Annotated in this window: 27 protein-coding genes and 1 pseudogene (1 of these 28 running past the window's edge); 14 read left to right on the forward strand and 14 right to left on the reverse strand. The window is 48.2% G+C overall.

Features of this window, described 5'->3' with window-relative positions; translation table 11 throughout:
• Positions 1 to 224, forward strand: a pseudogene (locus L1285_RS21090) (transposase); the annotation flags it as partial.
• A 326-nt stretch (positions 225 to 550) separates the two neighbouring features.
• On the opposite strand, the gene L1285_RS21095 reads toward L1285_RS21090, so the two are convergent.
• Together L1285_RS21095 and L1285_RS21100 are read right to left on the reverse strand one after the other, a co-directional pair.
• Positions 551 to 1,588 carry a hypothetical protein gene (locus L1285_RS21095; protein ID WP_235414210.1) on the reverse strand — a complete coding sequence of 346 codons (1,038 nt, stop codon included), beginning with the start codon at positions 1,586 to 1,588 and terminating at the stop codon, positions 551 to 553.
• Between the two features lie 167 nt (positions 1,589 to 1,755).
• Positions 1,756 to 19,962, reverse strand: a complete 18,207-nt coding sequence (locus tag L1285_RS21100) for a tandem-95 repeat protein (protein ID WP_235414211.1) — start codon at positions 19,960 to 19,962, stop codon at positions 1,756 to 1,758.
• Between the two features lie 923 nt (positions 19,963 to 20,885).
• On the opposite strand from L1285_RS21100, the gene katG reads away from it, so the two are divergent.
• On the forward strand, positions 20,886 to 23,201 hold the full coding sequence (gene katG, locus L1285_RS21105; RefSeq protein ID WP_235414212.1) for a catalase/peroxidase HPI: 2,316 nt from the start codon (positions 20,886 to 20,888) through the stop codon (positions 23,199 to 23,201).
• A gap of 54 nt (positions 23,202 to 23,255) precedes the next feature.
• On the opposite strand, the gene L1285_RS21110 is transcribed toward katG, so the two are convergent.
• A complete protein-coding gene (locus tag L1285_RS21110) occupies positions 23,256 to 24,440 on the reverse strand; it encodes a GTP-binding protein (RefSeq protein ID WP_235414213.1) in 1,185 nt (394 codons plus the stop codon).
• Between the two features lie 293 nt (positions 24,441 to 24,733).
• Complete coding sequence (locus tag L1285_RS21115) at positions 24,734 to 26,362, reverse strand: methyl-accepting chemotaxis protein (RefSeq protein WP_235414214.1); 1,629 nt, start codon at positions 26,360 to 26,362, stop codon at positions 24,734 to 24,736.
• A gap of 605 nt (positions 26,363 to 26,967) precedes the next feature.
• On the opposite strand from L1285_RS21115, the gene L1285_RS21120 reads away from it, so the two are divergent.
• The gene (locus L1285_RS21120) at positions 26,968 to 27,354 is read left to right on the forward strand and encodes a thiol-disulfide oxidoreductase DCC family protein (RefSeq protein ID WP_235414215.1); all 387 of its coding nucleotides are present in this window, start codon (positions 26,968 to 26,970) and stop codon (positions 27,352 to 27,354) included.
• An 89-nt stretch (positions 27,355 to 27,443) separates the two neighbouring features.
• Here L1285_RS21120 and L1285_RS21125 read toward each other — a convergent pair whose 3' ends face one another.
• From L1285_RS21125 to L1285_RS21140, 4 genes are all read right to left on the reverse strand, one after another.
• Positions 27,444 to 27,821 (reverse strand): hypothetical protein, encoded by a 378-nt coding sequence (locus tag L1285_RS21125; protein WP_235414216.1) that lies wholly within the window; start codon positions 27,819 to 27,821, stop codon positions 27,444 to 27,446.
• 232 nt (positions 27,822 to 28,053) lie between these two features.
• Positions 28,054 to 28,824, reverse strand: a complete 771-nt coding sequence (locus L1285_RS21130; RefSeq protein WP_235414217.1) for a lipase chaperone — start codon at positions 28,822 to 28,824, stop codon at positions 28,054 to 28,056.
• 92 nt (positions 28,825 to 28,916) lie between these two features.
• Entirely contained in the window at positions 28,917 to 29,834 is a 918-nt protein-coding gene (locus L1285_RS21135) for an esterase/lipase family protein (protein ID WP_235414218.1), read from the reverse strand.
• Positions 29,835 to 30,317: 483 nt separating this feature from the next.
• Positions 30,318 to 33,188, reverse strand: coding sequence for a G8 domain-containing protein (locus L1285_RS21140; protein WP_235414219.1), 2,871 nt, complete (start codon positions 33,186 to 33,188; stop codon positions 30,318 to 30,320).
• A gap of 904 nt (positions 33,189 to 34,092) precedes the next feature.
• Here L1285_RS21140 and L1285_RS21145 point away from each other — a divergent pair.
• Genes L1285_RS21145 through L1285_RS21155 form a run of 3 tightly spaced genes read left to right on the forward strand, consistent with a single transcriptional unit; the run spans position 34,093 to position 38,396 of the window.
• A complete protein-coding gene (locus tag L1285_RS21145; protein WP_235414220.1) occupies positions 34,093 to 35,094 on the forward strand; it encodes a ferritin-like protein in 1,002 nt (333 codons plus the stop codon).
• Between the two features lie 11 nt (positions 35,095 to 35,105).
• Positions 35,106 to 37,274, forward strand: a complete 2,169-nt coding sequence (locus L1285_RS21150) for a LodA/GoxA family CTQ-dependent oxidase (RefSeq protein ID WP_235414221.1) — start codon at positions 35,106 to 35,108, stop codon at positions 37,272 to 37,274.
• 9 nt (positions 37,275 to 37,283) lie between these two features.
• Complete coding sequence (locus tag L1285_RS21155) at positions 37,284 to 38,396, forward strand: tryptophan 7-halogenase (protein ID WP_235414222.1); 1,113 nt, start codon at positions 37,284 to 37,286, stop codon at positions 38,394 to 38,396.
• 85 nt (positions 38,397 to 38,481) lie between these two features.
• On the opposite strand, the gene L1285_RS21160 is transcribed toward L1285_RS21155, so the two are convergent.
• The 3 genes from L1285_RS21160 to L1285_RS21170 all read right to left on the reverse strand — a co-directional run bounded on the left by L1285_RS21160 (position 38,482) and on the right by L1285_RS21170 (position 40,263).
• A complete protein-coding gene (locus L1285_RS21160; RefSeq protein WP_235414223.1) occupies positions 38,482 to 38,829 on the reverse strand; it encodes a hypothetical protein in 348 nt (115 codons plus the stop codon).
• Positions 38,830 to 38,957: 128 nt separating this feature from the next.
• The gene (locus tag L1285_RS21165) at positions 38,958 to 39,302 is read right to left on the reverse strand and encodes a hypothetical protein (protein WP_235414224.1); all 345 of its coding nucleotides are present in this window, start codon (positions 39,300 to 39,302) and stop codon (positions 38,958 to 38,960) included.
• A 601-nt stretch (positions 39,303 to 39,903) separates the two neighbouring features.
• Entirely contained in the window at positions 39,904 to 40,263 is a 360-nt protein-coding gene (locus tag L1285_RS21170) for a TM2 domain-containing protein (protein WP_235414225.1), read from the reverse strand.
• A 515-nt stretch (positions 40,264 to 40,778) separates the two neighbouring features.
• On the opposite strand from L1285_RS21170, the gene L1285_RS21175 reads away from it, so the two are divergent.
• Positions 40,779 to 42,242 (forward strand): serine hydrolase, encoded by a 1,464-nt coding sequence (locus L1285_RS21175; RefSeq protein WP_235414226.1) that lies wholly within the window; start codon positions 40,779 to 40,781, stop codon positions 42,240 to 42,242.
• 427 nt (positions 42,243 to 42,669) lie between these two features.
• Here the strand turns inward: L1285_RS21175 and L1285_RS21180 are convergent, their stop codons facing one another.
• The 3 genes from L1285_RS21180 to L1285_RS21190 all read right to left on the reverse strand — a co-directional run bounded on the left by L1285_RS21180 (position 42,670) and on the right by L1285_RS21190 (position 53,059).
• Positions 42,670 to 43,167, reverse strand: a complete 498-nt coding sequence (locus L1285_RS21180) for a hypothetical protein (protein WP_235414227.1) — start codon at positions 43,165 to 43,167, stop codon at positions 42,670 to 42,672.
• 51 nt (positions 43,168 to 43,218) lie between these two features.
• Positions 43,219 to 50,667 carry a PKD domain-containing protein gene (locus L1285_RS21185; protein ID WP_235414228.1) on the reverse strand — a complete coding sequence of 2,483 codons (7,449 nt, stop codon included), beginning with the start codon at positions 50,665 to 50,667 and terminating at the stop codon, positions 43,219 to 43,221.
• Between the two features lie 382 nt (positions 50,668 to 51,049).
• Positions 51,050 to 53,059, reverse strand: coding sequence for an alpha-amylase (locus L1285_RS21190; protein ID WP_235414229.1), 2,010 nt, complete (start codon positions 53,057 to 53,059; stop codon positions 51,050 to 51,052).
• Between the two features lie 361 nt (positions 53,060 to 53,420).
• Here L1285_RS21190 and L1285_RS21195 point away from each other — a divergent pair, with 361 nt between their 5' ends.
• From L1285_RS21195 to bufB, 7 genes are all read left to right on the forward strand, one after another.
• Positions 53,421 to 53,858, forward strand: coding sequence for a helix-turn-helix domain-containing protein (locus L1285_RS21195; protein WP_235414230.1), 438 nt, complete (start codon positions 53,421 to 53,423; stop codon positions 53,856 to 53,858).
• A 160-nt stretch (positions 53,859 to 54,018) separates the two neighbouring features.
• Entirely contained in the window at positions 54,019 to 55,128 is a 1,110-nt protein-coding gene (locus L1285_RS21200; protein ID WP_235414231.1) for a DUF418 domain-containing protein, read from the forward strand.
• A gap of 144 nt (positions 55,129 to 55,272) precedes the next feature.
• Positions 55,273 to 55,581, forward strand: a complete 309-nt coding sequence (locus tag L1285_RS21205; protein ID WP_235414232.1) for a DUF883 C-terminal domain-containing protein — start codon at positions 55,273 to 55,275, stop codon at positions 55,579 to 55,581.
• A 1-nt stretch (position 55,582) separates the two neighbouring features.
• Positions 55,583 to 55,975: a hypothetical protein gene (locus L1285_RS21210; RefSeq protein ID WP_235414233.1), complete on the forward strand. Its 393-nt coding sequence runs from the start codon at positions 55,583 to 55,585 to the stop codon at positions 55,973 to 55,975.
• A gap of 25 nt (positions 55,976 to 56,000) precedes the next feature.
• A complete protein-coding gene (locus L1285_RS21215; RefSeq protein WP_235414234.1) occupies positions 56,001 to 56,255 on the forward strand; it encodes a hypothetical protein in 255 nt (84 codons plus the stop codon).
• A gap of 260 nt (positions 56,256 to 56,515) precedes the next feature.
• Positions 56,516 to 56,968, forward strand: a complete 453-nt coding sequence (gene bufA2, locus L1285_RS21220; RefSeq protein ID WP_046004618.1) for a BufA2 family periplasmic bufferin-type metallophore — start codon at positions 56,516 to 56,518, stop codon at positions 56,966 to 56,968.
• An 81-nt stretch (positions 56,969 to 57,049) separates the two neighbouring features.
• Positions 57,050 to 57,671 carry the 5' portion of an MNIO family bufferin maturase gene (gene bufB / locus L1285_RS21225; RefSeq protein ID WP_235414235.1) on the forward strand. Its footprint extends 215 nt past the window's final position, so only the first 622 of its 837 coding nucleotides appear in the window; the start codon lies at positions 57,050 to 57,052; its stop codon lies off the right edge, out of view.

Below are 57,671 nucleotides of genomic sequence, written 5' to 3' on the forward strand. Positions count from 1 at the left end.
CGGGCAGATGTATGCGTGCAGATAAGCGGGGTTACATCAGCGATAGTCAACCATTGTTGACCCGATTACAAATCGACCCGGACAACTGGCTAAAGCTCACAACCCAATTCACTAAGGTGTTTCATGGTGCGGTAGGACGAGAGGAGGCGTTGACAGAATACTGTGAGCACCTGCATAAAAGGCGTCGAGCAAACCTGACTCAGTGCGAACGATTATTGCGTTAACCACGCTCATTGCTGTTAATTTATCGTAGCTATTCAACCCGCCTCAGGCAAGGTGACGGCATCGTTTTGCCTGAACTCTCCCCAATCTCGGTTAACCACCGTTCAAATTGACAACATTCCCCAGAACAGGAATGCAGTTCCCAAGATATGTGTGCATCAAGCGTACGATTCACGACGAAATCCAACCTGCCGTTTCTGATAAAGGAAATTTTGTGGTGGGTGTCGCCTTTGTTTTCTTTCTTGTGGTGGGTGTCGCCTTTGTTTTTCTGTGGTGGGTGTCGCCTTTGTTCTTCCCCAGAAGTGCTTGTAATACTTTTGATATAAAACTAATACCCACACTCAAGCGCTATTTTTAGCCAAGGTTCAACTTGAGTGATTGCTGAACGGTTCAGGTGTGTCTCATAATTCACCATAGTGACGTCGATATTTAGCTGAGCAGCCGCATAGTTGACTAACAAACGTTGTAAGGCAGTATCTTCTATCTGACCAAACCGTCGCTTAAGATAGTCGCGTTTATCTATTGATAACTTAAGTTTGTTAAACTTAGTCCACGCCAACGCCTGAACCCATTCAAAAAAAATGCCTCTTGGACTTGCGCTGTACTTGTTAACCAGCTGCTCTACTCTGGGAAGCACACGTTGATATAACAGCGCATCATTAAGAAGTACCAAAGAAAATAGTAAGTTGATGCCAGCACTTAGCTCTACGCTTTCATAACCAGCAACCTGGGCGCTACTGAATGCTAGCTTGAACAGTTTTTTTGCCTCTGTCACCCGCTCAAGCTCGAGTTCCATAACACCCACATTGTTTGTCGCAATTGCAATCGCTTTTTTGTTGTCAACTTGCTTCGCCAACTCAAGTGCTTTCCTGAAGTACTTTTGTTCGCTGGAATCGCTCGAAAAGTGCCTGGAAACGCTTCCTAAGCTATTAAGCGCTTTCATTTCTTTGGTTGTGGTATCTGCTTCTTTTAATGCGCATAGTAATACTTGCTCGGACTGTAAATAATTACCCTCACGCCTTAACCACACGCCTATGTTTAGTAAGATATCGAAGCGTTTAAGCAGAAAAGCATCACTGTCAACTCTTAGAAACATTGATTCAAATGAGCGCTTTGCAAGCCCTTGCTTCTGCTGCAACAAAGCAGCGAGAGACAGCAAATAGTGGTACTCGATATAATCGTTATCCTTTGATAACGCGGACTGCGCAAGTGCGGTTAATATAGATTCTGCTTTTTGAGGATCAGAGGTAAGAAAGTAGGCAGCTCGTTCAATCTGATATTGGGTATTTTCTTCTCCTTTACTCGGTGAAGCGGCCAAAAGTAGGTAACCCATGTATAACCAAAAAATGTATCGCTTTGCTATCATAACTACTTCTCAAGTCTATCAGGTTTGTTTTGAGTTAGCTGACTCACTCCCTGAGCAAAGCCTACCATATCTCACTCGATTAATCTTGGCACTTCGGTCCAAAATATTAACGAAGTGTTAAGGTAAGAAAAAGCCCTGCCGTCCCTGGCAGGGCTTGTCATTGCGCGTTAGAAGCGCACTTCAATACCGGCGGCAACTTCACCGATACGGTTGGCGCTCAGGCGGTAGTGGCTGTAGCTGAGTGTCAGCGCGGTGCTGTCGCTCAGCTGGTAGCCTACTGCGCCACCAAAGTAGGCGCTGGTGCCTTTTTGTTCGTACTGAACAAAGTGACGACCGTTCAGGGTACTGTCAATCTGATAGTCCCAGTTGTAGGCGCCCAGGAACAGCTCGCCATGCACTTTATCAAAGCGTGCCACTTCCAAACCCGTTTGCAGTGCAAAGCCTTCTGGCAGAACCGGGGCGACACGCGCCATGCTTTGCTGCCAGCTGTCTGGTGTCAGCGTACTGCCGCTCAGCGTCACCCGCCCCTGGCCCAGGTCGATATAACGCAGACCCGCATACCACTTAGGCATCAGCTGATAGAAAGCACCGGCTGACCATGACTGGCTGCTGTCGTCCACGTTCGAGACCTGAATCCCCGCAGGCAAGGCGCTGAAGTGGCTGTTCGCTTCGGCTTGCCCTAACGTTGCCTGAACACGCCACGCATCTGCCAGTGCAGGTGCACTAACCAGGCAGCTGGCCGTCACAACCGCGTAAGCAGGGAGCGCCGACTTGCGACGACGCAATACCAGCGCCGACACCATGATCATTAACAGCCCACCCAGGCTACCGGATGACTTGTTTTCTACCGTAGCAACCTGATGGGCTGTTACGTTGATTTTCGCAATCCCTGTGCTGGTCGCACCTTTTGCGTCTTTGACTTGATAAGTCACTGTGTCTTCTCCATTAAAGCCCAGTTTTGGCTCATAGCTTAAGGTGCCGTCAAGGTTAACAACTGCCTTGCCGTGCGTCGCCGTAGCGCTGATAAGCGTCAGGGCGTCACCATCCGGATCCATGTCGTTGGCAAGAACATCCAGAATCACGCTGGCCTGATCATTAGTGCTGGCAGTATCAAGCTGAGTGACTGGCGCGGCATTGACCACCAGTTCAACCGTCACTGTGGCGCTGGACGTCCCGCCCTGGCCATCGGCAATGCTGTAAGTGATGGTTGCCGTGCCAACATAATCCACCGGCGGTGTATAGCGTAGCTGATTGTCGAGGATCTCAACTACACCAAAGTCGGCGCTTGCGCCTGTGATGGTCAGCGTATCTCCGTCAGCATCGCTGTCGTTTTCCAGTACATTAATAAAGACCGGCAGACCCGCACCCACAGCCAGGGTATCGGCCTGTGCCACTGGTTGCGTGTTGTCGCTCATCAGCACGGCAATACCGCCCGGATCAACGATGCTGCCGTTAGCAATGCCATCGTCGTCGTTCGGACCACCATCCACAATTTGCAGTTGCACACACCAGTCGCCTTCGTTCAGACCATCACGCCACTCGTTGCTGCCCGGAGGTGGACAGTAACCCGGCTCACCGGTTGCCGACAGGATGGCATTGCCGTCTGTGGTCACAAAGTTCACCCACTCACCGTCACGGAACTTACGGTAAATCGCGTTAACCGGGATAGGTTTACGCTGCGGGATCACGATGCCGTAAACGTCGCCCGCCTTAGGCAATCCGGTTGCGATAAAGTCGAATACCCCACCAATATTGGTGGCTTCGCTATCCGCAGGCAGCTCAGTTTCAAGCAGCTGCGCACCGCCCGTGGAGTTTTGTGCCACGGTTGCCCCTTTACGCAGACATACGCCCGGCTCTCCTTCTACCAGATACTGGTTCGCATCCTTCACCTGACCTGGGATCACGTTACAGTCGCTGTTGGCATCCAGATAATCCGGAATACCGTCATTATCCGAATCCGCAAAGCCTTCCTGATCATCCGGGATAAGGTCGCCATCGCTGTCCACACCACTTAGCTGTGGCAAGCTGTCAACCACCTCCAGATAGATATCCTGAGTGGAAGACAAGGCAGGTGCGCCATCATCCGTTGCTGTTACGCTGAGTTTATAGATCCCCGCAGTCAGCACACTTGGGTCAAATTCAAAGCGCTCAGCCTCAAGGCTAAGATTAGTCATTTGCGCGTCGGCCGCTTCCCAGCTCAGCGTGATGCTGTCTTGCGGGTTGGCATCGGTTGCCGCTGCACTCACCACGACAGACTCACCATTTTGCAGTATCAGCGTGCGCGACTCACCGTTTTGGGTGGTATCAACCGCCAGCGCTGGCGCAACGTTGTCTTCTACTATGGTCACGGTAGAGCTGGACTTGGCGCCCCGGTTGAGCGTATCTGCCAGAGTGATCACTATACTCTCATTACCTTCGACCGTGCCGTCGGCAAAGACGTTAAAGGTAATGCTGGCCTCAGTGCCTGATTCAATCACCACTTCGCCGTCAAGCAAGTCATGGTCGTTGCCATCGGCTGAACCGCTGACCGTGTATGGTACAGTGATCGGATAACTTGGTGCCGGACCATTGAGGAAGACCTTCACCGTGTGGCTTTGCTCTTCCGCAATCTGGCTGTCTTTGCTCAGAGACACCAGCGGGTTCACCGCAAGCGTCTGCTTTTTCACCGTAGACTGGTCATTACCATCGGTCGCTTTCCAGTACACCTGATGCAGGCCCGGTGCAAAAATTGTCACACCATCCACCAAGGAGACCGCCAGCGGATTGCCATTACTGTCAAAGGCAGAAGCCGTACCTAAATCAACTTTAGTAAACAGGCCGGTTGCATCCACACTCATATCATCCGGTACGCTCAGCGTTGGCGCGTCGGCCGCAGCGGATGCGGTGATCTCTACCGTGGCAGTCGCCTGCGCACGCGCTCCGGCACTGTCCGCCAGCATGTAAGTGATCACAGCGGTGTCTTGCGCACTTGCCTGTGGCTGATACACCAGTTGACCCTCGCTGATGGCAACACTACCGATGGAAGCGCTTGCACCGACCAGGGTCAGGGTATCACCCGCATCCACATCGCTGTCGTTTGCCAGTACATCCAAGCTGTAGCTGCTTGCTACTTCGCCGAAGCTAAAGGCGTCGTTTTGTGCCACCGGCGTATCGTTCACGGCATTCACCGTGATGCTGACTTGCGCCTCATCCGAATTCATTTCGCCGTCGTTGACCACATAGCTAAAGCTATCAGCGCCATTGAAGTTGGCGCCCGGAATATAGCTGAACAAGGTACCCTGTACGCTTAGCGTACCACTGGCAGGCTGCTGGGTTACCGTGATGCTCAGACTGTCCTGATCCGGGTCTGACACCGGCGCACTGAAGCTGGTTGAGGCATCTTCGTCGACAAACACCTGCATCGTCTGCGCAACTGGCTTGGCATTGACATAGCCAACTTCGATGGTAAATGCAGGCAGTGAGGCCGATAATTCGCCATCCGCAACGCTAATTACTATGTTTGCGTAGTTGCCCACATCATCGCGACCCGGAGTACCAGACAAAGTACCACTTTGCGTATCGAAGTTAGCCCAGACAGGCTGGTTCTCAATGCTGAAAGTGAGTGAGTCACCATCTAAGTCAGTGGCATCTGGCGTAAAGCGATAAGCCGTGTCCTGATCCACACCCGTTGCCGGTGTACCTGTGATTACTGGTGCGTCATTCACGGCAGTCACATTCAGCGTAACTTGCACCGGCTCAGATTCTGCCTGACCATCAAAGGCCACAAATTGCAGGCTGTCTTCACCGTTGAAATCGGCATTCGGCGTATATAACCAGCTGTTATCACTTTGCTGTGTCAGCGTACCTGAGTTAACGCCTTGTACGATTTGATAGCTCAGCGCGTCTGCATCGATATCCGTGGCCGTTAATGTGATTAACACACTGCCGTCTTCAGAGACGTTCAGTACCTGGGCGTCTGCCACTGGGGCATCGTTCACAGGCGTAACCGTCATAGTAACAAGCGCTTCGTTCGATACTGCACCTGCCGCGTCTTTCACCGTGTAGGTGAAAGTATCCAGGCCATTAAAGTTGGCGTTTGGTACATAGACAATCGCACCGCTTTCGGTCACTGTCACTTGACCACTTTGTGGCTGAGCGACCACAGTCACGCTGCCTGGGTCTAACTGGTCGTTGGCATCCACATCGTAGTCATCACCCAAGACGTTGACTTCATATGAGCCTTCTTCTTCAAGCTGGGCGGTGTTATCGACTGCCACCGGCGCATCATTCACTGGCGTGATGTCAATGTTAACGGTTGCAGGCTCAGAGCTCAGCCCTTCGCTGTCCATTAGGGTGTAAGTAAAGCTAAGGCTGCCGTTCACATCCGCTTTTGGTGTGATCTCAAGCTGACCATCGGCCAACACTGTGACATCCGCCAACTCGTAGGCACCGGCGCCATTGCCCTTGTCTTCGAGCATCACGTTGGCACCATTGAAGCCCTGATCTTCCACATCGGTGTCATTGTCCAGGATATTCAGTGTGCCAGTTTCGTCTTCGTTGAGGGTGACGCTGTCGCCATCCGCCACCGGACGGTCATTAACCGCGCCAATGTTGACGATCACTTCAACCGGCTCAGACACCAGGCCTTCGCTGTCCGCAATGGTGTAGCTGAATGCGTCACTGCCCGTGGCATTGGCGTTTGGCGTGTACACCAGCTTGCCTGACTCCTGGTTCACAGTAACAACACCTTTGCTCGGCAATACGCTCAGTACAACCTCACCTTGTGGGTGGGTGTCTTCGATATCGCTCGATAAGGTGCGTACGTCCAGCTCGTCACTCGGCGTGTCTTCTTCTACCGTTAACGTCGCGCCTTTGGCAACAGGCTGATCGTTCACTGCCACAATGCTGATGGTCAGTGTGGCAACTTTAGAGGTGTTACCTGCCGCATCTTTCACCGTGTAGGTCAGCGTATCCTGACCCGTGGCATTCTCGTTTGGCGTATAGGTCAGCTTACCATTGGTGATGGTGTAGCTACCCAGCTGAGGCTCAGTCACCACGGCCGCAGACGCAGCCACCATATCGTTTTCTGCGTCGAAATCGTTCTCCAGCAGATCTAGGGTGTTCGGCGTGTCTTCTGTCACCGTCAGAGTATCATCGAGCGTCACTGGCGCATCTGCCAGCGGGTTGATCGTCAGCGCCACGGTACGCGTCTGAGACAATTCACCTGCGGTATCTTTCACCTGGTAGGTAAAGCTGTCGCTGTGATTTTCGCTGCCATCATGGCTATAAGTGAAACTGCCGTCTGCGTTCAGTAGCAAAGTACCAAACTGCGGCTCACCCACCACCACGGCGCTCAGGCTGTCTTCGCTGTCTAAGTCGTCATCCGTTGCCGTACTGAGCAGGCCCTGCTCCAGTGCAATTACCAGTTGCTCGGCTTCATCCAATGTAAAACTGAAGTCCTGTGCCACAGGCGCATCATTGGTGTTAACCACTTCAATGTTAAATGCGCTCAGTGCATGCTCGGCTTTACCATCATTGACGGTGATAACGATTTGCTCATAGTTGCCAACGTGCTCATCGCCTGGCGTGCCGCTCAGTTTACCGGTTTGCTCATCAAAGCTTGCCCAGTCCGGTTTGTTGCTGATCACAAACGTATGGGTGTCATCGCTGTCCGGGTCGGTAAGCTCAGGCTCAAACACATACTCGGCATCTTCGTTCACAGTGGTTTGTGGTGTGCCAGACAGCACAGGGGCCACATTGTACTTTTTGGTCACCGCAGCCGTCACAGGCTCACCCGCGTTGTTCGCATCGTCGTAGACCACAACGGTCAGGATCAGACGCCCTTCAGCCAATGCAGAGACATCAACTCCGGTAACACTTTGTGTGGCTGCGGTGATGCTGATAGGCGACTGACTGCCCACCGAGGTAGTGCCATCACTGACCTGATAAGTCAGCATGCCTTTGCCTTCAAGCCCATTTAGGGTAAAGCTCATGGCAGTTTCGTTATCACGGTTGATCAAGGTCTGATCGATACTGACCGACTGGCCGCTTGGGGCTGTCGTATCCAGACTCAACACCAGCGGCTCTGCTGCCGTATTGGCATTGCCTGCCGCATCATTAAATACACCAGCTGCAATGCTGATGGTCACGTCACCTTGCGCATTCTCATCTGGCGTAAAGGTGGCCTGATAAGTGGTCGCATTCAGTGCTTTTAACTCGCTCAGACTGCCGCTGCTTGCACTGATATCTTCCAGTGTAAAGTCTTCACTTGGCTCGCTCAGTGCAATGGTGATCAACGCCTGCTCACCGACTTTCAGTGCCGGGTCGTTAGACGTCAGGCTCACCACTTGTGGCGCAGCGGTGTCGAGCATTGTCGTTGCTGAGGCCACTTGCGATACATTACCTGCCGGGTCGGTCAGGGTCACGGTGACATTCAGCTGGCCGTCGTTCAGATTGCTCAGGTTGATACCACTGATAGTCTGGTTCGACTCAGTGACTTCACCTTGTGCAGACACCGGCAGGCCGCCTTGCGCGCTGCTGATCACATAGTGATAACGGCTGCCCACTTCGGCATCGCCCAGCGTGATGCTAGCCGCGTTAGCATTGGTGCCATGGTAGTAAGGTGCGCCAAACGCCACACTGTGATTGCCCGGCGCCTGAGTATCTATGTTCAGTGTCAGGGTGTCAGAAGCCAGATTCGGGTTGCCCGCTGTATCATTAAACTTGCCGGCGGCAATGGCAATGGTGCCCGCTGCTTGCGAGTTTTCGCTCGGCGTGAACACGGTACGATAGCTGGTGTCGCTGATCTGCTCCAGCTCAGACACAGTGCCGCCCGCCACGTTCAGTAATGCCTTATTAAAGTCGCTAACGGCTTCGCTCAGACCAATGGTGATCACGCTAGTCTCGCCTGCTTTAAGGGCCGTCTGTGACGCACTCAAAGTGGTAACAGTCGGTGCAGTTGCATCCAGCGTGGCTTGATTAACCAGTGCTTCTGCCGCATTGCCCGCGCTGTCGGTGAGTACTACCGACAAGCTCAGTGTGCCGTCTTTTAGCTGGCTAAGGTTAGTAATATTGACCTGCTGGTTCGCCGCTGTGATGGTGTCAGTGCCAGTCAGTTCACCACCGCCAGTGCTGGTCAGCGTGTAAGCATATGTCGCGCCCACTTCGGCGCCGCTAAAGCTAATGCTGGCCGCATCGCGATTGGCTAAATTGTAGGTTTGCTGATCCAGCATTACATCGTGACCACTCGGCGCTGCGGTATCCAGAGTGGCCGAATCTGTTGCCGCCACACCGGCATTGCCAGCCTTGTCGGTCAGCGCCACAGACAGGCTCAGCGGTCCGTCATTAAGGTTTCCAATATCCGTAATAGCCACCTGCTGCTGCGCACTGTCAAGGGTACCCGTGCCACTGATGCTGTGCCCTTCACTGCTCAGTGTATAAGCATAAGTTGCCCCTGCTTCGCCGCCGCTCAAGTCAAAGCGGATGGTGCTCGTCTTGCTGTTATAAACGTCTTTATCCAGCGTCGCCGCATAACCAGTTGGTGCCTGAGTATCAATGTTAAGCTCAACCGATTTGGTTCCGGCATTTTGGTTACCTGCTGCATCGGTAAAGACATTGCTGTTCACCGCCACACTGCCCGTCGCTTCACTATCACTGCTTGGTGTAAAGATCACCTGATACTGATTGGTGCTATTGGCAACCGCTGCAAACCCAGACAGAGTGCCATTTACAGCACTCAGATCAGCAATGCTAAAGTCGCTGCTGGCTTCGCTCAGGGTAATGGTGATCACGCTGGTTTCACCGGCTTTGAGTGTGCTGTCAGAGGCACTCAAGGTGGCAACCAGTGGTGCCGTGGCATCCAGGGTTGCGCTATCAACCACTTCCTGTGCAGTATTGCCATGGCTGTCTTTCATAACCACAGACAAGCTCAGCGCGCCATCTTTGAGGTTGCTGACATCTGCAATCGAGACTGTTTGTGTGGCGCTGTTGAGCGTACCACTGCCCGTGACTGAGCTGCCGCCACTGCTGGTCAGTGTATACGTGTAGGTTGCTCCCACTTCGCCACCGGCAAAGCTAAAGCTGGCACTGTTCATGGTGCTGGCATTATAGGTGCGCTGGTTAAGCGTCACGCTGTGACCACCAGGTGCGCGGGTGTCTAACGTCGCAGTATCCGTTGCTGCCACACCGACATTGCCCGCTTTATCGGTCAACGTCACAGACAAGCTCAATGGTCCATCGTTCAGACCACGGATATCAGTGAGCGTGATACGCTCATCAGCGCTGCTCACGGTGCCTGTGCCGCTTAGCGCTGCGCCTTCGCTTTGGATCTCGTAGCGATAGGTTGCACCCGCTTCGGCATTGTTTAAATCAAAGCTAATAAACTGCGCCGCACTGCTGTATACATCCTGACCAAAGGCTGCGCTGTAGCCCGTTGGTGCCAATGTATCCAGCGTCAGCGCCAGCGCTTTTTCTGCACTGTTGCGGTTGCCCGCCACATCGCTAAAGCTGTTGGCTTTGACTGTCACCTGAGCCTGAGTGCTGTTGCTTTCGTCCGGGTTAAAGGTCACTTTGTATTGTGTGGCACTGATTGCGGTAAAATCAGACAAGGTGCCTTGTGTGGCACTCAGCGCCGCCATATTAAAGTCGTTGCTGGCTTCGCTCAGGGTAAGGGTGATCACGCTGGTTTCACCGGCTTTGAGTGTGCTGTCAGAGGCACTCAAGGTGGCAACCAGTGGTGCCGTGGCATCCAGGGTTGCGCTATCAACCACTGCCTGTGCAGTATTCCCATGACTGTCTTTCATAACCACAGACAAGCTCAGCGCGCCATCTTTGAGGTTGCTGACATCTGCAATCGAGACTGTTTGTGTGGCGCTGTTGAGCGTACCACTGCCCGTGACTGAGCCGCCGCCACTGCTGGTCAGTGTATACGTGTAGGTTGCTCCCACTTCGCCACCGTCAAAGCTAAAGCTGGCACTGTTCATGGTGCTGGCATTGTAGGTGCGCTGGTTAAGCGTCACGCTGTGACCACCAGGTGCGCGGGTGTCTAACGTCGCTGTATCCGTTGCTGCCACACCGACATTGCCCGATTTATCGGTCAACGTCACAGACAAGCTCAATGGTCCATCGTTCAGACCACGGATATCAGAGAGCGTGATACGCTCATTGGCGCTGCTCACGGTGCCTGTACCGCTTAGCGCTGCGCCTTCGCTTTGGATCTCGTAGCGATAGGTTGCACCCGCTTCGGCATTGTTTAAATCAAAGCTAATAAACTGCGCCGCACTGCTGTATACATCCTGACCAAAGGCTGCGCTGTAGCTCGTTGGGGCCAATGTATCCAACGTCAGTTCAACCGATTTCACTTGTGTATTCGGGTTACCCGCAACATCAGTGAAAGTATTGCCATTCACCGTCACGCTGCCCGTGGCTTCGCTGTCACTCGCTGGAGTATAGGTTACCTGGTATTGGGTGCTGCTGTTGGCAACTGCATTGAAGTTTGACAACTCTCCATTGGTGACACTCAGAGCCGCCATATTAAAGTCGCTGCTCGCCTCACTCAGGGTAATGGTGATAACACCTGACTCACCAGCACTGAGCTGTTGGTCTGATACCGTCATCGCACTGACTAAAGGCGCTGTGCGGTCCAGTGTTACCGTTTTAATCACAGGCTCTGCTTTATTGTCGAAACGGTCACTCAACACCAGTGACAGAGTAAGCGCACCGTCTTTCAGCCTACCAAGCTCTGCGCTTGGCACTGTTACTGTCATATTTGAACTGATGACCTGGCCACTTCCCTCAATAGCACCGCCATTACTGCTGCTCAGTACGTAGGTATAAGTATCGTTGAAAGCACTACCACCATTGAGTACAAAGTTCATTGTTTCAGTGTTTTGAGCGTTATACACAGCATGGTTGAGTGCAACGGTGTGCCCAGATGGCGCCTGAGTATCAAAATACGTACTGCGACCCAGTACCTGAGTACTTTTGTTGCCCGCTTTATCGGTGAGCGCACCGGCTTCAATCGTTAATCTTGAGGAGCTCTGCACATTTTCATTTGGACGCAGCTCAAAGGTAAAGAGCGAGTCGTTTAGCATCTTCGCATTGTGCACGCTGCCGTTAGTAACGTGGATAAAAGAAAGATCAGGCGACTCAATCGGTTCGCTCACATTGACCGTAACGGTCTTGGACCGCGGACTACTTTGAAAACCATCTGTGATATCAACGGACTGAGCCCAGGGCACAAGGCGGTCGGCTTCAAACCGCCAGGTTTTCGTCTCATTGCTGACATTGCCAACTTCGTTGATTAACGTCACATTAACTTTGATAAGACCATCAACGAGGGAGCTTACATCAAGTCCGGATATAACAGCACTGCCAGCAACCGAGCTGTCAAACGTGCCGCGTCCTTCTGTGGTATTTCCCTGACTATCCGTCAGCGTATAGTGATAACTGTTGTTTGCTTTTACATCAGCCCCTTCCAGAGTAAAGCTCAGGTTTTCCAGTTGCTGCGCATTAAAGAGTTCGTGCTTGGTGGAATCTTGTTCTTTGATGTCAAAATAACTCGGGTATATTGTATTGACAGCCTGCTGCTCAAACAGCACTTCGCTCAGCTCATTGCCCGCATCATCTGTAACTGTGTCTTTATTAACCACTACCCAGACTGACCTCGAACTGTACTCATCAGGTGTAAAGACCACGCTATACTCTGTCTCAGAGATTTCAGTGAAGGCTGACAAGTTATCAGCCAGGCTGACAGGCAAGATATCATCCAGCGTAAAGCCCACAACCGGCTCACTGAAGGTAAAGGTCAGCGTTGCCGTTTCGCCTGCTTTCACCAGCTCTGTAGATGAGCTCATTGCAATGGTCGGCTTCTGGTTGTCTATGATGATGGTGCGTTCAATTGAATCAGAGGTATTGCCATGTGCATCAACCACTTTCAATGTTAATGTGTAAGTACCATCAGCCAGATTCTGCAATCTTGATAAATCGACCTGTTGATTGTTGCTACTGACCCTGCCCTCACCCTGCAAAGATACATTATCGCCAGTGACCGTCCACATATAAGTTGCGTGCAGTTCAGCCCCAATTAGGGTTACTGATGCAGACGACGCACTCACATTCGTAAATGCCGTTTTATCCAGAGCAATTTCAAACGCGTCGGGTCGCTGCGTATCAATATAGAAAAACTCTACAAACGAATTAGAGTCATTGATGTTGCCAGCTGCATCGCTAAAGCTGTCGCGTTTGACTTTTACATGGCCTTGCGTTCTAGTATTTTCAAACGGAACGTACTTGACGCGATACTCGGTCGCAGTGATCTGTTCAAACTGCTCCAGCGCCCCTCCTGATACCTCTATATCATCAGCGGTAAAGCCAGAGCTTGCCTCGCTAAGTGTAATGTTAATCAGTGCCGTCTCACCAACAGACAGACTATTGTCTGTGGGTTTAAGCGTTACTACTCTGGGTGCTGTTTTGTCCATCAGAGTCGTCGCGGTGACTTCAGGGTATGCATTACCCGCTTTGTCTTTGACAAACACTGACACGGTGAGTTGCCCGTCTTTTAAACGGCCTGGATCAGATATCTCGACTATGTGGTCATCCAGGTTATCAGTGCTACCGCTGCCGGTCACCAGCCCACCATTGCTGCTGCGCACACTATAGGTATACGTTGAATGACGTTCCAGATTGTACAGCACAAACTTGATTGGATTTGAGTCGGAACTGAGATACCTGTCTTGCTGGAATGCAACGGACACATCGGGGTTGAGCGCAGTGTCTACCCAAATGCCAACGTCCGTTGACTTACCTATATTGCCAGCAACATCCTGATATTTATTAAAAGGAAGCTCGATGCGCTCATAGCCAAATTTATTATCAAAAGGCGTATAGGTAACGGAATAACTGGTGTCTGTGTGTTTCACCAGATCACTCAACTCACCAATATTCTCCCAAAGCCTAAACGCATCCAGCGTCAGGTCCTTAACCGGCTTAGTCATGCTGATCTGTAAAACAGCTGATTCGCCTTTGATAAGGCTGCTATCCGACGCGGTAATGGTTGCTTGTGGACCTTCTAAATCCAGAGTCGCGGTTTTCACCACTGATACTGACGTATTGCCATAGGCATCAACACCCACCACTGTGAGCTTAAATTCAGTCTCGTTCGCTAACTCACTGACAGAAACCCCCAGCGAAAGCGCTCTCCATTGCCCAGTCTGCGGATTAATTGTGACTTCATCTTCGTATCGCTTGGTGTCGGTTTCAACCACCACCTTCACTCGGTCATTGTCAGTCACGTCACCCGACACGGAACCTGTGACTTCATATCTGAACAGATCCATACTGCTGATAGTCCCGTCCTCACCTCGCCAGTTCTCAATGACAGGGACCGCTAGCGGGGTTGTATCCACCAGCAGTGAATCAGACATCAGGTCAATTTCATTACCCGCGGCATCGGTGCCTTTAATTGCAATCGTGTAATTGCCATCTGCCAGTGGCTCAGACAGATTATGTGTCCAGGTGCCATCCTGTGCGACATTCACAACAGTCTGATATTCAAAGTCACCCTGCTTCACTGTAATAGTGATGTACTCAAGCCCTGGCGCGGTGCCTTCATAGGTTGGCTGACTCTTAATCGCAGCGTTACCAGCACTGCTGTCTTGTGATAACTTAGCCGTAAAATCAGCCGGCCTCGTTGGGGCCGCATTATCAATGACCACGCTCAATGACGCCGAAGCCGGACTCACTCTCTGACCGCTGGTCGCAATTGCGGTGACTTTATGACGACCTGTACTCAATGTAACCTGGCGCTGCCAGCTGCCATCAGACCCGACTGTCACTGTGCCTAACTCACCACTGACGTCGCTGTACAATGTGACGGTGCTGCCAGCCACTGCGGTGCCTGAAAATTCAAGGTCGGTCAGTTTAGTGATGTTGTCTTCTGAGTTAATGCCCGTATCTGAACTTGCCAGCAGATCTGGCGTTGACGGTGCGGGTAATGGCAGGTTATTGATAATATTAAAATCAACAATCTGCTGCGTATTCCAGAAACCATCATTGGCCACAATACACACTGAGTAACTACCCTCAGCCAGCTCGCTGGTTGCTTTCAGTGCAGTCCCTTCAACCGTAATGCCCTCATAGGCCTCAGTGGTACACTGGCCATCTACCACTTTAAACAGTGAGATAGCCAGTGTATCCGGGTTCATCCCTTGTGTCTGAATCGTCGTAAAGGTATTGCCATACAAAGTGGCCGACAGGTTAACATCCGACACTGCCAGTGTTGTGGACGGCAGAGTTTCGGCAATTCTGAGCACAAAGGGGTCTGAGGGTTGTACGCCATCTTCCAGACCATCCAGCAGCTGTAAAGTAATGGCATGCGGAGCGGTATCGTCCCACTGAATAAATTGTACCTTACCGTCGTTCACGTCTTGCTGAGTGAAAGTATCGCCGAGCGCAAGCGCGTTAGAGGTGCCCTGCACAAAGGTGGTGTCATTGCTGTCATTCAGATACAAGGTACCGTTTTGCGACTCGGGGAGTGCCACCACTTTGTACAAAATACCTTCAGCGGTATCGTTCGAGTCAGTCGCATTCAGGTGTGCCTGAGTGATGGCCACACCCTGCTGAGCGCTCTGGGTGGTGTATTGAACTGGTTTGTTGGTAGCAATTGAAGGAGCCGTATTCTTGGGTCTGATATTAAAGACCAGATCGCCAATTGTTGGCTGTGTACCTTCTTCTGTGCCTTGAATTCCCCAACCATAATTACGCGTTTCGGTATTGTCTTCTCTGGCTGAGAACATAAGCGCAGATACCACTTTGCTGACCGCTTCTGGTGTCCCTTCAACCTGAAACAGGTTAGGCCCCACAAACTCATTCACCACAACATCGTCTAGGTTAATATCACCTGGCAGGTGGAAACTACCGGCAAGTCTCTGTGCTGTGGGATCGGTTGCGCTCCCCAGGTCTCTGATAAAGAAAATGACTCGCTCACTATCTACATCCGTTGCCTTAAACCCGGCCAGCGGCGTAATGGTCTTTGGTGTCGCCAGTTCAAGTTTACTCCAGTCCTTAAGGTAGACATTAGCTATCGTCAAATTTTGCTCAGCTGGCTCATTGCCCTTAACCAGAATTGACAATTCATGGTTATCGGAGATAGTCAGCTCAGGCGCTGAAGTCACAATAAAAGGCACCTCGTAATCGTGCAGCGTTTGCCAGCTTTTATCGCTTTCGCGGAAGTGGTGAATAACGACTTTAGAATTACCGCCAGGTAAGTCCTGCGCCTCTACAACATAGGGGCTGGCAGCACCAAGTACCGCATTACTTTTGTTTAAGTCGAATTCGATGGTGTCACTTGCAAAATGGTGCTGGCCATCAGACGATTCAAAGTAGTAAGTAACTGAGCGCTTGTTTGACTCCTCAGTGCCTAAACCCTGCTTGAGAGAATGCATTCCCTCATTATCGCCATATGCTTTTTGGACAACTTCAAGCTTACTCGCTCCTGCCGGACTAAAGACACTGACTCCACCCAGGTTTACCAATGTTTGTGGGGTGGCCCCAATAACGTCAAAATCGACTTTACTTGCAGCGAAAACATATGGTGCGCTCTCATTAAAGACCGTGAAGTACAGCTGCTGTGATATGCTATCTATTTCGAGGGTTACCTCGTCAAACACTTTAATAGTTTCTTCTGCTCCTGAAGAGGAAGCTAATGAATAATCATTTAGCCTAAAGTGATCATTCCATGTTGGGGGGTTATGCCCTGCTACAAACTTATAAACAATGTACACATTATGCAACGTCGAATAGATCAGTACATAAGGCACACCTTCCTGATCTAACGCCAGCCCATACCCGGTATCAGACACGTCATAGCCCTGATCCAGTCGGGTTGCGTCATTACTTAAAATGTATTGTTCAGTCTCAGTGGCATTAGGTGCATGGCGCAGCATTTTTAACACAGGCGCTTGGTGAGTATTCACATCCAGGTAGGTCACATAGCCGACACTGCTGCCATCAAATTCGATTTGTACTCTTTTAGGCAGGCCAACGCCATTGTCTATTTGCTGGCTGTATACATCAGACCAGCCGCCATTGCGATAAGCGCGCCATGTAAAGACGTTGGTTGTTTCGTTAAAGTACACAGCATGGGTGTTGCCAGCCGGGTCGGCTTTGATCACCAGGTCATTCGCTGCACGCATCTCCTCAGTCAATGGTACTTGCGTGATGGCGCCAGTTTGTACACGCGTTGGGTCATCAACCGGGTTAACCGTTAGATTAACGGTGGCAGTGCCTTCAGCAAAAAAGTCGTTGCTGTGCTCAGAGCCTTCCGGCAAGGCCATGTTTAACGCCAGTGCCAAATCTAATGGAGAATCGCTGCCATCATGAACAAAGTAGTAGTGGCCGCTGGTCATGACTGCGAATGATGCAGGGTTTGTCAGCGCCTGTTCACTCAGCTTTTCGTTTTCCGTTAGTTGGCCGTCACGATTAGTGTCAAAATACAGCGCGCCTGAGCTGACAGAAGCGGGGTCGACTGAGAATCTGAGTGTTTCGACAATCGCCTTGTCCGCGTCGCTCATTTGGAAGTGAGCCGTGGTAAGCTTGACTTTGTCGCCTTCATCTACACTGAGCGGGGTAAGGGTAAAGAGATCCGATAAGGCCCTGACAGGTTTAATGTTCAGGCTAAGAGACCCATTGCTTGTGGTACCATCAGGCAGGCCCTGCATGGTGTAGTTATAGCTAGGCGTGCCCTGATAACCCGTATCCGGCGTAAAGATAAGTTGCGCCAGCAGACGATTCACCGCTTCAATCGGGCCGCTAATTACAAATCCTTTGCCATCTTCGGTCGGCTTAGCAGTGACGCCATCCAGCACGGCATCATCTGGCAGGCTGAAAGTGCCCGGCGTGCCGGCGTCATCGGTAGTGATGGTAAACGACACTTGCTCCGAGTCTGGATCAACCAGCGTTTTGCCTTCAAACGGTTTGACAGGGGTCAGCCCGTTGATTAGCGTTGTGCTCCAGTCTGTCGGTGTTTGCTCACCGAGCGAAGACACCACCTGTTTGCCCGTACTTTCATTGGTCAGACTAATAATAAGTTGGTTATTAGCCGAGAGGCTCAGTGCTGGCTCTGTACTGACCGAATAAGCGACTTCATACTCGCTTAATACTTGCCACGCCTGATCAACGACATGGCGAATAACGACCTTTGACCTATTGCCCGACAGGGGTAACACTTCAACGGCATACGCGGTGTTTGTGCCCAGGATAACGCTGCTGGTATCCCGTGCTAATGTAAGCGGATCGACCTTAAATTGTGTACTACCATCGTCGTTAGTGTAATAGTATTTTACCTCGCGAGTATAGGGAGGCGATGAATATGACGTCGTTCTCTTAACATTTTGAATAATAGAATGGGCGCCCTCTTTATTTCCATTGGTCGCCTGGAAAGAGGCAACTTGTGACGAGTAGACACGTTGTACGTCAGGGAAGGATATATCAGAGCCACCACGCCCTAATGCTTGAGGTGTAGAATATTGAGGGTTTGTGCCACCGATACCGCTGATTTTACCAACCTTAGTCAAGTTATAATATGACCAAGAATCATCAAGGGCATCAAGTGTGAAATAAATTGCCTGGGTGTCTTTGTCAACCGCCAGCGTCAGATTACCAACAGGGATTGTTATTGAATCCTCGGGTCTCATTGGGTCAACAGAGGTATTCAGCTGCTCTTCAAACCGATAGACTTCCGACCAGGTTTTGCTTTCACCTGACTCATCAAATTTGTAAATCACATGCCTGTCAAACTCTTTTGAGTTGAGCATGACGTAAGGGGTGTTGTCTTTATCAAGCGCAAAGGCAAACGTTTCATCATTGTCCTTTAGCTGATATCCCTTGGACAGGTCATTTGTGTCTACATCATTAACAGAGATTTCTTCAACCGAGCCAGTTTCTGGGAGTTGGCGCCAGAGACTGACTACGCGCTTGAAGTTCCCGCCATTTTGACTAAATACAACATGACCCAGGTCGTTACTGTCAAAATGCAGCTGCGGGTGCAGCTGCACATCTGTAGAAACAAAGTTGTTAAGCTGCGCTTTTTTAAGTTCAACCCATTGGCCGTCTCTAAGCACCTGCCATGATAAATAAGAGGAATAACGAGGGTCTACATAATGATAAACAACATGCACATTGCCCATTGCGTCCTTTTTAACCACTCGTTCATGGGCATCCAGCATTGATTGTGTCAGCGGAATATCAGTCGCGCCAAAGCCAAGCTCACCCTGCACCAGTTCGGGGGCATCATCAACCGGGGTGACAGTGAGTGGGATCTTTACAAACCCACTTGCCAAAATGTTTTCATTTTGGTTCGAGTTGTTATAGTACAACTTGACATAAATGTTCGTGTTAAGTGGTGTCTCTGAGCCATCATGGACAAAGTAGACATCTTCAGCACCGAGTTGACGAATGCGCGTTTTATACATTCCTTCATTACCAACCAACCTCTCACCTTCTGTCAATTGACCATCGGCGTCGTTGTCGTGAAAGAGTTGTCCATTCAGTGCAATGTTTTCAAGCTGACCAAGATAGCTAATTGCCTCGGGTGTATTCAAAAGTGCTTGTTCCAAAACCGTAATCTCAGTTAATGCCAGAGCATCTGAACCTTCTTCGACCGGTTGGAACAAGTCAGCAGTAATGACGACTCGCCCGCCTTCATTAACAGTCAGGCCACTACTCTTGACATTAACGACTTCAGAAATTTGAAGCTCAGCGACAACATTAACACGCACTTTAGCGCTGGCTTGAAGCTGGCCGTGGTCCTGGATAGTCACTTGGATCTCACGCTGAGTTTCATTCGGATTTGTTGAGGTGTTTGTATATGTAACTGCTTTAAGTAGCGCCTCTACTTCTGCCGGCGTGGCCATGGCTCCGCTAAATTCAATGCTATGAGGCTGGAACTGGCCGCCCGCACCACTGAAACCATCCAGTGCCATCGCACTGTCATTTACAGAAAGCCACTCATCGGCGCCATCAAGTGGGTTTACAAGGGTAATTTTGATGCTCGAAATGGTCTTATCATCAGTAACATTTGCGTTTGGCGCAATTGAAAGCGGATCAGCTCCTTCTTTAAAACGGACGAAACCGTCCGTTCCACTGGAAGAGATATCTAGGTCAAGTGTAGGCTGACTGTTGGTCGTTTCACTACCGCCAGAATTACCTCCATTGCCACCACCGCTATTTGAATTACAATCAGGATCGCCGGGAATACCTGAGCAATTGCCGTCCAACAAAAATGCCTGAGCGCTAGTGCTAGTGAAACCGGCACTCAGCGCCACCCCACCCAATAACGCGGCCTGAATATGCCGGGCTAATTTACTTTTTTTACTTATGTTTTTATCACTAAGAGACATCAAACTACCTACTAACACTTAATTTTAAAATATGTTGCCCGGCCAAATCCCCTTTCGGCCAACGGCTGTGTGGCTACGGGTAAACACCACACAGCCTGAATATGAAACGTTACATTGAGCAAGCACAGTGCGAGCGCACTTGGTATGCCAGCCCCTCTGGGCTCAATTCGCAAGCAAAACGGTACGTAAAAGATCGTGAGTCAGTTCACAGGAACCCACGTAAACAAAGAAGGGGTAGCCAAAATGGCTGACAGCTCTGAATAATAAGGATTGAACAATACCGTCTGAACACAACAGACATGCAAACCTATTTCTGAGCCTGGTAATAATACTTTAAACGCTCACCTGCACCATATGCAGGCAACATAAGGCCATCCGATTGGATGACCTACTTTTTACCTAACCCTACAACCTGAAAAACTGCGGTTTTTTGCCTGACAGAAGACAGCCTGAGCGCTTCAGGTGTCTTACATCTTACTTTGTAACTAAATTTAATTATTTAGATTATATACACAAAAAATGGCGGTTAGAATATTTTTTATCTTATTTATCAAATATTAAGAGTTTAATATTTAAACTTAAAATTGACATTTATGCACATAAAAGAAACAAATCAAGGCAATTTTTTTTACGCTTAAATTCTCATTAAAAGCTATAAATGGTACAGAAAAACCCCAACACAAAACCATTACACGTTATTACACGCAAATAAAAACTGAGCCATCGTCAGATAAAACCAGTACTTTACGATGAGCCTGCTGAAATAGTGACCATGATTGATTTTTACGAATGCAGGCATCTATAAATTCCATTAACAATTTTGCAAACCTGTAACTATACTCGCTGAGAATTAAGCAGATGTACTGACGGCCAGGTAGGGTTTGGCTGGTCGCCAGGCGTTTCACAAAAATAAGGTAACCACTATGAGCACAAAAATATTCAGAAAATCGGCCTTAGCCGCGCTGGTAAGTATAGCGGTAACAGGCCTCAGCGCCTGCGCCAGCAACGACGACCTGCAACAAGGCAGCCAGTCTAATGGTGAGATCAGCAAGCCTAAAGGCGCTGTCGGGTCCGGCTCTGTACCTATGGGCGTGGCCAAATCCAATCAGTTCTGGTGGCCGGATCAACTTGACTTATCTCCTCTGCGCGACCACGACGGCCGCTCCAATCCTCTGGGAGAAGACTTCGACTATGCCATGGCGTTCAACAAGCTGGATATGGCGGCGCTAAAGCGAGATATGAACGCGCTGCTTACCACGTCACAAGACTGGTGGCCTGCCGACTGGGGCAACTACGGGCCACTGTTTATTCGCCTGGCCTGGCACAGCTCGGGGACCTATCGTACATTAGATGGTCGTGGTGGTGGTGATGGCGGTCAGATGCGCTTTGACCCGCTTAACAGCTGGCCTGACAACGGTAATCTGGACAAAGCCAAGCGCCTGTTGTGGCCGCTTAAGCAAAAGTACGGTGCGCAAATTTCCTGGGGCGATTTGATGATTCTGGCCGGTACCGTTGGCCTGGAAAACATGGGCTTTAAAACGTATGGCTTCGCCGGTGGGCGCACGGACGACTGGGAACCGGATTTGGTTTACTGGGGTCCAGAAGTCGAAATGCTGGCCAGTGATCGCGAAGAAAAGGACGGTAAATTACAGCGCCCGCTCGGTGCAACACACATGGGCCTAATCTACGTGAACCCGGAAGGCCCTAAGGGTAAGCCCGATCCGGCAGGCTCGGCCAAAAACATCCGCGTGGCATTTGGTCGCATGGCCATGAGTGACGAAGAAACCGTGGCGCTGATCGCAGGTGGCCACACCTTTGGTAAAATGCACGGCGCGCACAAAGCCAGTAAATGTGTGGGTAAAGAACCCGGTGGTGCCGTCATTGAAGAACAAGGTCTTGGCTGGAAAAACAAATGTGGTAAAGGCCACTCCGAAGATACCGTTACCAGTGGCCTTGAAGGCGCCTGGACTCAGGCACCGACCCGCTGGACTACGCTCTACCTGCAAAACCTGCTGAACTTTGAATGGCAGCAAACACGCAGTCCGGGTGGTGCCATTCAGTGGATCCCAACCGATGAAGCACTGCATACCTCAGTGCCAGACGCACACGTTAAAGGTAAGTTCAACTCACCGGTGATGACCACGGCCGATCTGGCGCTCAAGTACGACCCGGCGTATCGCAAAATTGCCGAGCGCTTTTTGGCCAACCCGGAAGAATACCGTCTGGCCTTTGCCAAAGCCTGGTACAAACTCACACACCGCGACATGGGCCCGCGTGCCCGCTATCTAGGCAATACCGCGCCTGATGAAGCGTTAATCTGGCAAGATCCCGTCCCGGCAGTTGATCATGCTTTAATTAGTGAAGCCGATGCCAGAGCAATCAAACAGGATATTCTGCAAACGGGGATCAGCGTACCGGCGCTTATTCGCACAGCCTGGGCGTCTGCTGCCAGCTTCCGCGCGTCGGATATGCGCGGTGGTGCTAACGGCGCCCGCATTATGCTGGCACCACAAAAAGACTGGCCAGTTAACAACCCGGACGAACTGTCCTCAGTTTTGAATCAACTGCAAGCGGTTCAGGCGCGCTTTAACCGCGCAGCCGGTGGCACCAAGCAAGTGTCAATGGCCGATGTGATTGTACTGGCAGGTGCCGCTGCGGTTGAACAGGCAGCTAAAAACGCCGGTATTACGGTGTCTGTGCCCTTTACTCCTGGCCGCACCGACGCGACGCAGGCACAAACCGATGTTAACTCATTCGCATTGCTCGAGCCAAAAGCAGATGCCTTCAGAAACTATTTTGATGTCAACGCTAGCTACCGTTCACCGACCGAGATGTTGGTAGATAAAGCCGATCAGTTAAACCTGACTGTGCCTGAGATGACGGTTCTGCTGGGTGGACTACGCGTACTCGGAGCCAATGCATCAGGATCTCATCACGGTGTATTTACCGATAACGTGGGCACGCTCAGCAACGACTTTTTCGTCAATTTGCTGAGCATGTCTCATCAGTGGCAAAAAACCAGCCAGGCAGGTTTGTACGAGAGCATTGACCGCAGCACAGGCAAACAGCGCTTTACAGCCACCAGTGTAGATTTGATCTTTGGCTCAAACTCTGAGTTGCGCGCCGTGGCTGAAGTCTATGCCTATGATAACGCCAAGCAAAAGTTTGCAGAGGACTTTGTTAAAGCCTGGCACAAAGTGATGCAGCTGGACCGCTTTGACTTGCGCCATCAGTTGTAATCCTACCCCAAGAGTCAGCGCCTGCGATAGGCGCTGACTCTTTGGTTAAAGCACTCAGTCAATGGGGCAAGTTATACGCCCTACAGCGACAATCTGGCCATTCTGGCGGACCTCGAATTCTACACCCGCTTTCATCGCCATGGATTTGCTTAGCCTGACAGTCACGTTAAGCTCGTCGCCCGGCACCATCATTTCAATGTCCCGAGGCCAGCTCGCTGTGCCTGCCACGTCCAGGTAATGCAGTCTAAAGTCACCTTCAAATCCATTGTGCAGAGGCGTTTTACGTCCGCCCTCATCACCGGTCAAACAATAAAGCAGCGCTTCGAAACGTTGACATGACTTCAGCGTGCCCTTTTCGCAAAGCACCATGCCTGTTTCAATTTCATCGCGTGGGATTTCAGCCAGGCCTATCGCGACACGTTCGGACGCACTTACGCTTTCTTGTGGAACTGACCAAACCTCAATACTAGAGCAGTTTGTCTGCCGCGCATCTTTTATACCAATGAGTTCAACTAGGTCATTTACTCGTATCGTACCCGCTTCCATGATGCTATATGCAATCGAGCCACGAGGGTGCCTCATAAATGCGTCTTCGATAGGCATATAAAAGGGCCTATCCTTTAAAGAGTTTGGCGGAACAACATAGTCTTCCATTGCCTGAACTAACGCTTTAATGCTGTTTTCCCATTTGGGGTCTCCTTCAAGCGCTTTTTTAGCCGAGCCCACGATCACCGGGCTCAAAGCTCTGTCATACCCCGCCTCCTCTAGCTGCTCTGTGATTAGAGACGCCATCTCACTGATAAACGCTTCGTCGTGTATCGTGTCGGCTTTATTAATATAAACAATGACATTACTAATACCCATCGAGCGCAGCAGCCTGAGATATCCATCCGTTTCGCGATTAAAGCCGACATCAATGCTAACCACAAGGATGGCGGTGCCTATCCTCAAATGACCTGTGATCAGCCCTTTAACATAGTCCATATAATCGGGGCAGTCTGAATGAAAGTAAACGTACGATTTTGAAGCATAATCGACCATTGAGCTACGGTAAGTTACACCAGCATTTGTGGTGTACTCAGGCGCATCGTCGACTGAGGCAAAGCTCTGCGGTGCTGATAAGTGTTCTTTTGCTAACACATGCGTTATCGCGGCGGTTAAGGTCGTCTTACCATGCCCTTTTGCGCCGATTGTGCCAACATAGATGTATGTTCTATCGTTTTCATGATTATCTGCCATTGTTGATTCCTTTACAGCTATAAGCCTAAGTCGCTTTCATTATGAAGGGCGTTTGGCTTAATTATCAATGACACAGTATTACACCGGCTGGACAGCCAAGTTGTCTCTGGCTGGTTTGCAGGACTTATAAAAGTAAATGATGAAGACAGCGCTGCCCAGATAGGCGATGAGCCCTGCCTGTTTTTGGGGTAAGAAAGCGCCGCCAGCACAAGGCATTCGGCGATTTCGTCGAGGGTATAATTTACTGCCAGGGAATTAACGCTTTTAAATCCCCGGCAGCAATAGAGGTGGTATTACAATTTAAATTGCTCGACACTGGATTTGAGGCTGTGCGCCAGCTCACTGATTTCACCACAGGCATGAGAAATTTGATTGGCGCCTTCGGTCATTTCCACACCTGCGACATTGATATTTTCAATATTGCGATTCAGCTCCTCCGACACCACAGACTGCTCGTTGCAGGCTGCTGCAATTTGCGTACTCATCGCTGCAATGCTGTCTATCTCCTGTTCAATCTGGCTGATGGTTTGGCTGACCGTCTCGGTTTGCTCCACACACACATCAATCCCCGTCTGACATGTGCGGGTGGCTTCGCCCGTTTCTTTAGATTTTTGCTGGAGATCGCTGACAATTTCCACAATTTGTGTGGTTGAATCCTGAGTCCGGCGCGCCAGTGAGCGCACTTCATCGGCAACGACTGCAAAGCCGCGACCCTGCGCACCAGCACGCGCCGCTTCAATGGCCGCATTCAGCGCCAGCAAATTGGTCTGTTCCGCAATATCCCGGATCACATCAACGACCACGTTGATATTTTGCGAGTTCTTTTCCAGGTTTATAGCCAGTTCGCCCGCATGTGTAACTGTTTCTGCGACAGCAGAAATGTGCGACATACTGCTTTTAAGTGCGGTATTACCTTCACGAGACTTCATGTGCGCCTGATTGGCAGACTCAGCCCCCATTTCTGTACTTTGCGCAACCTCAGAAACGGCTGCCTGCATTTCGGTCATTGCCGAAGCAACAGACTGCAACTCATTTTGCTGATTCTCCATCCCTTTGGCATTTTGTGCCGAGATGGCATTTACTTCTTCAACCGCCGAAGCCAGTACGATAGCGCTGTCATTAATTTTTACCACAAGGCCATTCAGCTGGTTACGCATTTTCTCCAATGATACCAGCAAAGAACCCAGTTCATTTTTACCTGCTGACTCGATATCGATCCGAGTACTTAAATCACCATTGGCAATGTTCTCTGCCAGATTCATGGCTTTTTCCAGAGGACGTCTGACAGCGCCGCTTAACACAAAACAGATCAGCGCTATCATGATCGCCGATACCAAAGTACAAATGATAATGGCGGTGATCACGGTATTGACAGCCTCTAGCGCTGAGGTTTCTGCCTTTCCGACATTCTCGCTGTTGATAATTTCAAGCTCGCTTAGCTCGTCCATTGCATTGGCAAAAATAGGGTAACTGTCGAGCACAATTTCATTGGCGCGGCTCACCTTACCGGCACGAACCAGGGCGTTAAAATCAGACGTTGCAGTCTCATATCTGCGCCAGGCACGAGCAAATGCTTCGAACTGGCGACGTTCTTTATCAGATACATTCAGCTGACTGTAACGCTCAACTTTACGATTAATACCGGTTCGTAAGTCATTCAAAATGGTCAACCACTGGGCCATTTCAGGGTGATCCGGGTTCATGGTCGCACCAAATTCATCTTTGCGTACCGTGGTCAGGTCAATTTTCAGATCTTTGACGATTTCCACCGATGGGATACTGGTTTTTACTATGAACCCCAGATCACCGCGAATCCCATTCAACCAGTTGTAAGTCAGTAAACTCACGAGGAAGAAAACCAAAAATACCGATGAAAAGCTCAAGCCAATTTGTTTAGTAATTGATAAGTCTTTTAATGCCATACTCTTTATATAGGTCCCTAAATTAATGGTGACTAAGATGAATTAAAAAACCGCCACCGACGAGCCATACGCTCGTCGGTGGCGGTTTTTACAAACTCTGTACTTAGGTCATCTGAACAGCTGCGTTTATGTACAAAAAAAGCATAGATATGCATACATTCTTGCTCTGTAACACCTGCCTGATTTACTATTTCAGATGCACTTGGTGTACGTGTTTTACGCACAACCTTTCAGTATTTAATCAACCATTATAATGAAATGACCGGTGTGGTTGAACGAATTATTTATCAAATAACATGCTCATATGTTGTTGTTTCTATTTTTAAAATGTGAAAACAGATCAAATAAACAACGACATTTAACAGCTTTTGAACAGCTTAATTAAATACGTTCAGCTTAATTACAAATGGCGTTATTTTACAGGAATGAACAAACAACCTCGGTGACTTGCGGCAGTCACCTCGAAACCCCACTTTCTGGCAGTGCAATTCGTGAACGCCTTTTCGTTATGGTGAGATAATATGCAATAATGAGCAACTTATAACGCGCAATGATCCGGCGGCATCGGCAAGACGTAATAAAGGGAAAAGTAGCAGGCTAATACAATGAGTGAACTAACCATATTTTACGACGGCACCTGTCCGTTGTGTGTAAAGGAAATGACAGCACTGGCGAAACGAGATAAGGCTACATGCATTAAAACCGTAGATATATATAGTGACGAGTTCACCAATTATCCCACTATAGACCCAGATAAAGCCAACACCATTTTGCATGCGCTGGATGCTCAGGGTAACTTGATGTTTGGACTGGATGTTACGCATCAGGCGTGGCGATTAGTGGGAATGGGCTGGTTGTACGCGCCACTGAGATGGCCTGTCATTAAACCCATCGCTGATAAGTTTTATTTACTGTTTGCCAAAAACCGCTATCGCATTTCTTACTGGCTGACTGGCAAGTCTCGTTGCGATAGCGGCGTGTGCCGCAAGTAATCCGGAGCCATGGCGTGGGCAGTCAGTTAGTTTGAGCGTCATACTGTATATTATTGCCCAAGGCTGACTGTGTTTAGGTCTGACGTGTTTTACAGGTCCTGTACTTTTACATCCACGCTGTATTTCCACATTACAGCACCCTCCTCTCCCATCTCTATGCTGCCACTGCCGCCTTCATCGCTGATAGAGAATTCGGGCATATCCATATGAGAGGTTCCCTGTTCATAGATACAAGACATTTTTCCATGCAACACAAGCACCTGATCACTTTGCCTGGACAGCAAACCGGCATATTTACATTCACCTGAGCGCACAGTGTTAACCTGGTCGAGAGACTGGAGCACAAATGACGGAAACTGCCTGTCGGACACAGCATCCTTTACGCTTACAGTCACGATGTAGCTGGTTGAAGACATCGCCAGACCTGGCACCCCCATAAACAACAAAGCCAATACAGAATTTCTCATTCCGATTTATTTACCTCTTTCTTAGCCATGGAGAGAAAACACACGTTCAACGCCATGCCTTATTTCAAAAAACATATCTGCGGCAAGCACAATCAAGCACGCTACCTCAATGTCACTGCGCACCGCATTATACCAGAGCGGTTGAGTCAGTACCTGAAACCACACAGCGCTTTTTGTAAAGGTTCGTTATATTTTGTAATGCAAATAACCAGTTAGGAGTCTGCCCGGAAAGTCACTGTGAATTAGCTAAGAGCACTGCCAGCCTTTTTTGTTCTGTGTCTGTGAACATAGACGTCCTCAGCGCAGCCAACGCCGATTGCTGCGCTCCCCCGCTCTGGCTAGCCTGTACCTCTGCACGTCGTTGCTTAAATTGTGCGACTCGCTCACGCCATTGCTGCTGCTCTTTACGGGTTTGCATCAAGCGCGTGGCCGCTTCATCGCCATACTCGGCGCTGAGTTGATTGTAATCCATGTTGTGCCAACTGTGTTTTAGCGTGATCAGGGTTTGGGTGGCCTCTATGGTTTGCCGCTCTGTTTGTGGCAACTGACTGATGTGCGCGTCAATCAGCTCAGCCCGGGTCTGCTCGCTCAAGGTTTTGTCAGATAAAATCTGCCAGCGCGCTAAGGCCTGAGCATCCCAGCGGTTCTCGCTTTCAAACCAAGCCGCTATCACTTCAGTGGAAAAGTACTGCCCCTGAAGCGTTTGCAGTGCTTCAAAACGCTCGTGCATAGTCAGGTTAGTATCTACCTGAGTGAGTGCCTGTTTATAGGCCATATAATCATCGGCGATATCCTGTAAACAAGGTGGTAAGCGGTGTGTCTGCCGCGCCCAGTGCTGTTCCAGTTGCTCCTTTTGCAATAACAAAATCCAGTCGTCGAGCTGATGCTTGTGTGCCCGGGTAATGGCGCCGCAATGCTCAAACTCTGCTGGCATCACGGCGACAGACTGCGCTTCAATCTGGTGTGGCGTCTCTGTCACTGTGTGTGCGGAGCCTGTCACCATCTCAGTGGTTACTTCATGGTCCCGTTCGGGTAACAGAGTCCAAAGGCAAACACTTAGCCCAACACAACTGAATGAAAGTAGACGCCAGTACCTCATAGATTTAGTCCCTTCAGACGGCGAATATGCTGTCGATACACAGTCAGAGGATCCGTTTCGAACAAGTGATGAATACCAATGGTCTGATTGACCTGATCCAGATGATTCATCTTAAAATCATTGCCAATCACATAACCCAGATTACTTGAGCAAGCCGAAACCAGGCCGTCATTAGCTTCGTCAAATACACCAGAGAACAACAACAAGGCATTATCAGCCGGGTCCAGCAAGTTGGTCCATGCCCGACTGCCGCTCCAGGAAAAATAGTACACACCGTTACTGGCCAGTGTATCACCCTGACCGCAATACTGAGCCGGCACGCCTTCAGGATACTTTTGATTAAAAGCGATGGTGCCTTCAGTTGTCAGGGCACTCAGCGCTTCAAGGGCATCTTTGGGTGCCGTTGGCTTGCCTGACAATAAATCAATCAATCCAGCCAGACCATTGGCCAGAGATGCTAAGAACTGCTCCGAAAAAGACCCCTGATCTACGCCACCACGCACCACATCAGCAAAGCGGCTACCCCAGTTAACCCCGCCAATACTGGTTACCGACGCAACCCATTGAGGCTTAACCGATGCCACATAGCGAATAGTCTGTGCGCCCTGGCTATGGCCTATCAGGTTGACTTTGTCTTTGCCTGTCAGTGCTCTGATCAGCGCAACCTGCTCCAGCAGTTGCTCACCGCGTAGTTCTGAGTTGTGTGCCGATGAGACTTCTGCCACATAGACGTTCCCGCCTTCCTGGCGGATCACCGAAGGCACCCGATAGAAATAGTCGACCCCCAGTAAATTATCAAAACCAAACAGACCATGAACCAGCACCACGGGATATTCGAGCTCATCATTACTGTGCGCCAGTTGCGCAAAGAGTGACATCACGCAAAGTAAGAGTGAGAGTGTTATTTTTTTCATTTACCTGCTCCAAAAGTTACAATTTAGCAACAAAAGAGTAGTTCATAGTGGTAAGAGGTCAAGCCTCACTGTTTAAAAAAAACACTAAACTGTACTCGCTCGACTAATAATATCTATGCAACCTTGCTATTCTTCACTGTGATAAATAAACAAGCTAATGACTTATATGTATTTTTCATGGTTCAACTTTCCAACGCATACATTTAGTTAGATAGCTTAGGCATACCGATAAAAACAGAAAAGTAATATCGTCGTAATTAGAATTTATGCTCGAAAAAGCAAACTTATGCTCACCCGCTTCCTCTAGGTGTAACTCACTACGACTGGGCTCTGCCCTGATATGCAATCGCTATAGCATAAGAGCGAGGGTGGTTAATGTTTGCTTTGGATGAATAAAAGGTGGAATATAAAGCGCACTCTGGCGCTTCATATCTTGTTGAATAGAACGAATCGACAAATCACCCGTTCAGAATTAAATCGATTTTACATCGCAGGCAGGCCACCAAATACTCTCCTACGTGCGCAAATCAAGCTTAAAAACCCTAAGATGACAAATCCAAGACTTCCTCCACTGCCTTGCGAATTCGAGTCGACCGTTTGCTGGCTACCTGAACCGTTATTTCCTGCGCTGCTATCATCTCCGGCATCACCATCTCCGGCATCACCATCTCCGGTATCACCATCTCCGGCATCACCATCTCCGGTATCACCATCTCCGGCATCACCATCTCCGGCATCACCATCTCCGGCATCACTGGCAGTTCCTAGCTTACCACCAATCACCATAGTATGCGTCGTGGCGTCTGTAGGCGTGATTGCACCTAAAAAAGAACGGCTAAATGCCTGTTTAAGCTGTAAATTTGTTTTATCTGCATACTCATTGCTTATACACTCTGTCATCTCACTGATCGCACATATATTCCCAGACAAGCCCGAGCGGATCGGCACATAGTCGCCATCTTGTTCATCAAAATATGCTGCTACTTGGTTAAAAGGGCCAAAATTAAGTGTTACCCGCTGGGGCGCAAAGAAATACAGCGGATCAACCTTGGCACCTGCAATCATAGGGAATGCCTTTTGAGGGACTTCATCATAGATTATCTCTGCATTCATGACGATGTTGTTTGTTGGGTTACCAAAGGTAATATTACCTTGCAGGGTAACTTCGGAGCGCGTTGGTGCTTTTGATAGCATGCCCACCCCAAAACCCTCTCCATCTTCATTTTGGATATGTTCACTGGCGGCATTTATCAAAATGTCTGTGCCTGAATTATTAAACACGCCACCATCAATCGTAACCTGAGCATTCTTCGGCAAAGACATACCAACCGATTGACCGGAAAACCCTTCAATAATGTTGTCTTTCAACGTCCAACGATGTGTGTTGTGGTAGTAATCCATATCAATACCCACCACTTCGGGCTCATCATTGACATAGGCAGGTGCTGGATTAACCCCATAGTCTTCATATCCTGACCTTGCACCATAGCCAAGAATTCTGGAGTTCTTAATAGTAATATTAGTACTGTGATTATGCTCAAAGCCAACACGCCCGATATTCCATAAAACCGTCCCATCAAAAACCATATCGAGTTGATCTTTATAACTGGCTGGCAGATCATTCATCCAGGAATTCGGTTCGGTTTCAGATGGGTCCGTTTTACGATGAAATTCAGTGTGGGTATAATACGTTTGCACACCACGTGCAAAGTTGTAAGCAGTATTATTTTTAAATGGTCTGGGTTGCAGATACCAAATATCCAATACAAAATTCGGATTTTCCGCTTGCCAAGCCTTCAGAGCCTGATGCTGTGCAGGGAATTCAGATTCAGGTACATGTGCATCAATGTCTCCGCGTGCCATACCTAAACCTTTTTCAACAAGGCCTTCAGTCCAGTATACATACGCATGTCCGGTACTACCCGAAACGACATTACCCTCAACCTTAACTCCGGTACTGTGAAACCAGAATCCATCTCCCTGCCAAGCAAAGTCCTGTCGATGCTCTCTCAAATCAACAAGCGAGTTTGTCGGGCCTCCATCAATATAGGAATCTCTTGGTCTAGGCGCACGCATGATTGGGTTTGTCGGGTTTACAGTTCTGATCGCGATGTTTTCTATAAACGACCCTGTTTCATTACCTGATTCCGTGTTGAAGGCCCCGCCGACCACATTATAACTAACGTTCCGCACAAAATTGACCCGCGCAGAATGGTTTACATAGGCCCACCCTGGATCGGTATTCACCACAGCGCCTTCAACATGTGCTGCTTTAGGGAACGGAAAAATAGGTTTTGCAGGAAACACTGAGGTATCCAGCCCACCTCGATGAAAGTGAATAGAATACCGACCACGGGGATTTCGCAAACCGTCTTGCACTGGCATTCCGGTATTCTGATTTGCATCCAAATCTGAAAAGTCCCAATCATCCAGAATGGTCCCTTTATCTGTTCTGCCCAGATTATTCGCTTCTATATAACGTAAATCCACATCCAAAGTATGCATAAACATCATGTGTCCACGTGGCTTTCTGAACTCACCACTGAGCGAAGTGACACGAGTATTTTCTGACGAAATGACAATATTTCGCGTCAGGTTTGCAACATGTACATCTAAATCAGGCGCCTGAGTGGGGGCTTTATGATCCCTCACTAAAGCAGGTGTAAAAGTGATTACAGATCCTTCTATGTTAGTGATAGTCACGACTTCATCTTTCTCGAACTCTTCTGTGCTGGTTGTTTGGGTAATTGGATCAGTTCCCGTTACAACCAATTTGTCTCCCACTCTCCACCCTGTTGGCGCAGAGTTAAACCTAAACTCAGTGGCCCCCGCAACAGGGTGGTCAGCCAATATCAGCCAGCTGCTCTTTTGAGTACCATGCATCGTCGTTTTGCCCATAAGTACCGCACCTGGTGCATAACGATTGGGATCCTCCACACTCGATGTTCCGCCGCGCTCTGCAAAAACCAGGCTCGCAGTCACATTATCCAAAACAGGTCCTGTATTTGAGCCTATTTCCAACAAGGCATTCATCGCACTAAACAGATACTCCGTTTTCAACTCAGTATCCACATCGGTTGCAAACTTAACTGCGCCGCCGGTATCAATGCGTATTGATTTGTATGCCTGTGGTATTTTTCTGTCAACAATCACTGTTACTCCTGCCGGGATCAACACCCGAGCATCATCTCCCGGTAATTCGCCTCCCCAAGTATTCGTCTCGCTCCAATTTCCGGAAGCCTGGGCCGTAATTGTTGGTGTGCCTGCGACTTGCATGGGTGTTGTTGCTAACCCCTGACGCATGAACAAACACACCATGATAAATATCAATGCCCTGTAATTTAATCTATTCATATCTTTAACCTGTGTGAATTGGCAATGACATCAAGCCTGCAAGGCAATATGACGTCGCTCTTAAAGAGAAAGCATAAGGTTGAGCAGACATATTCGGGGCCAGAGCCGAAGCCCATACCCGGTATTTTCTAAACCCTGATTAAACATTTCGGTTTAAGGTCTGCTCTTTTGACACTGGCCAGGTCGATTCTAAATGCATTACAAGAATGCAGGAGCACACTTTCACTACTTGTGATTAGCATAGCCTATTTAGCTGGCGTGAAAAGCGATCTGAACAATACAATTTTTTAATGTTCAAGGTAGGAAAAATACTTGATTTAACGAATTGCCGTAACAAAAACCAATGTGCCTGATCTCAGAATGTAAGTGATTATGCATCCAACTCCCACTCATCTGTTTGCGAAGTCTTGTCACTGGTGGGCTTGAACTAAGCACAATGGTACGCCACTTATGCAGAGATCATACTCCAATGCATCTGATAAATCAGTTCTCACGGAAAAGTTACTAAACCGTAAAAAGTAACGCTGAATTAATCAAGCCTGAAAACCCTAGTCAGAAAATAAAATACTGATTTATATAACAGTTAAGCCGAATAAGAAGCGCATGCTGTATTTACTGCGTGTTACGTAATGCCGATGTAATGTCAGGTTTAGTTGATTTGTCGTTTACTTGAACTAGTTTTTGGTGAGACAAACGCAGCGCCTGAACTTCCCAGTGTGATAACGCCGTCTGTTATCGTCAGCTCGCTTAGTTCTAACCTTGTCTCTTCTATATGTACCGTCGAAGTCTGCTTGCTATACAGGTTTAACGCTCTCGGAGCCAGGTAGTCCGTGTGGGGTCGCACGTTAGTTCCTTTCGCAATAAACATCCGTAAGCGAGCGGCTTAACCCATAAAGGAACTAAAATGATTAAACTCGAGAACCCGTCAAATTTTTTGATGGCAAAACCATTACAAAAGCCAAAAAAAGTGACATGTGGCTGGACTGCTGAACAATTACATGAACACCTACAGTGGGCGGTTGACGTTGAGATGTACACCATTCCATTTTACATGGCTGCTATGTATTCCATTAAAGATCAATCTACTGAAGCTGGCCGCTTGATCAAGTCGGTCGTGAACCAGGAGATGTTACACCTGCAAAGCGCAGCAAACCTTGCCAACGCCTATGGCACTGATCTTGAGATCCGCGCCCCTCAGTACGGCACAACCATCCCCCATCTGGATTTTGACCTGGATGATCCTAACCCGAAAGACATCTACTTCCCACACTCAACGGCCATCGGCGCGTTTGACGTGGAAAGACTGAATACCATGTGTATTATCGAATTCCCCACCTGGAAAGAGAAAGGCGGCACCGGTGCCACAGATGAATATGGCTCTATTGGTGAGTTATACGCTGCAATCAAAGCTGGCTGTGAAGCACGTGTTGATTTACTTCAGGCCAACGCAAAACAGGTAAACCACTTTGGAAACTTTTACCCTGATACGCAGCTGACAATCACCGAAGCTGGTTCTGATGGTTTGACTCAGGCTTACAACCTCATTGATTTAATCACCGATCAGGGAGAAGGGTATGAAAAAACAGCACAGTATATTCCGCCAGAATATCAAAATCGTGCCGATGATATTCAGCCTACGTGGGATCACTACGAAAAATTCACTTACCTGTTAAAACAGCCTTTGCCAGAAACCCATGCGCTTGTGCCTTACGGTGAACGACAAAAGAGCCTGCAACAAATTCAATTGCAGCACTTTAGCGAATTTCTGGAAATCATGAATACAACTTTCACGACAGGGAACACCCCGGATGACTTTGCAGTAGTGATGTACAAAAATGGCGCAGCTATCTCAGCCTGCTGGCAAAATGGCGTGTTGCCTTTGTTTTCAATGCCAAATGATCAATAAGGAAAGTCATCATGTCTAAAACACTATTCAAAATTCATCCTGCTATTGGCATTGCACGCGTTGGTAACAGTGAAGAATATTACCTGGCGCCTGAGAGCATCGCTGCGCTACCTCAACCAGGCAAACCACAGAAAACCACGGGGGGATTGCCGCTCGATCCTGCTACAGATGAAGTGATCACCAGCTCTCAATTGCGCGATGAGCAAGGTGCTTTTAAACGCCAGGCAGCGCGCTTTCGTGTGTTTGCTTACACAGACGTTGATCAGCCGAGCTACCCTGAACAAAGCCATAGCCAGGAGCTGACTGTGGGCGCCAGCTTTCAGGGCAAAACCGTGACTAACATCAAATGGTGTGTACATCTGGCCAATAAGAAATCGGCCTGGTTTGTAAACGACGACGACCACGGTGTGGTTGCCTACGAAAATGGTAAGTTCCCGGTGTTACGTAACCTGTCTGAAGGCCTGGACCCATACAATGAAAGCCGGTTATCCCGGCTGGTCATAGACGCAGGTCCACGCGTGGTTGACCGGGAGACGCCTGAGGCTGAGTTTGATAACAACGAAGTAGCGGCTTACCTGCAAGACGGTAACAAAGTTGAAGTCGCGGATTACCCTAAATCCTTCCCGTATATGCACTTTGACTACCTGGATATCCCAGAGAAAAACGAACAAGTGACAAGTGCTCAGTTCAAAATTAAGGACGTGGTGGACCGCAGCGACATCCATAAAGCACGCACACCTTATGGGATCACCAGCCTGGGTGAGCTGCACACAGATGCAGAAGGAAGGCTAATTGTTGCCGGTGGTTATGGTAAGGCTGTTGGCTGGAGGCTCGACAGCAAAGACAAGCCAGTGCCGATTGAAGGACCCGTCAACAACGACCAGTGGTTTGACGACACGTCAGACGGCCCGGTGACGGCTGTGGTTGAGTTTGACGATGGCAGCATCGAGGAAGTATTCGGCGGCTGGGCGGTTGTGACCGACCCCAGTTACGCACCACAAACGCTGAATGTGGTTTCTCTGTTTGATGAAGCCTACGATACCTTTGTCAGAAAGCTGAATTTACAACCTGAGTTATATCGCGATGGTAAATTTAATCCGGATTATAAACCGGCATTTGATGACCACATTAAACCGATTTTTAAAGCAACCGGGCAGCAATTGTGGAACGCCTACTTACCTGAAATTGCCATCCAGGCTCACAAATCGGTAGACGCAATCATCGCCGAAGATGACCCGGACAGCACCATTTTAGCTGGCTTAGCCTATATTCGTCAGCCTAATCCGGGCACCGAGGCAACCTGGCGCTCGCAGTCGATTGACGAAGGCGCACCACTGATGCCGCTGGCGTTAGGTGATTCCAGTGCCGCAGGTGGTAAACCCTTTTTAACCCCCACCGTTACTCAGTATCAGTTCCTGCACAGCTGGTCGAATCATAACTATGTACACACCAGCACGCAAAAGCTCAATGAGGGCGAATACCTGGATCGGGCTACCTTACAAAACTGCCTGGGTGGACGCTTTAGCCCGGGTATAGATATGACCTGGATTATTCGCGAGCCCGCCATGTATCAGGACTGGCTAACGGGTGCAGGACCATTTCGGATCAAGCATAAGCCGCTTAACTACGCAAGCGTACAAACCGACAAGCCATTTTTGGGCTTGGGCTGGATCCCACAACATGAAGACGTTGAGCATTTGGGTTTAGAGCCAGGTGATGCCACTAAGTTTATGGCCCTGCCCTGGCATGCGGATTATAACTCCTGCGCTATCCACCAGACTTCGCCGAATGACCTCAATTCTGAAACGCTCTACTGGTCATGGCCAGCGCAGCGCCCGGTTACAGTTTATGTAGCACAAGACTATGATATCAATAGCAAAGAACTACCGGCACAGCGTTACTCAGTGCGTGGTTCTGGCACTTATCCGCAGGAAAACTCTCCAGAGGATAAACATGACTTAGCCAACGCCGGGCGCTTCTGGGAATACCGGGAAATGCTGACCAAGTGGGACGACATCGGCGTAATAGTTCAGGGCACGGTGATTGATGATGGCAAGCAGTACGCTGACAACGTGTACCTTGAAGTAGAAAGCAGATTGAAGGGCTGTGAACCTGAGTTAGCCGACCCAACTCCCTGGCCAATGATCGGTGGTAATGGCACAGCAACGAAAAAGAAATAAGGAAACATAATGAGCGCGATTGATGACAGCAGGGAATTTGACGTGGCCATTGTAGGTGGTGGTCCGGCAGGGACAGCGACAGGGATCGCGCTACAAAATATCGGCGTCGGCAGGGTTTTCCTTGCCGAAGCTGGTAGCTACAGCAAACCCAAAATTGGCGAGAGTATTCCGCCTGACACCCGTAAATTATTTCAACGTCTGAACATTGCTGATGCCTTTGAACAGCAAGACCATGAACCTTGCCTGGGCAGTTTCTCCAGCTGGGGCAGCGCACAACTGGGGTTTAATGATAACCTGTTCAACCCCTATGGCGCGGGCTGGCATCTCGACAGACGTCGCTTTGACCAGTTTATGGCAGATCAGTTTAAACAAAGGGGGGGTCACCTTACCTGTGAAACGCGCTTTGCGTCTGTCTCTGTTGAGCACAACACGCTCCATCCATTCAAGTTATCTTTTGACAATCAGCCACCTGTACGATGTCGCTTTGTGGTGGATGCAACAGGTCAGTCTGCCATTGTTGCACGCAGGTTTGGCGCCCAACCCAAAATGCAGGATACGATGTTAAGCATTGCCGCTTATTTTGATTGCAAAGATACCGACTTAAATACACTCAAGCTCACTTTGCTTGAGGCCATCGACCTCGGCTGGTGGTACTGCGCCTCTATTCCAAACAACCAACTGGTGGTCAGTTTGACAACCGATGCCCATATCGCCAAAGAGCATGGGTTGAAAGACCCAAAAAACTGGTTCGCCCTGTTAAACCAAAGTGCACATGTTGCTGAACGCGTGCATAGCCTCGCCCCGCCTACGCATTTACACTACTGGAAAACCCCCTCCAGTTTGCTAAACCCACCGGCAGGCAATGGCTGGCTGGCGGTTGGCGACGCAGCATCCTGCTATGACCCCATCAGCTCTCAGGGGGTTTATAAAGCGCTGGCAACCGGGCTTAAAGCCGCACACGCTATCGCAGACTGGCTGGATAACAAGCCAACTACACTGGCTGAGTACCGACAATACATAGGCAATGAGTTTATTAATTACCTCAGCCAAAGAGAATACTTCTATCAACAAGAGCAGCGCTGGCATGAGGCCGCATTCTGGCTGCAACGACAAGCAAGCTGACAATAACGTTTCCATTGGCAAAGAACAAAAAACGCCCGCAAAGTCGGGCGCTTTTATCTTAAACGTTAACTGAGTGGGCGTTGTCTTACTCACCGCCTTTTAGCCAGTCAGATTTTTCGTAGCTGTACTCTATATTAAAGCTGCTGTCCGGGTAGAGGGTAAAAGTCAACCCCCAGATCTGCTCACCTGTCGTTTCGAGCAGATTATCGCGAAGGAAAAAGGCGGCTTTGCTCAGGTCTAGACATGCCTGCAAAGGCACTTCCCTATCCAAAACTGGTGGAAATTTTTCTACCCCAAAGTATCTCCATGTATTTCTTGCGATGGCTCCATCACCTATTTGCAATATCATTTCCAGCTTATCAAACGGCTCGTCAGGGTCGAAGTGAGCAAAAAGCACATTTCCCAGAATGTTATACGCTTGTTCTGTATTCATATTGATGTTTACCTCAAGTTGAAATTAAAACGCTCACGACGTTCCACCAAAAAGAACGTAAACGACCAAAGCTGGTCATGTCGCAGCTTTTTAATGGAAGAATATTCGTATCAACCAGTATTACTGGCTCACTCACCGCCTTTTAGCCAGTCAGACTTCTCGTAGGTGTACTCTATATTAAAGCTGCTGTCCGGGTAGAGAGTAAAAACCAATCCCCAGATCTGCTCACCTGTCGCTTCCAGCAGATTATCGCGAAGAAAGAAGACAGCTCGCCGTAAATCAGCCCCAGCTTGCAATGGCAAGCTTTTTCCAATCGGTTGAGAACTCACCCCATTGAAATATTTCCAAACTTGCCTTTTAGTTGCACCATCACCTATTTCCATCTTCAACTCAAGCCTGTCAAACTGTTCATTTGGCTCAAAGTGTGCGAATAACACGTTCGCTATTGTATTATATGCTTGTTCCGTATTCATAGTTCATACTCACCATGTACTTACTGGTTAAACCTATAAATTTTCTCTATACCATCCACGATGGCGCTCACTTCTATAGTACATTTTCAAAGATAGGACATTTTCAAAGATAGGACATTTTCAAAGATACCCAAGTGTAAATTCACAGCACAATGTTGCTATGTAACTCCTGTTAGGTGGCTGTACATATAACTCACTTTGATATTTTTATTTTTCATACTGTTATGTGAGAGGCATGATTTTTGTCTTTGCAATTGATGCACGAGTTAAGGGATTTACGTAAAAATTGGACAATACTGATTTGGAGTAGTTATTGATTTTTCTGCGTTTTTTGTTTGAAACAGCCCGCCCAGAGCGCGGGAATCTTGAGTAGGTGCCATTTTAGTGTGTAGGGGCGCTTCAGGAATTGCATTACTAATAAAAAGTAAGTCATAACTGGGGGGGATTTACCGTGATTTAGTTCAGTTTTATCACATCGCAACCTCTTTCACTGCTTTGCAATAGTAGCGCATATAGGGCTGAAGCTGATCATTTTGGCATTTCCACAAGTCCTCACATACTATATGGGCGCCGCTTTTTTGCGCCCATATGATTGGCGTTGTTATGTATTACCGTACTTTTGATTGAAAGCCTCATCGCTCATTGTGAGGAAAAGAATAAACTCTATAAGAGAAATAAGTGCGGGAATAAATGTCCAACAAAAAAACAGATACAAAACACCTAACCCTACCTGTCCAAGATAGAACTTATGAGCTCCGAAACCGCCCAGGAAAAATGCGAACAGTGCTGCTGCAACTCTGCTTTTGCCATTAGCTGCGGTTGAACCCAACGCTCCTGGCGGTGCAGACTGCCTTACGCCACATTTAGGGCAAATTTCAGCTTTTGCTTTGATAACTGCACCACAGTCACTACAAAACTTCTCATCAACTTCCTTTGATCTTTGCTTTATTGTTTCATCCATTACGTCAATCTCCTTTATTTCTATTTTGTATTTTGTATTTTGTTTATTTGAGCTTGAGATAAACCTAGTTTTGGCTACTACCCTATCCAGGAAACTTCATCCTACTCAATTGCTTGCTACCTAAAGTGAGCATCAACCTACCACCAAACCCCATATAGCTCAAGCCTAAATAGGCTCGGCATTGATCCCCAAGTCTTTGAACTAACTTGGCCTTTCCTAGATAGTTTTTATAGCGGCAAAAAACAGTGAAACAGTATTTTCAAAGATACCCAAGTGTAAATTCACAACACAATGTTGCTAAGTAACTCCTGTTGGGTGGCTGTCCATGTAACTCACTCCGTTTCCTTGTTGTAAAAACAACTACTTATTAGTTAATTTAACTACTTATCTAAAATTGGTAGTAGCTTTCTTGCCAAGAAAAAACCTAACACACTAATAAATATAGGTTTTATAGTTGGTATGGTACTTGATAGCTATGATGATATCTTCATAAAAAAATGCGTAACGGAACTATCATGTACAAAAAAAACAGAGTCTTATTATCTGCCTTATTCTGGTTTGCTACCCTAATGTGGTCGTCATTGGTGAAAGCTGAGCCGATAGACAAGTTTATTCAGGCCCTGATGAAGGAAAGGCATATTCCAGGTTTACAGCTGGCTGTAATTAAAAACGGTAAAATTATCAAACAAGGTAACTACGGCTTTGCAGACTTACAGCATCAGGTTCCTGTGACAGAAAAAACGGTCTTCCCCATTAATTCAATGACAAAAGCCTTTACCGGCGTTGCTATTGTACAATTAGCAGAGCAAGGTCTTCTCAACATTGATGACCAAATTGGCAAGCATTTACCCGATTTACCCGAGGCATGGCAGTCACTCAAAATTAATCAGCTAATGGGACACACTTCGGGCCTGCCTGAGATCCTGGCAGCTAACCGGGGGCTTGAAACTTTAGTACCTCATGATGCAGATGCTTCCTGGCAGGAAGTCCAAAAACACCCGCTTCAATTTACACCCAACTCTCGTTTTAGCTACAACCAAACTGGTTATGTAATCTTGGGCAAGATCATTGATAAATACGTACCAGAGGGGTTTACCGCTTTCATTACTAAAATGCAGCTTGAGCGCGCTAAGATGCCACAAACCGCACAGGCTGGCTTTGACTACCTGGAACGCATGGTACCAAACCAGACTCGTCAGTATATTCATTTAAGCGAAAATAATTATAAAAACTTCTATGGTGAATTTCCGTATATTTTACGAACTGCCGCAGGAATGAGCTCAACAGCAACTGAACTTGCTAACTATATTGTGTCATTACAGCAAGGTGAGCTGGTTAAAGATCTCAACCTGTTATGGACACCCGTTCAACTCAACAACGGACGTACTGAAGGGTTTAACAATAAAGAAAATGGATATTCAATGGGCTGGCAGGTTAACCAGCGTAAATATCACAAGGCAATAAGCGCAAGCGGTGCGAACGCAGTCACCATGAGCATATATCCAGAGGATAAGGTTTCTGTGGTGGTACTAACTAACTTACTAGGCAGCTTACCCATCACTTTCGTCGACGAAATCGCCGCTTACTATATTCCGGGCTTCAACGATGAGCACAAGCAAATTGCTTACCAGCCGATGGCATACCTAAAATCTCTGGCTGATAAAAAAGGGTTTAAAAACTTTGCCTCGGTATTTTCAAAAGCGCAGCTAGACACGGGCGTAACATATGATCTGGAGATCCTGGTTGAATGGGGTAATAGCTTGGTTAAACATGGTCGCGTTGATGATGGTATTGCAGTTTTTGAATTTGCGCTGACTCAAAACAATGAACAACCATATTACCACAGCAGCATTGCTGAAGCCTATGAGCTAAACAAGCAATACTCGCTGGCATTTAAGCATTATCAGCAAATACTTAGGATAAACCCACACAGTGATTATGCCAAAAACAAAGTTGCCGACATAAAGGCCTATTTATAACCTTGGCCACGAAAAATCGTATTCCGAGTATGAAACCCAGGTGTTTGGTAACTTTTTCGAGCAAGACTCGCCTAATACATATCCTGGAGTCGTCAGAGAAGCGAACAACATAGCCTCGAATGAGTGGCGATAGCCCCGCCACTCATGCTGACAGAAAACGGATAACGGCGAACAATCGCTTCTTAATAATTGGGTCCATTTTTGTTTGATAAAACTCCATTGCATGTTCAACTTGGAAGTGTACCAATTTTAGGTGTCTGCCGATATAACTCGATTGGCCACCACAGCAAGGTCAGGGCACATCAGCGTAACGGTGGCCTGTCGCCAAACCAGTCAAAAGAAAGTTACTAGCAAAATTATAAAACTGTGGCCAATTTAAATTGACTACTATACATCGCTGGAGCGTCTATATATTTATAACTTACCGTTACCTGCCATTGTTCAGCTTATTCAAACAAGCTTTATTCTCTCTAACCTTTCCCATTATTCGAGATAGAAGTGCAACTAATAGAACGAAAATTAGAAAAATTTCAAATTTTGTAAAATAACTTGTGCTAGAAAATATTATTTCTCCGTTCGCTTGGTTATGATGAAACCCTTCACCTTTAATTTCAAAAGAGTAGGGCACATCATCGTAACCATAACTAACTTTGACACTCATTTCACTAATGTTTTTGAACTTTTTTAAGTCATCACAGGTAACAGAATTAATTCCTAAGATAATATTATCTTTCATTCCTTTCACATTGACAATATGAGCACCGCTTTTACTACTCTTACAGCTGTACTCAACCAATTCAGTTTCAATCCAAAATGGCTCTTTATAATCTCTTAATCCACGATATCCAACAGCATATATAAAAAGCGAAATCAAAGAGCACACTATGAGAACTAAAACCCAATCAACCTTTTCCAATGCCTTCATATACAACTCAATCTAATAATACCCTTCTACAATGTCTCTCTAAGACAAGTATCAATTAATTCTGAAGCACCAGTCGCGTTCATCACATCTATATGCAGCTACCTTGTCGCGATATGAGCTTTGCAGCACCTCATTCACTTGTTCACTGATCTCGGTGTCCCCAAGGTACAACCTTGTATACCCAACACTATCTGCAACGCTCAACGAATCTAGCTGATTTCCTCTGAAATATATGCCGGCATGGGATAAGCCATCAGGCAGATTCAACTCGGTAATATTCGTGCCACTTGCATATAGTTTATCGATCGTTGCCGGAATAGTTATATTTGCAATATGCGTATTGTTGATGGACAGATAATTTAAGCGATTAAAGCCCGACAGATCCAACTCAGTTAAAATCGTATTATCAAGGACTAAGGTCCATATCCCTTGCTCATGCTTTAAAGCCAATCGCGATATTGGGTTGTCAGACAGATTCAAGTTATACAAGTTATCGAACTGCGTCCCATCGAACTGCGTCAGTTGATTGCCCTTCAAACTGAATGAATGTAAGTGCTCGTTTTGCTGCAAGCCAGTTAAGGAAAACTCAGTAAGCAGGTTATTATCCAGATATAACTCATCCACTTGTGAACTAGCTGGCATGACCACTTCACCAATTTGATTATTCTGCGCCACAACTCGCTTCAGCGCATCTGCGCCTGTGAGGTCTAGTTTTTGCAACCTGGCGCTTTGCACGTCTAATTTTTTTAGTTCGGGCATCATGCCCAACTCAATAGCAGTCAGCTGCGTTTCACTTAAGTGTAGTTCCCTAACAGGGCTGGGCTTGAACGTCGCCAGTCGTTGAAGCTCGGAGCGGGAAGCGATAATTCTTTGTAGCTGCGTTGCATTAGTGATGTCTAACTCCGCTATCTGAGTATCTTCCATATAAAGAGATTCAAGATTCACGTAATGTGTCAGATCAAGCTCAGACATCGGCGTATTATTGATGGTCAGAGATTCTAGCAAGTGTGACTCAGACATACCAAATATACTAGCAAGCTGGCTGCCATTGGCGTAAATTCTGCGTAATTTCAGAGCGCCGTCTACATCCAGCGACTGTATACCACTGCCGCCAATTGACAGTGTCTCCAATTGACTAAGGTCAGTAATATCAAGCATCTGGGGTCCATCGCCAGTAAGTGTTAATGACTCGAGCTCGCCATGTTTTGGTAAGGAAAGCTGCGCCAGGGAGTCCACCTCTAACGTCAATGCTTCCAGTTGAGTCAGCATACTGAAGTCCAGGTCGCTGAATTCAACATCACGCAATGTGAGTTTCTTTAGCTCTGTCAGCTGCTGCAATTGCTGTTTCGCCTGTGAACTGATAGCTGGCACCCCAACCAGGGTAAATTCTTCTAACTGATCAAACAAAGTCAAGCCAGCCAGACTATCCAGCGCGAGCGCCCCATCTCCATCACATTTTAGTGCGTCAAGATACTCAATATGCGGGTCATAAAACTCATTGAATTTGTTAACACAGGCTGTGAGGAGAGGATCGGTGATCCCCAGGCGATCCGATTGATTTGCCGGACGAGGAGAAAACTGAATATCAAGTTCGCACGCTTGCTTCACGTTTTCATTTACAAAGGTCAATACTCTACTATGCAAGCTACTAAGGCGACGACTATATCCAAGACCACACTCTTTAAAACGCTCGACAACCATTCCATGGTCATAGTTAATTTTTAACTCCAGTGGTTGGTTATATAACTGATAGTTGCCTGGAAGATTGGTCTCAATACTTCCCCCTTCACTGGCGCCTATATTTATCTGATAAGACGGGATCTCATAGCTCAAGAAATGCTGGTTACTTTCGTCGCAACGGCTACCTTGCATATAGCGACATACTAATATGCCGTCTGCATTGCTGCTGACGATTTCGATCCAATAGACAAGTTCACCCACTTCTTCTCTCAGCTTACCATCAACCAAAGTAAGACTGGACACTTCTTGCCCTTCAATGTCTAACTTCAACCCCGGACTGCTATAATGGGTTGATTTGTATATACGCCAGTATCGGGTTATAGACTCAGTCACTTCATATAGCTTTAAACGATCCCTGCGGCTCCACTCGGTATCCCAAAACAGATATGATTCGAATTGCGTTAATACCGGGTCACTATCCAGCGTGACGGTTCTCAGAATTTTAGCTGAGCGTCCGTAACTGCCACTGTGATCAAGCACATAAAGGTGATTTCCTTGTTTTCGGATCACTTCGAATTTGTGCAGCTCTCTTAACTCACAGCTAGGCTCCTGTTGGTCACAGACCGGATCATAGCCAAGCTGCTCATTGTATTTCGTCATTACGCTCAGTACACCATCAGACCAGCTACTTTCGAATGCACCATCATGCTTCCCGTCGCGATACTGTCCACCCGGATATAGCTCAAAGCCCCGCTCATCATTCCCTTCAGAGAAGCGCCATTTGCCAGTCAAATTCTCAAGCTTGAGTTCACTTTGACGTTTTAGTAGTACGCCTGTGCCACGCTGGAACCAGAAAGAGTTGTAGTTGGCATCGTGCGAATCGTCGTTGATACTTTCGATTGCAAACTTGTAACCGTATTCGGTTTGCTCAAACATTTTAATTTTTGCTACGTTACCGTAGTAATCTTCCAACCTAAGCCTGTCATCCTGCGTAATCGACCAGGTAATGTCGTGGTTCCACGGCATGCCCTGATAATCAGTTGAAGTAACAACCCCCTGATTATCGTCTTGTAAAGATATGCTCAGATACTGGTCTGTGTGTGTCCGGCTATCCTCCAATTCGGCACCATAGGTCAACACCCAATCACCAACCATACTTTGAGGCGTTAGCTCTGTTGCAGCGACTTCTTTGCTATTTTTAACCAAGATCGGTGTTAAATCATAACTAGATTGAGTATTGGGATTCCAGGCTTGCCAAATCAGATATAAACCCGATTCGCGATAATCCAGTTTAAACCCGGTCGCATGTACTTTTTCGTTATTACCCAGACGAAGGGTTATATAATCAAAATATCCCAGGTCAAACTGTGCCCAATAGAGTTCTTCGGAGACTCGCTCTATCGAAAAGTCAATCTTAGTATAACGACTGTATAAACGGCCGGTATTGTTCCAGTCAAACTCAAAGTACCAGCTGTGCGGAATATCCAGAGCGTCATTAAACAACACCATTGCATCATCATAAGGGGCCTGTTTTGAAAACACAGCCTGGATAGTACAATCAGCCAGTGGCTCAACTACAGAATACAAAAAGCCATGCTCATTATCTGAGTCCACGGTGCCATCACACCCGGAAACCTCAGACAAAGTGGCGCCCCCATCAGGTACTAGCAGCACTGAGAAGCTCTGTTTGTAACGGTATTCGCTGCTCGATGAAATGGCCTGACCGCTGCCCTCCAGATTCAGCTGTATATCCAGCTGTGGCCTGGAAAAAGCATAGTCATTGGTGTTTGCGTCAGTGCAAGTTTGCGCTTCATTGAAATGGCACAGCGTTACCCCATTTTCATCAGACTGTAGCAGTTGTAAAAAGGATTGCTCGTTCGTTTCAATATGAGTCAGATGCACCAGCTCGTCACTCAGTGTTACCCAGTACTTTTGTCCATCTATATCAATAGCATCATCACAACGACTAACGTTATCCTCACCACTGTGGCAGTACCGCATGCCTTTTAAGTGAACAGTTTTATTGTCAGAGACAGCAAACAGATTTGGCCGACCTCCGAAGATATAATAGTTATTGTTCTGACTAACAAATGCATCGGTGAACGCATTTGTTGCAAGCGGTTCCTCACTCAGCCTAAAAACAAATACTTTACTGCCAATATGCGTGGGAGTGGCTTCTCGCAGGTCTATAGAAGAATATTTTACAGCAATCAACTCACCTTGTTTTGCCAGCAGCTCATACTCAAAATTATGGTCAGTCTGACAATGTTCCGAAGTGGTATCACAGTATTCAACATTTTCGCCTGCAAAGGTGTAATTATGTCGCACCAGGTTGCCATTTAACATGGTGGCCTGTATGTCACGGTCCCAGGTGAACTGAAAGTTATTATGCTCATCAATCAGGAAGCTTTCTCTTTCGCCTTTGAGCTTTTCAGGTGTCCAGGTTTTAACATAATTGATGTCGTCAAAACTCGTGTTCTGATGTCTGACCAAGATAGCAGGGAAAAGTTGCTGCTCGCCATACCAGGGTTTCAATTCAACCAACACTTGCAGCCCCAACTCAAATTTGCGAACCACAGTGATCTTGTAAGAAAAGTTGCCAAATAGATAGCGCAACTGATTCCCTTCAAGTCTCCAAGAGACGGTCTCCGGCTTTCTGGTAGAAGTGATATTGGCTCTGGAATATTCTAAAAATTCGATTGAGTAAGCCTGGGCTAACGACCTTGTTTGCGGAATATTGATGGACCAGTGCCCCAGCAGGTTTGCTTTCTCAAGTTCTGGCAGGTTATTTGCCGCAATAAAATGCCCCTGGAATGGCTCTGTAAATTCGCCAGGTTGATCACCCGTTGCAACTTTCTGCATCGTCACTTCAGCGGACTGTGCCTGCTCACCATGCTGATATAACTTTAGAGATAACTGATTGACCTGATAATCCGGATTGAAGTAGTTGCCAGACTCATAAACAGATATTGGGCTGTCCAGATTGAGCTGTAACTGTGTTCCACTCTGCTGCCAGGTAAACGACGTGGACTCTGTGGACTGCAATTCACCCGTATTATCACTATTGAATGTCAAAGATGCTGCAAAGCCATTGAAGTAGCTCGATTCCGAAAGGTAGTATGTCCCGTCTGGCACAAACGTCACTTGTTGCATCAAGTCACTATCTTGCTTTATGTCTTCGCGGATCTGCCTAAAGAGTACCGGATCTGTCGCCTTGATAGCTCTGAGCAGCGCTCGGGCCTTAGGTAAATCTCTGGCTAACTCAAGCGTCGATGCGAGACCGTCCGGTAACGCGTACCCGTGGTCAATCACCGCTTTTAAGGTGCTGGCCAGTGCCAGCTTTTCTTCGGGGTCAATATTGCGTTTAGCCCGTTGCAGCTCAGAGTGGTTAGCCACACTCTCTTCATTTTGCTGGATAAGCGCATATTCAACCGTTGTGAGGTTGGTGATATTCACGCTGAACTGCTCCTCAGCGTCGAGTACAGAGTCTGCGCCGGCGGCCTGCACCAGATTGCCTAACTCACCTAACATGGATACCAAAGTCACATGACTTTGTGTATTAATACCAGAGGCTTCAAGCGTCATCATGGCGTTGATATCCGCTTCATCAAGCACTACGCTCAACTCATACTCGCCCGTTTCACTCGCCTGCGCTTGAAAGTGTTTTTCACCAGAGCGTAAAGAGACATTCGCGTACTGGATTGGTTCATCTGTCACTTTTCCTCGCAAAGTAAGGCGATGCTTCAGGGCAAAAATGGTTGCAGTGAAAGTATCTGCATTAGTCTCACCTTGATTATCAGTCACTGTGACAGTGAAAGTGACTTCAGTATCTTCTGTTAAATCTGCACTGATGACATTGAGTTCAGCACTCTGTTCACCGCTAATTTGTAGTTCAGCCGATCCGTTGTGAGACCATTGATAGGCAGAAATCTGGCCATCACTATCATCAGCCGCGGCGGTTAGTATAAAAGCCAGTTTTTCCTGAAATTCAGTCTGGTTTGATTGAATAGAAACCGTGGGTTTGACGTTAGGTAAAGCTTGCAATGTCAGTGTAAACTCATCCTGCGCCGTTGCACCTCGTTCATCTGTTACAACCACAGCCAGAGATACCTGCGTATCTTGAGAAATTGCTTGTGCACTTATAACCAGCTGCGCTGACTGAGCACCTGTGACGGTAATAGGTGCGTCCTCAGGGATCTGCCACTCATAACGCACTACTTCGCCGTCGGGATCAGACGCATCTGCCGTTAAGGTTATTTGACTGGACTCTTCAACAATGGCGGGGCCTGTTATCGTCACTACAGGCTCAACATTGACCGTTGGCTGAATTGTGACGCTATGCGTAGCGCTAGATGTCAGCCCGGAATCATCCGTTACAGTTACCGTCAGCAAAGCCTGGGTGTCCTGGCTAACAGTATGTGCACTTATAACCAACTGTGCTGACTGAGCACCAGTGGCGGTAATAGGTGTGTCTTCGGGGATCTGCCATTCATAACGCACTATTTCGCCGTCGGGATCAGACGCATCCGCCGTTAAGGTTATTGGACTGGACTCTTCAACAATAGCGGGGCCTGTTATAGTCACTACTGGCTCAACATTAACCGCTGGCTGGATTGTGACGCTATGCGTAGCGCTAGATGTCAGTCCGGAATCATCAGTAACGGTTACTTTCAGCAAAGCTTGGGTGTCCTGGCTAACCGTGTCTGCACTTATAATCAACTGCGCTGACTGAGCATCAGTAGCAGTAATAGGTGCGTCTTCGGGGATCAACCATTCATAACGCACTATTTCGCCGTCGGGATCAGACGCATCCGCCGTTAGGGTTATCTGACTGGATTCTTCAACAATCGCGGGGCCCGTGATAGTCACTACAGGCTTAATATTGACCGTTGGCTGGATTGTAACGTTATGCGTAGCGCTCGATGTCAACCCGGAACCATCCGTTACGGTTACTGTCAGCAAAGCTTGGGTGACTTGACTAACGGAGGGTGTTACAACTAAAAGGTTTGCTGTATCGCTACCTGAGAGCGACAACGTGCTGTCAGACTCATAACGCCACTGGTAGCTTGTTATTTGGCCATCACTGTCGGTTGCATTAGCGCTCAGTGAAAAAGAGCCGCCAGCCTGAACCTCACTCACACCAGTTACAGAGACTTGTGGCGCAAGATTAACTTTTGGCACGAGTGTTACTGAGTGTGTGGCATGCTGACTGACTCCTGCTTCGTTTGTTACGGTGAGCTTAAACGTTACATCGGTAGGTTGCGTCAGTATCGGTGCTTTAACATTAAGAGTTTCGTTATCTTGTCCACTCAGCTCAAGCGGTACAGCTGAATCATGTTGCCACTGGTAAGATAGTGCTTCACTATTCACTTCGGAAGAATGTAGTGCAGTGAGTGTAAACTCGCCTGGCGTGACAACAGACTCTGGACCAGCTATCTCTGCGGTCGGTGTCGCTTTGACTATGAGTGTATGTTGCGCCGTTTGTGTGAGCCCTTCATTGTCAGCAACAGTCACAAAAAAGACCACATCTAAGTCTTGCTCAATATCACCAACCGACACAGTAACTATTGACTGCTCAGGGCTTTGCAACTCTAGTTCAGCGCCACCTGCTTCATACTCCCATAGATAACTAGTCACGGCCTTGTCATCTGATGCCTCAGCAGTAAGGGTAAATACAGTCTGCTCTGAGACCTGAGTTTCACCAATTATGCTAACTTTAGGAGCCTGGTTGTCTGCTTGTGGCTCTTCAGTCTTCGTTTGGGTTTGTGTATTGGCACTATTTCCGCTTTCACTACCGCCACCGCCACATGACGCTACCACAAAACATGTCATTGACAGCAAACATAGTCGCAATATAGCACACATCCTTTTAATCATTACGTCCCCAAACTGGTTAAAAGCCAAACAAAACCATCGAATTCTACCTAGAACAAGGTCAAATTCAAGCTTGGGTGTAAACATATGTAAAAAGGAAGATTACAGCCACTGCATTCCCATCTTTACAGCAGTTACGAATGAAAAACTATATTGACTGTCCGGGGCTAGTTGTTCGCTACAGGTAACAGTTTATACAAATAACTTTCGGAGCAACGGGAAGGTACTTTCAGGCTCTAGTAAACTTCAATAACAGCTATAAAAATGCGGCGGTCACCAGGGAGTATGACCGCCGCAAAGTGTTGTTTACCCTTGTGCGGTTTACAGGTTAAAAAGCGCTGTAAATTGCGGTTGATTGATTGAATTCAAACACCGAGATCTGGCCGCAGCGGGCAAAGTGGTTATTGCTGCTGTAGGGGGTGTTGGTCTGGCTGATATCGCCTTCCCAGCCCTGGCCGTTTTTCACATAGGCTTTGATCTCAAACCAGCCGTTGTGGGTCTGGCTACAGTCCATATCTACATCCAGCATCCAGTAATGGGCACCCCATTGGTTCAGTGGTGTTTCGCCATAGCCCTGGCTTTCTACCGTGGCTTTGGTGCCCCATTCAGCCGGCCACAAGTTGGTTGTCCAGTCCAGTGCACTGCCCGCGGCATCTGCACTTTGGCCTGATTCACTCCCCTGCCAGTCAAGGTAGTTATCGCCCTGTTTCCAGCCTTGTGTCGTCGGGTTTTTCAGGTTGTTGTGGCGAACCGGCATGGCACATTGCAGCGGGTCCTGAGCGCAATCGCGGCCTAAAGTGGCTGCAAAAGCATAATCTAAGCCGCCACGCACAAACAGATCCTGGCCTGCTGCCGTTTCGGCTTTGATGAATACGACGGTTCTTTGCCAGTCGCCCGCAGGCACATCCGGCGCGTCACCCAGTTTGCTGTTGTGATGAATTGCCACAGCATTCATCGCGCTGACGTTGATACTTGCCAATCCATTTTGATCAACTGTGATTTGATCACCAAGACACGCATCGCCCGAGTTATTCTTGCCGCCGCTGAGGACATCACAGTAAACGCCCGCAGCCAGCCCCGTTTGCAGCGTCTGGTTCAGGCCAAAACCTTCACGGTTAATGGCCACAAACCCTTCATCCCCGCGGGAGAAGGCAATCTGGTTATTACCATTGTCCCACCAGTTGTTCACGGTCCAGTGGCCTGTCGTATTGTTCCTAAATTCCATAGCACCGGCGATCATATTGCGACGATGCTCACACAGCCACTCATTAGCAAAACAGTTCAGCGTGTTGCCCTGATGCACAGTGCTGCCCGGTGGTCCGGCATCGCCATCATGGTTAAAGTCGTAGCTCGACATCACCTTCGGATAGCCGTAGGGGAAAGCCAGCATAAAGACATTGGCCAGATCGTACAGGGCGCCGTCTTCGTAGGTTACGACGTTGCCAGCCCCGCCATGACCGCGCTGGTTATCATGGTTGTCCACGAATACCACGGCCAGGTGGCTCGACATCATGCCCCAGGCTTCGCCAAAACTGTTTAGCCAGGCTAGCTTGCCGGATTTAAAGGTGTCGCCCAGCTTAGTGCTGTACTTAAACTCAGTCACCAGACCATTAGCAAAGTACTCATCAGCGCGCACGGCCTGGCCACCCTGGTCGATTACTTCCTGAAATACCAGAGGCTCACCATTGACCTTGTTCATGATGGCAGCAATATCAGACGATGCCATATGTTTACTGGCATCTAAGCGGAATCCAGCCACGCCGATGCCAACCAGATCGTTCAGATAAGCGGCCAGTGTATCCTGCACATAAGCAGCCGATGTGTTCAGATCAGCCAGACCAACCAGCTCACAGTTTTGTACTCGCCAGGCGTTGTTGCCGTAGTCGGCATCGTTAATCGCGCAGGTTTCATGAAAGTCTTGCGGACTGTAGATTGGGTAATGTTTGTCACCAAACGTGCTGCCCGCCACACCTGTACCACTACCGTGGGCCATGTGGTTAATCACTGCATCAACATAAATGTCGACACCTGCATTCTTACAGCGAGACACCATATCGATAAATTGAGCGCGATTTCCGCTGCGGCTTTCCAATTGATAACTAACGGGCTGGTAGCGAGTCCACCAGGGTGCGCCTGTGATATGTTCGCTCGGTGGTGAAACCTGCACGGCAGCGTAACCCTTTGGACCCAGGAAGGTTTCACACTCGGTCGCAATATCCTGCCAGGACCATTCGAACAAATGAACAAAAGTTGTGGGGGCGGCCAGTGCCTGAGCTGACATGCCGAGCCCTGCTGTGATCAGCGCTGTATTCAACGCTTTAAGTGACTGTTTAATCATTGTGTGTTCTCTGTTGTTGTCATAACGGTAATGTTTACATCACGGTAACAATATAGAGAGATCCGATTAAACGTCTATTGAATACGTATGCAATCCTACTTGTGAGCAAATGCGAGACCAAAACCGGTTAAAAATCCTGCAAAAAGCCCGGCATGCGCCTCCATTGTGGCCCGGCTCTGCTGCGCGGCTCCCGCCCTCAACAGCACAATAAGCACCTCACAATGTATTTACACCACAAGAGATACTTCAATCTAACTAATTGAAAATTATACTTTGTCACAAAAAAGTCGGCACAATTTACTTGTCTGTGCAACGGCTTATGGATAACACTTTTGCACATCACTACGCAGCGAGCCACGCTATGATCCTAAAACAACTCAGATTAAGCAAGCACCTGACACAGGCCCAGCTGGCCATGATGTCCGGGCTCAGTATCCGGACTATTCAACGGATTGAACAAGGCCATACGCCCAGCCAGGAGTCTTTAAAATGCCTCGCTGCTGCACTGGATATCGACATTCACACATTACAGGAGGGGTCTTTTATGACAAGCAAGCATACTCAATCGCGCCCGCTGCCACTGTGGCTAAGGATTTGGTTCTTTCTTGGTACTTTGCAGAGTCAACCAGACAGGCCATTACTTAGCAGGCTTGAGCGGGTTTTACATGGTTTTGGTTTGGTATTTTGTTTGCTGGGATTATTCAGCGAAGCAGCACTGGTTGGGGGGTTGCTGTTACTCGTCAACGGATACTTTATTAGCTACTGTAAATATATGGGTGATAAGTTCGCAATCTGGTAACTGCATGCTACAAATTAGTTCATGTACTCCAAAGACATAAGAGCTAAGTCAAACAATATAGGTCGTACCTATCGCAATTACAAATTCAAACATTTCTTAACGGAATATTCTGCCCGCGCAACTTAACTTAGTCTCACAGAATGTACAAAAAGGAACAACAATGAGCGCGCGGATCCATGGTATTGACCTTGCCAGAGCACTGGCAATTTTTGGTATGGTGGTCGTTAACTTCAAGCTCGTGATGGGTGCCAGCACAGGCAGCCCCTTTCTGTTATCACTAAGTGCCCTGCTGGAGGGACGTGCTGCAGCACTGTTTGTGATCCTGGCAGGGGTCGGACTCACTTTATCAGCTCGCAAAGCCCAGGATCACGATTTACTACATCGAAAACAGATGCAAAACAAAGTCGCTATGCGTGGCATTTTATTGCTGTGCCTGGGGTTACTCTATTTGCCCGTCTGGCCGGCAGATATTCTGCACTTTTATGGCTGTTACTTTATCCTGGCCTCGTGGTTACTCTTTGCTTCTCATCGTACCCTGCTGACGCTCTGTGCGCTGGTTGTGTCTACTTTTCCTGCCCTGTTATTAGTCATTGATTATTCTAAAGGCTGGCACTGGGGAACACTTACCTATCTGGATTTATGGACCCTGGATGGGCTGATACGACGGATTTTTTATAATGGCTTTCATCCTGTTTTTCCCTGGTTTGCATTTTTATTGTTTGGTATGTGGCTTGGCCGCCAGCCGCTGCACCAAAGTGCACTACAAAAAAGACTGTTTAAAATCGCCATTGTCATTTTAGTTTCTGTCGAGGGGGCTTTTTATCTGCTGCGCACACTGGCCGTGCGTGTTGGCATGCAAGATCAAGACATTCAGTTTTTGCTCAGCACCGGACCTATTCCTCCACTGCCTCAGTATCTGGTATGTGCCACCGCCAGCTCAGTACTTGTCTTACTGGGCTGCATCAAACTTGCGCAGCACTTTGCCCGTTCAGCTGTACTGCATTCATTGGAAGATACAGGTAAGTTATCGCTCACTTTTTATATTGCGCATGTCATTATTGGTATGGGCACACTGGAAGCGCTGGATATGCTGGGTAACCAGTCAATCGAGACGGCATTGTTAAGCAGCCTGTTGTTTTGTCTGTCGGCCTGGTGTTTTGCCACGCTGTGGCGGCGCAAATATGCTCAGGGCCCTGCCGAATGGTTATTCAGATACCTTCTTGCACGCACAGGTACCTACTCAGAGCCGCCATTACCTACACGTAAATAATACCGGGTAAAAATTTCACACACAGGTAAAAACACCCTATCCGAACACACACCCTCAATTTAAACCCATGATTTAAAAGAATATTATTCCTGGCAAATCATTTGCACTGTCAGGAGTACTAATTCTCGCAATCAAGGAGTTATTATGAGTACCAGTAAATCGACTGCCAACAGTCAGGCAAACAGTGAACATACACACCCGGTTTCTGATCAGCTAGCCGACTCTCTCCACTATACTGTCGATGCTCTGCACGACACGGCGGCCAAGACCGAAGAGCAATTACGAAACAAAAGCGAAGCGTCTGGCCAGGCCTTGCAGGCTCAAAAACGCGAACTGGAGAAAAAGTGGAATGCCTCAGGTGTTAAAAAATATGCCACAGAAAACCCGGTTAAAACGGCAGGCATTGCATTTGGCGCAGGTGTCCTTCTGACCATGCTATTACGGAGTAAGTAATATGAGCGCGCCATCAGACCACTCTACAGAAACACACCAAACTGCCAGTATGGGCGCTCAGCTTACAGCGCTGATGCAACAGGGCGAAGCCGTTAGTGCAAGCTATGCTGACGTCGCCCGCACTTTCGCGGCTTTGTTTAAAGCCAAACTGCGCGCCCATTTTAAAACGATTCTGACTTGCGTCTTGCTGCTGATGATTTATTCACTGCTTATCACAGCAACCTGGTTGTCACTTCAGGGGTTGATGGCCTATGCCATGGTGCAGGCTGGCCTGAGTTGGTTTGTCTCTGCGGGGCTGCTGATGGCGTTAAATCTGGCGCTTATCTACTATCTGATAGCGACTGCAATACAGCTGTTTGATAAAACCACCAGCGATCTGCTTGATGTGTTTTAACTAACAAGCTTTGAAGGAGAGGACCATGACCTGGCTGGCAAGTTTTATATACCGTACTGCACACCAGGAAGTGCAACAGCAACAACTGAGCCTGTTGAAAAAGCTGTATTATGCACAGTTCAGTAAGCGGCGGTTCTGCCGCAAAGCTAAGCGTGTGGCCTGCACACCTCAATGTATTGCACTGCTTGCACTAAGCGGTGTGTTATTAGTTAAAAGTAAGCGCAAGTTTTCAATTTTGCGCAAGCTGGTTTTGTTCAGACGAGCACTTCGCCATGTTTAACCTGCCACGCATTATCTCCCCTCATTTACCGGCGGTCTGAGTACGTATCTCAGCGCCCGGGCAAAAATTTTCGACTACACTGAAATGAAACTCACGTAGCACTGGTCTTGTCGTTACAGCAGCATGTTCAGGTAGCACTGCGCTGCCGATAAGTACGGGCATGAACATGCTGCTGAACCCCCTTTGTAAACTAAGGTAGCAGTTGTTTTGGACAGGTCACCCCACACTCTGTCTGGCACACACTCAATGAGGAAGATAATATGAAAACACTTACAGGGGCCGCGATGGCGGTCATGGTTGCAGGACTGGTAGGATGTAATGCAACCGACAACACGTCATCCAATACGGCCAGTGCCAGTGGCGCTAGTACTGATCTGGTTCATTGCTATGATGTTAACGTTTGTGGCGGTCACAACGACTGCAAAACGTCGAGCAACGCGTGCGCCGGGCAAGCCAGCTGCAAAGGTACCGGATTTGTGGCAATGCCAGCCAAAGCCTGCGCAGATGTAGGCGGCAATGTAAAAGATGAATGGGTCGGCTCTGTTGCTAAATCCGACCTGGTTAAGTGCCATGATGTCAATATTTGTGGTGGCCATAATGACTGCAAAACCGCCAACAATGCCTGTGGTGGCCATGCTTCTTGTAAGGGCACCGGGTTTGTAAAAATGCCAGCCAAAGCATGTCAGGATATCGGCGGAAAAGCCGACAGTTAAAATCGCTTACTGTGTCAGCAGGTGACGTTTTTGTCTACGCTCACTTGCTGCTCCTCTTCTTCTGGTTAAAACGGAGTTATATTGAACGCATCACCTCCCTATTTGGGGTTTGGCTTAGGACTCAGAACCTGCTACTTCGAAGCTATCATCCAGACTCAACCCGCTATAGACTGGTTAGAGATCATCTCAGAGAACTATTTTGTTGATGGTGGCAAGCCATGGCATTATCTCGATCAGATCAAAGAGCGCTACCCCATTGCTATGCATGGTGTGTCTATGTCCATTGGCAGCACTGGCGAGATAAACTTCGATTACCTTAGTAAGCTCAAACGCACCATACACCGCGTGAACCCGGCGTGGATTTCTGATCACTTGTGTTTTTCTTCCCTTGGAGACTTCAACAGTCATGACTTGTTGCCGCTGCCATACACCGAAGAAGCGCTGGCGCACTTAAGTGAGCGATTACGCATTGTTCAGGACTTTCTGGAGCGTCCGCTGATCCTTGAAAATGTGTCCAGTTACCTCACCTACCATCAGTCACAAATGACAGAATGGGACTTTCTTTGTGCACTGCATCACCAGTCGGGTTGTCAGTTTTTGCTGGATATCAATAACATTTACGTCAGTGCCAGAAACCATGGCTTCGACGCAATGGATTATCTTAACGCTATTCCAAAGCAAGCCGTTGCACAGATCCACCTGG

Origin of the sequence: Pseudoalteromonas sp. DL2-H2.2 (assembly GCF_021532535.1) — a bacterium.
GTDB classification, from domain to species: domain Bacteria; phylum Pseudomonadota; class Gammaproteobacteria; order Enterobacterales; family Alteromonadaceae; genus Pseudoalteromonas; species Pseudoalteromonas rubra_A.

What these genes read in the sequence shown, in the direction of transcription:
- L1285_RS21165 (WP_235414224.1), bottom strand. Translation starts at nt 39,302, where the DNA reads ATGAATACGGAACAAGCATATAATACAATAGCGAACGTGTTATTCGCA.
- L1285_RS21100 (WP_235414211.1), bottom strand. Translation starts at nt 19,962, where the DNA reads ATGTCTCTTAGTGATAAAAACATAAGTAAAAAAAGTAAATTAGCCCGG.
- L1285_RS21110 (WP_235414213.1), bottom strand. Translation starts at nt 24,440, where the DNA reads ATGGCAGATAATCATGAAAACGATAGAACATACATCTATGTTGGCACA.
- katG (WP_235414212.1), top strand. Translation starts at nt 20,886, where the DNA reads ATGAGCACAAAAATATTCAGAAAATCGGCCTTAGCCGCGCTGGTAAGT.
- L1285_RS21210 (WP_235414233.1), top strand. Translation starts at nt 55,583, where the DNA reads ATGAGCGCGCCATCAGACCACTCTACAGAAACACACCAAACTGCCAGT.
- L1285_RS21180 (WP_235414227.1), bottom strand. Translation starts at nt 43,167, where the DNA reads ATGAAGGCATTGGAAAAGGTTGATTGGGTTTTAGTTCTCATAGTGTGC.
- L1285_RS21205 (WP_235414232.1), top strand. Translation starts at nt 55,273, where the DNA reads ATGAGTACCAGTAAATCGACTGCCAACAGTCAGGCAAACAGTGAACAT.
- L1285_RS21120 (WP_235414215.1), top strand. Translation starts at nt 26,968, where the DNA reads ATGAGTGAACTAACCATATTTTACGACGGCACCTGTCCGTTGTGTGTA.
- L1285_RS21130 (WP_235414217.1), bottom strand. Translation starts at nt 28,824, where the DNA reads ATGGTGACAGGCTCCGCACACACAGTGACAGAGACGCCACACCAGATT.
- L1285_RS21125 (WP_235414216.1), bottom strand. Translation starts at nt 27,821, where the DNA reads ATGAGAAATTCTGTATTGGCTTTGTTGTTTATGGGGGTGCCAGGTCTG.
- L1285_RS21175 (WP_235414226.1), top strand. Translation starts at nt 40,779, where the DNA reads ATGTACAAAAAAAACAGAGTCTTATTATCTGCCTTATTCTGGTTTGCT.
- L1285_RS21095 (WP_235414210.1), bottom strand. Translation starts at nt 1,588, where the DNA reads ATGATAGCAAAGCGATACATTTTTTGGTTATACATGGGTTACCTACTT.
- L1285_RS21145 (WP_235414220.1), top strand. Translation starts at nt 34,093, where the DNA reads ATGATTAAACTCGAGAACCCGTCAAATTTTTTGATGGCAAAACCATTA.
- L1285_RS21215 (WP_235414234.1), top strand. Translation starts at nt 56,001, where the DNA reads ATGACCTGGCTGGCAAGTTTTATATACCGTACTGCACACCAGGAAGTG.
- L1285_RS21135 (WP_235414218.1), bottom strand. Translation starts at nt 29,834, where the DNA reads ATGAAAAAAATAACACTCTCACTCTTACTTTGCGTGATGTCACTCTTT.
- L1285_RS21200 (WP_235414231.1), top strand. Translation starts at nt 54,019, where the DNA reads ATGAGCGCGCGGATCCATGGTATTGACCTTGCCAGAGCACTGGCAATT.
- L1285_RS21115 (WP_235414214.1), bottom strand. Translation starts at nt 26,362, where the DNA reads ATGGCATTAAAAGACTTATCAATTACTAAACAAATTGGCTTGAGCTTT.
- L1285_RS21170 (WP_235414225.1), bottom strand. Translation starts at nt 40,263, where the DNA reads ATGGATGAAACAATAAAGCAAAGATCAAAGGAAGTTGATGAGAAGTTT.
- L1285_RS21155 (WP_235414222.1), top strand. Translation starts at nt 37,284, where the DNA reads ATGAGCGCGATTGATGACAGCAGGGAATTTGACGTGGCCATTGTAGGT.
- L1285_RS21195 (WP_235414230.1), top strand. Translation starts at nt 53,421, where the DNA reads ATGATCCTAAAACAACTCAGATTAAGCAAGCACCTGACACAGGCCCAG.
- L1285_RS21190 (WP_235414229.1), bottom strand. Translation starts at nt 53,059, where the DNA reads ATGATTAAACAGTCACTTAAAGCGTTGAATACAGCGCTGATCACAGCA.
- L1285_RS21140 (WP_235414219.1), bottom strand. Translation starts at nt 33,188, where the DNA reads ATGAATAGATTAAATTACAGGGCATTGATATTTATCATGGTGTGTTTG.
- bufA2 (WP_046004618.1), top strand. Translation starts at nt 56,516, where the DNA reads ATGAAAACACTTACAGGGGCCGCGATGGCGGTCATGGTTGCAGGACTG.
- L1285_RS21160 (WP_235414223.1), bottom strand. Translation starts at nt 38,829, where the DNA reads ATGAATACAGAACAAGCGTATAACATTCTGGGAAATGTGCTTTTTGCT.
- L1285_RS21150 (WP_235414221.1), top strand. Translation starts at nt 35,106, where the DNA reads ATGTCTAAAACACTATTCAAAATTCATCCTGCTATTGGCATTGCACGC.